The sequence below is a fragment of the Pseudoflavonifractor phocaeensis genome, assembly GCF_021531815.1.
GTDB classification, from domain to species: domain Bacteria; phylum Bacillota; class Clostridia; order Oscillospirales; family Oscillospiraceae; genus Lawsonibacter; species Lawsonibacter phocaeensis_A.
Genome location: NZ_JADYUM010000005.1, coordinates 57,064 through 114,245 on the forward strand (window position 1 = coordinate 57,064; position 57,182 = coordinate 114,245).

A 57,182-nucleotide genomic window follows, 5' to 3' on the forward strand; every position below is an offset into this window, starting at 1 on the left:
GCCTGAAAGATCGCCTGGGGTCTATCTTGACACGGCTGGGCCTGTGCCTGCCGGGAAAAGTGATGTACATAGGGGGCAGCGACACCCTGCCCCCGCCGCTGAGCCGGGAGGAAGAAGCCGGGATGATCGCACGCCTGGGGGAGGGGGACAGTCAGGCGCGGAATCTGCTGATCGAGCACAACCTCCGCCTGGTGGCCTATATTGCCCGACGGTTTGAGAATACCGGGATCAACATCGAAGATCTGATCTCCATCGGCACCATTGGCCTGATCAAAGCGGTGGGCACTTACCAGCCGGACCGCAGCATCAAACTGGCCACCTACGCCAGCCGGTGCATCGAAAATGAGATCCTGATGTACCTGCGCAAGACGGCCAGCCAGAAAACGGAGCTGTCCTTTGATGAACCGCTGAACACCGACTGGGACGGCAACGAGCTGCTACTGTCCGATGTGCTGGGTACCGACGGGGACCTGGTCATGCGGCCCATTGAAGCGGATGTGGACCGGCAGCTGCTGCGCCGGGCCATGGACCGGCTGGAGGAGCGGGAGCGCACCATCATCACCCTGCGTTTTGGCCTGGACGGGCGCCGTGAACGGACGCAGAAGGAGGTGGCCGATCAGCTGGGTATTTCCCAGTCCTACATCTCCCGTCTGGAGAAGCGGATCATCGCCCGGCTGAAAAAGGAGATCATAAGAATGATGTGAATGGCAGCCGGGTGAGGAGAAGGCGGGGACGCGCGCGTGGAAAGAGAGGAAAAAGGAGCCGGTCATTGTGACCGGCTCCTTCTCTTTCGTTCACAGAGGCTGGCGGAACAGCCCGTGTTCGGTGCAGTACCAGAACAGCATTCCGTGGCCCCGGCGGGGCAGACGGACCTGGAAATCCCACTCCGGCCACCGCTTGATCACCGTGGCCTGCTCCCCGGACACCAGGGCGGCAAAGGACAGGTAGTGACCCTTGACCATGGGGTGGGAGGCGGTGATGAACCAGTCGTCCTCCACCTGCTCAAAGGTCAGGCGGTGTTCCTCGTCGGGCTTCCGGGGCTCCAGCGCCTCCAGCTTTCTACCGCAGCAGGACAGTACAGCGGAGCCTGTGGCGGTGATGAGGTTGCCGCACTGGGGGCAGACATAAAATTTCAGTTGACGCATACTTCCTCCATCCGGATCTTGCTCCTCTAGCTCTCCGGCCAGCAGGCGCTCCACCGGAACGCCCAGGGCCTGGGCCAGACTGGGCAGGAGGGATACGTCGGGGCAGCCAAATCCCCGTTCCCATTTGCTGACTGCGCGGTCTGTGACCCCCAGGACGTCAGCCAGAGCCTGCTGGGTCATATGCTGTTCCGCCCGCAGGGCGCGGATGAGCGAGCCGGTTTTCTGTTGATCCATTCTTCATCCCTCCAACGGCATTATGACAGAGCGGGGGAGAAAAGGCAACCAACGGTCCGTTGAGCCGCGAAAGAAAAGCGCTCATTTACAGCTCCTGGACCAGGACCACGCCCTGGATCGCCTGGAGCTGTCCCAGGAGCCAGTCCGCCTTGCACTTTTTGTTCAGCCGCAGGGTGAAGATGGCGCAGGAGGTGATCTTTTCACCGTCGGAGTTCCGGGTGATCTCCACATCCAGCAGCTTCAGCTCCTGCTCACGGTAGAGCCGAAGCACATTGTCCAGGCAGTTTCTGCCGCTGTACTCCATGTAGAGGTTGATCTCCGGCGCGTTGTCCAGCATCCGGTATTCCAGCTTGGAGAACAGCAGCTCCGCCAGCAGGATCAGCAGGGTGGACAGCAGGCCGCCCTCATAGAAGCCGGCCCCCAGGGTCAAGCCGATGATGGCGGCCGCCCACAGTCCGGCGGCAGTGGTCAGGCCCTTGACCCGCTGGCGGCGGGTGACGATGATGGTGCCCGCGCCGATGAAACCGACCCCGGCCACCACCTGGGCGCCCAGACGGGCCATATCGGTGTAGTAATGGAGCACCAGATAGAGGTACTGGCTGGTCAGGGTGGTCATGGCCGCCCCCAGGCAGATGAGGATATGGGTGCGGAAACCGGCCGGACGCCGCTTATATTCCCGTTCCATGCCGATAATGCCGCCGCAGATGACGGCCAGCAGCATCCGGACCGCCACGGACAGGAAGGTGATGTCCCGCAGGGGATCGAGAATCGATAACATGACCTACCCTCCTATACTTCGTCAATGACGGTGATGTTCTCCAGTTCGGAGATGGCCGTCAGGACCTGTTCGTGGGCGCGCCGCTGGTTCAGGCGGATGGAGAATACCGCGCTGGGCCGCTGGGCGTACTGTTCCTTGCCTCTGGTGATGTCCACGTCGTAGATCTGGGCGTCCTGCGCCTTGATCTGGCTGATGATCGCTCCCACGTCGTCCAGAGAGGTGAACTCCACATAGATGTTCATATTCCGGGCGCGCTCCACAATGGCGGACTCCAGAGAGGGAAGGAAGCGGATACACAGGAAAATCAGCAGGAAGGCCAGGATCACGCACTCATAGAAGCCCGCGCCGATGGCCAGACCCATGCAGGCGGAGGCCCAGAGCCCGGCGGCGGTGGTCAGGCCCTTGACCTCCTGTTTCCCGGTGACGATGATGGTGCCGGCGCCCAAAAAGCCGATGCCGTTGATCACCTGGGCGCCGAAACGGGAGACGTCGGTACGGATGCCTACCTCCTGGGCCACGCTGTTCCAGGGACCGTACAGCATCATGCTCTCGTATTGACTGAGCAATACTGTCAGCGCCGCTCCCATGCAGACGAACATGTAGGTGCGGAAGCCCGCTGCCCGGCCTTTTTTCGCCCGCTCGATCCCCAGCATACCGCCGAAAAGCATGGCCAGGACCAGCCGTAAAGCCACAGCCGGCAGGTTGCACTGCCGGAAATAGTCAAAGAAAACGATCATTGGGAGATGCCCCCTTTCTCTTGGCCGGCGGATGTGCTGCCGCCGGAACACAGGACATCGGTTGTTACAAAATCATGGCTGAGAAGCCTTTTTCCGGGCGGAAAGCCGGTGCAGGACACGGATGATGGGAGCGGAGCGGGCATGGAAGACCAGACCGGACCGTTCCTCCAAAAAGAGGCGGAAATCCGGGACCTTTTCTCCCAGTGCTGCTTTGGGGACCATGTATCCGCCAAACTGGTCCCGGAACAGGTAAAAATACTCCATATCCTCCCCCAAACGGCAGATGTCGGCGTAGGCCAGGGAACTGTCTTTCTTCTCTCCGGCCGGGAGGGGGATGACGTCCATGGCTTTGTCACGGAACACATACCGGGAGGCGGGGAACGGCATGCCGGATTCTTTGATCTGAGCCGTCAGCTTGTGGGCTGTGTGATTGGCGGAGCTGTACGTGCTGGTGGTCAGATAGCAGCCATAGGCCACAAGGAGAATGCCCCACCAGCTGGAAAAATTCAAAACGCCTGCGATCACAAAGGCCAGACTGAGAAGGGTGCGGACCGTGCGGTTGCTTTTGCAGAAAAGGTCGTACTGCATATGGGCCAGAGATTCGAAACTCTCCTCACTGTGGTGCATCTCTACTTCATAGTATGTCATATCCATCTCCACCTGCTCTGCGTTCCGGGCGCCGGAACGGTTGGTTGGACCGCCCTGACGGGCGGTTTGATAAAAAATCTGAGAGGCCACACGACCTCTCAGATTATGTGACATGCTGGGAGACCAGAGTCACTGGTCAGGCTGCCGCGCCGTACATCAGGTCGGGAAGAATGGTGATCAGCACCGGACAGAAGGTCAGCAACATCAGTACCAGGAACAGGCATAGGATAAATGGCCAGACCTCTTTCAGGAAGTCGGTGATGGGACACCTGGTAATGCCGCAGGTGGTGAACATCATGGAGCCGAAGGGAGGCGTGATGCCGCCGATCATGATATTGACGATGGCCACCAGGCCGAAGTGATAGACATCGATGCCCAGAGTCCGCGCCACAGGCAGCAGCAGAGGGGTGATGATCATCAGAGCCGCGCCGCCCTCCAGGAACATACCCATGATCAGGAAGACCACGTTGCACAGGATCATGAAGACCCACTTGTTCTCGGTGATCCCCAGGATCGCGCTGGCGACAATCTTGGGCAGGTTGATCCAGGTCATATACTGGCCGAACACATTTGCGGACACCATGATCAGGACCACGCTGGAGGTGCCGGAGATGGTATCCAGCAGGATGGGGATCAGGTGCTTGCGGAGGCTGAGCTTTTTGTAGACCAGCCGCCCGATGATGAAGGAGTACAGGACCGCGATGGCGCCGCCCTCAGAGGGGGTGAACATGCCGAAGCGCATACCCAAAATGATGCCGAAGGGGAAGAACAGCCCCCAGAAGGAAATCAGAGCCTGCTTCAGAATGACCCGGATGGGGGGGAATTTATCACGGGTGGTGGGGTAATTGCGCTTGTGGGAAATGATGGCCACGGTGATCATCATGGAGATGGCCATCAGGATGCCGGGGATATAGCCGGCGGCGAAGGTCCGGCCCAGAGAGGCTTGAGCGATCAGGGTGAAAACGATCAGGTTGACTCCGGGGGGGATGACGGGGGTAGCCGCAGAGGAGGCGGCAGTGATGGCTGCGGAGAAGGCCTTGGAGTAACCGCGCTTCTCCATCTCGGGGACCAGCATCTTGGACTGCATGGCGCAGTCGGCGTTGGCGGAGCCGGAGCAGCCGCCCATGAGCATGGACAGAAGAACGTTGACCTGAGCCAGACCGCCCTTCATATGTCCTGTGACACATTCACAGAAGTCCATCAGTTTGTCGCTGATCCCGCCGAAGTTCATCACCGAACCGGCCATGATGAAGAAGGGGATGGCCAGCATGGAAAAGGATTGGGTGGAGTTCATGACCTTCTGAAGGATCAGCCAGGGAAGGGAGGTGGTGTCGATGAACAGGAAGTAGAAGAAAGTGGACCCGAACAAGGCGTAGACAATGGGCAGACCCAGGAAATAGAGGATGAAGACCATGAAAATGGGGATCATGTCCGTAAAAGTCAACGTCATTCTTCAATCCCCCCTTCTTCTGCCGCCTGCGCGGCCGCGGGCTTCTTTTTGATGATGTGCAGACGGTCCGTCAGCAGGAAGTAAATGGAGTAAATGGTGGACAGGCCGAAGCCGATGGGAACAGCGATACCGGTGTAGACCTTGGGCACCCGCAGCATATCGGTTAGCGCGATCTTCAGGACGCCTCGGGAGAAGACCAGGTTGTAAGCATACTGGGCGCTGATCACGGTGAGCATGATCAGGATGAGCAGCTCCACGACGCTCATGATGTCACGAACGATATTCCGGACCTTGGGAGGCATCAGGTTGACCAGGATGTCGATGCCCAAGTGGGAGTGCTTACGGTAGGCATAGGCGCTGCCGATAAACACAGTCCACACGAACAGGCTGGTAACGACTTCTTCGCTCCACTGGATGGGGCTGTTCAGGAAGTACCGGCAGATAACGTTCAGGTTGACCAGAATCGTACACAGTGACAGGGTCACCGCGGTGATAATGGCGTCCAGATTTGTCAGGACCGTTTTAAGAGTGATCTTTTTTTTATGTTCCATACGCATTTCCTTACAAAATCAGTTGGGATGGTACGAACTCGCACGGCATTGGGAAAGGAACTTTGCTTTTAAGGACCTCAGCATAGGCCGCCCATTCACTCGGACGGCCTATGCTGAGTGAAATGTTACATGTTTTTGGGAAAGAGGGGAATGGAAAAGATCACTTGTTGCTGGCGCGGTAGTCGTTGATCAGAGCGACCAGCTGGTCACGCAGTTCGGGGTTGGCGCCATACTCTTCCACCATCCAGTCATAGACGGGAGCACAGGCCTCGGTGAAGGCGTCCAGGTCCACTTCGTTCCAGGTGACGCCGTTCTCAGCCAGCATCTTCTTCTGGGTATCCTCGTCCTCGGCGCAGCTGGTCTGCTCCCAGATACCGCACTCAACAGCGCACTCGTCGATGATGTTTCTCCACTTCTCGGGGATGGACTGATACAGGTCCTCGGGCATGAACAGCCAGCGGGTGGCGATCAGGTGGTTGGTCAGAGCGACCTTCTTGACCAGCTCATAGGGGGCGCCGGCGCCGGCCAGAGTGGAGGTGGAGCCCTCGAAGCCTTCGACCACGCCGGAGGAGATGGCGGACAGGCACTCAGTGAAGCTCATGGGGGTGGGGATGGCGCCCAGGCACTCAACGGTCTTGGAGAACATGGCGGAGGAGGTGGCGCGCAGCTTGACGCCCGTCAGATCGGCGGGGGTGTAGATGTCGCGGTTGGTGACCACGCTGCGGAAGCCGAAGGAGTAGTGGGTGTCCAGAATGTGGATGTTCTCGGCGGCCAGACGGTCAATAACGTCCTTGACGATGTCGGACTCCATGACGTAGTTGTACTCGTCATTGCTGTTGTACAGCATGGGGCCGATCAGCACAGCGGCGTCGCCCACGTAGTCGGCAAACAGGGAGGGCTCTTCCAGGCCCATCCAGTTGGCGCCGTTGACGGCCTGGGTGACGGAGTCGCCGTAGCAGTCCAGCTCGTTCTGGCCGTAGTAAGTAACATTGATGTGGCCCTCGGTGCGCTCGGTGATCATCTCAGCCAGCTTCTCAGAGGCCTTGTAGTTCCACTCGGTGGGCTGGAATACGTTGGAGAACTTGATGTCCAGATAGAAGTCATCAGCGGGATCGGTCTCGGCGGTGGAGGCGGAGGCGGCGCTGCCGGCGGACGTGGTTCCGGTGGAAGGGGTGGACTTGCTGCCACCGCCGCCGCAGGCGCACAGGGACAGGGTCATGGCCAGGGCAAGAAGCATTGCGATTGTCTTTTTCATCTTAAATCTCTCCTTCTGTTTTTCTGAAAGCCTTTGTTTTGCTGCCCCCGCCGGAGGGGCTCCGGCGGACTTACATTCCCTTCACGCAGGCTTAACAGCAATTTAACGTTTGTCACATTATTATAGAACAGCTGAGAAAAAATGTCAATGAAAGCTAAAAAACAGCGGTTTTCCGGCTGAGATTTTTAGTCAATATAAACAAAAACGCTGCTGCTTTTTGGAAGAATACACAGATTGCCTAGTGGGGAAATAGGGGGATCATCCCATCCGGTCGAAAATCTCCCGGATGTTCTGATAGGTCTCCGAGGGCTGGATATGGAACTTTTCAATGTCCGCGGGCACGCCCTCGCCGGAGAGGACGAAGGCGGTGTCGATGCCGGCATGGACGCCGCAGGCGATGTCGGTGTAGATCCGATCGCCGATAAGGACGGTTTCCTCCCGGGAGTAGCCGTAGCGCTCCATGGACAGCAGGGCCATCTCCGGCTCCGGCTTGCCGATGAATTTGGGCCGCCGGCCGGTGGCGCGAAACAGCATCTCGCACACGGAGCCACAGTCAGGGACGGAGCCGTAGGAGGTGGGACAGACCCAGTCCGGGTTGGTGGCCACGAAGTCCACGCCCCGGCCCAGGAGGATGCAGGCGTCCTCCAGCTTTTGAAAGGTCAGCTCGGTGTCGAAGCCGCAGACCAGCAGGGAGACGCCGTCCTCCAGCTTGTCCGTCACCCGAAAACCCGCCTCGGAAAGCTGCTCCCGGAAGGTCCGGGTGCCGAAGGCGTAGATCAGGGCGTCATCGTATTTGCCCCGCAGGTACCAGACCAGGGCGTCCACGGAGGTGAGGAAATCGTCCGCCGCGGCGGGGATGCCCATGCCCTCCAGCCGGTCCACATAGGCTGAGACGCTGCGGGAGGAGTTGTTGGTGACAAAGAGGTATTTGCCGCCCCGCTCCCGGACGCGGTTGAGGAAATCGAGGGTCCCGTCAAAGAGGGTGTCGCCCAGGTAGATGGTGCCGTCCATATCCAGCAAAAACAGCTTTTTTTGCTTGAAATCGATCATCGATACGCCCTCCGTGGTGGTGAATAGGGGCGGCGCCCTCAGATCCGGGCCACGCCGGATCTTCTGGCGGCCTCAGCCACGGCCTTGGCCACGGCGGGACCCACACGGGGATCGAAGGCCTTGGGGATGATGTACTCCTCGTTGAGCTCCTCGTCGGAGATCAGTCCAGCCAGAGCCTCGGCGGCGGCCATCTTCATCTCCTCGTTGATGTCGCTGGCACGGACGTCAAAGGTGCCGCGGAACACGCCGGGGAAGGCCAGCACATTGTTGATCTGGTTGGGGTAGTCGCTGCGGCCGGTGGAGATGACCCGGGCGCCGCCCGCCTTGGCGTCATCGGGGAAGATCTCGGGGGTGGGGTTGGCGCAGGCGAAGACGATGGCGTCCTTGTTCATGGTCTTGACCATCTCGGTGGTGACGGTGCCGGGGGCGGACACGCCGATAAACACATCGGCGCCCACCAGCATATCGGCCAGGGAGCCGGCCTTCTTCTCCAGGTTGGTGACCTGGGCCATCTCCTCCTTGATCCAGTTCAGGCCCTCGCGGCCCTCATAGATGGCGCCCTTCCGGTCGCACATGGTCACGTTCTTGAATCCGGCGGACAGCAGCAGCTTGACGATGGAGATGGCGGCGGCTCCGGCTCCGGAGGTGACCACCTTCACATCCTCCTTCTTCTTGCCCACAACCTTAAGGGCGTTGGTCAGGCCGGCCAGGGTGATGATGGCGGTGCCGTGCTGGTCGTCATGGAAGATGGGGATGTCGCACTTCTCCTTCAGCTTCCGCTCGATCTCAAAGCAACGGGGGGCGGCGATGTCCTCCAGGTTGATGCCGCCGAAGGAGCCGGAGATCAGGTAGACGGCGTTGACGAACTCGTCCACGTCCTTGGTCTTGACGCACAGAGGGAAGGCGTCCACGCCGCCGAAGGCCTTGAACAGCACGCACTTGCCCTCCATGACGGGCATACCGGCCTCGGGACCGATGTCGCCCAGGCCCAGGACGGCGGAGCCGTCGGTGATGACGGCGCACAGGTTGTGCCGGCGGGTCAGATCATAGCTCTTGTTGATGTCCTTCTGGATCTCCAGGCAGGGCTGGGCCACGCCGGGGGTGTAGGCCAGGGACAGGTCATCCTTGGTGGCAACGGGGACGGTGGCCACCACCTCGATCTTGCCCTTCCATTCGCCGTGCAGGCGCAGGGACTCTTTTGCGTAATCCATGATTCATATCCTCCAATATCAAAAATTGACAATTAGTCTTCAAAGGGGAAGTGGTAGGGCAGCTTCAGCTCGTCGCGCAGTTCAATCAGTTCCTTCTGAATGCCCTCGCCCACAGGCACGCCCTTGTCCTTGCGGTCCTGCCAGGCCAGGTATTCCTTCTCGCCGGCGGTGTAGATCCGCTCGGCGCCGGGGGCCTTCTCCGAAGCGCGCAGGCCGCGGCAGATGTCGCCGGCGGTCTTTTTGAAGGTGTCCAGGCCCATGAAGAACTCGGGGTTGATGACGAAGAAGAAGTGGCCCAGGCGGTACATCTTGTTGCTGCCGTCGGGATTCTTGCCGCTGAGCTCCTTCATGAAGGGGCCGCCGGCCAGGGCGGAGGAGAGGATCTCCACGATGGTGGTGAAGCCGTAGCCCTTGTAGCCGCCGGTCTCCTCACCCAGACCGCCGAGGGAGAGCAGGGCGCACTTGCCGGCCCGCATGTCCTTGAGGATCTTTCCGGAATCGGTCATGGTGCCGCCGTCCTCGGTGACCACCAGTCCCGCGGGAGTGGGCTTGCCCATGCGCTCATAGAACTCGATCTTGCCGTTCTGGACAATGGAGGTGGCGCAGTCGAAGTTGAAGGGGAACTCCTCGTCGGTGGGGATGGTGAAGGTGAAGGGGTTGGTGCCCATCATGGGTTCCACGCCGAAGGTGGGGGCCACGGAGGGCCGGGCGTTGGTGCCGCTGATGCCGATCATGCCGGCCTTTTCCGCCATGGTGGTCCAGTAGCCGGCGATGCCGTAGTGGGTGGAATTGAAGATGGTGCCGCCTGCCATGCCGTACTGCTTGGCCTTCTCAATGAGCATTTCCATCATTTTGTAGCTGGCTACCATGCCCATACCGTTGTTGGCGTCCATCACCACGGTGGTGGGGGTCTCCTTCACAATGTCGATCTTGGTGACGGGCAGCAGGGTGCCGTTTTTGATGCGGTCCAGGTAGATGGGCTTGAAGCGGTTGCAGCCGTGGCTCTCAATGCCCCGGCGGTCAGACTCCAACAGGACGTCGGCGCAGATTTTGGCGTCCTCCTCGGGCACACCGTAAGCCTTGAACACGTCGATCATGAAGTTGTTCATCAGCTCCCAGGATACATAGGGTCTGGTTTCCATAAATCTCGCACTCCTTCTTTATATTTCGGGGCGCCGCGCAAAGAAAAAGAGCGCAGCAACCCCAGGTTTACTGGTAGTTGTCACACTCATCTCAAGCAACTAGTTCAGCTGCCCATATTATAACAGGGAGCTGTGGAAAATGCAAGATTTTTTCTTGCGGTTCAGAAAAAAATTGTGCTATTTGGCGGAGGACCCCGGTCACAGGTCGCGCCACAGACCGCCACAGGAGGTGGAGATGCACTGGGCCCCAGCGGAAAGCGCGCTGATCACGTCCTCCTTTTCGGCGATCAGCCCCCCGGTGATGACCGGGACGTCGGTCATCTCGCACACGCGGCGGATCATTTTGGGCATCACGCCGGGCATGATCTCCACAAGATCTGCGCCGCAGGCGTCGATCTGTTTGCGGAGGTTGGCCAGGGACAGGGAGTCCACCAGAAAGATCCGCAATACTGTCATCAGACCGATGGACTTGGCACGGCGGAGCTGGAGGGGGCGGGTGCTGATGACCCCGTCGGCCCGGGTGAACTCTTTGATGAAGTCGGCGGCGATCTCCTTCCCGGCCAGGCCATGGGTCAGGTCCAGATGTACGAAGGCCAGCTTGCCGGCCGCTTTTGCCCGGTCCACCAGACTGCCGATGCTGCAGATGCTGCCGCACAGGAAAAATAAAATGTCACAGTCGGAGGCCAGAGCCTCCTCCAGCTGTTCTTCGTCGGTCACCGCCGCGATGATGGGGTTTGACTCGAACAGCTGTAATTCCGGTTTCATCATTCGGATCCCCCTATCCGCAGAGGCCGGGCAAAAGACCGCGGGAAAGTGAGAAGACTCTCCCGGCTGCCTGTGCCCGTAGAACAAAGTGCCTGAGCATGTACTGTTTATACTATACTACAAACCAGCCGGATCAGCAAGCAAAAGATGGAAAGGCGTGGAGGATTGGGAAAAAGCTCCGGCTGTGTCCGGGGGACAGGGGGAGGAAAAGCGTTTGACATGGAGGGGGAGATAAGGTAAACTATATAAAGTATTGTTATGTTATCTTCCGTTTGGGGAGCAGTGCCTATGAAACGCAATTCCAAAGTATCTACGGCGGTGATCCGCCGTTTGCCGCGCTATTACCGCCAGTTGTCCGAGCTCCAGGAGGCCGGGACGGTCCGTATCTCCTCCAGCGCTCTGGGAAAGTCCATGGGGCTTACCGCCTCCCAGATCCGGCAGGACCTGTTTTGTTTCGGCGGTTTTGGCCAGCAGGGATACGGCTACAAGGTGGACAGCCTGAAGGAGGAGATCGGCGAGATTCTGGGCATCAACCAGGGCCATACTATCGTGGTGCTGGGTACCGGCAACCTGGGCCGGGCCTTGATCCGCAACTTCAAGTTTTCCAGCAACGGCTTCCGCCTTCTGGCGGCTTTTGATATCAGCGCCCAGGTGGTGGGCACCCAGATCGCCGGCGTGCCCGTATACCACACGGATTCTCTGGAGTCCTTTTTGGCGGAGCATCCGGTGGATGTGGGCCTGCTCACCGTGCCCATCTCGGCAGCCCAGGAGATGGGCGACCGGCTGGTAGCCGCGGGGGTCCGGGGGATCTGGAACTTTACCAACTGCGAGATCTCCGTTTCACGGCCTGAAGTGGTGGTGGAGTCCGTCCACTTTTCCGACAGCCTGCTGGCGCTGAGCTACATGATCTCCCGGGAGGAGACCGGTGGGGACAAGGAGGAGCTTTCATGAAACGACCTGTGCTTCGGCTGGCCTGCGCCCTGGCTGTCCTGACTCTGTTGGCCTGCGGGGCATACGCCTTGACCTCGGGGGACAGTCTGATCTCCCTGAGCTATTTGAAAAACATATTCCTGCCCCAGGCGGTGAGCCAGGGCGGGCAGGCGGCGGAGGAGAAGCTCCAGCAGACCTATGACGGCGCCAAGAGCACGCTGGATCAGCTGCAGAAGGGCTATCTGGCCCAGATCACCGGAGACGAGGGGAACGTCCTGTACAGCGGGACTCTCCAGCCCCGGGATTGGAACGAGGGGGATGAGGTGGAACTGACCACCGGCTCCGGCGTGCTCATGCTGGAGGGGGCCGCTTCCGTCACCCATGATGGCGCGTTTGTCGATGTGACAGCCGGGGAAGAGGTGCCCTCCGGCGGGCGGCTGACGGCCAACCACCGCTATCTGGCGGGGGAGGACACCCAGGCCCGGATCACCGTGCTGTCGGGAGCCGCGCGGCTGGGGGTCCAGGGGGCCTACGATTATACCGGCGGCGGTGTGAAGGCCACCCCCTTTTATGATGTGTGCCGTACCGACTGGTTCTATGGTCCGGTCAATTACGCCTATCAGAACCAGTTGTTTTCCGGTGTGGACGCCCATCATTTCGGGCCGGCTGAGGTCATGAACCGGGCCATGCTGATGACGGTGCTCTACCGGCTGGCCGGGTCCCCGGAGGACCAGCTGGCCGCTGCTGATGTGAGCTTTTCTGACGTATCTGACACCGCCTGGTATGCGTCCTACGTGAAATGGGGGGCGGCGCAGGGCATTACCGCCGGTATCGCTCCCAATCTGTTTGGTCCGGGGCATGAAATCACCCGGGAGCAGATCGTAGCGCTGCTGTACAGTTTCGGGACCAAATACCTGGGATTGACGCTGGAAAAGCGGGCGGACCTGTCGGGGTATCAGGATCTGGCGCAGGCCAGCGGATGGGCCCAGGACGCCCTGTCCTGGGCGGTGGCTGAGGGGATCATCAGCAGCTCCTCCACGGACACTTTGATCCTCAATCCCCAGAGGAGCGCCAGCCGGGCCGAAGTGGCCACCATGCTGCGGGCCTTTGCAGAAAAAATCCTCTGAGCGGCAGAACCCCTGGGTGATCTCCGCATATGATGGAATTGAGAGCGGCAGTTGACCCTCTCAAAACTTCATAACAGGAGGTACTCACAATGGGGTGCTGCAATAACGGTTGGGGCGGCGGAGGCTGTCTGTGGATCATTATCCTTATTATCATTCTGTTCTGCTGCTGCGGCAACGGGAACTGGGGCGGCTGCGGCAATAACAACTGCGGCTGCAACAACGGCTGCTGCTGAGCCGTCGGGATATGCTGGGCGGGCGCGGACCTTCGGGTCCGCGCCCGTTTTTGTTTGTAGGTGTGGGAGTCTCAGTTATACAGAAAAGGTAAGGGCAGAGCCCTTGCCCTGAAAAATCCCCCATTTTTCCGGAGACCGCTCCCCTAAAATGCCCCAATTTTTCGCTGAAACGGAAAATTTTGAAGGACCACTTCATTCCGCACCTGGGAAGGGCTGACTTTTCCCATTTCAATCTTGAAATTTATCCGAAAAAGGTGTATGATAATCTGCATGAACAAGGCCGACGGTCCTCCCGGATTTACAAAGAAAAGCGGGAGAAAGGGACCGGCGGGTTTTGTCGTGCGTCTACTGGACGTGAACGAAACAGGATGCGCTTTGATTCATTTCAGGGAGGGCAATTCGTTTGGGACCGGCCCTCGCTCCGGCAGGGAAGTGGGATTCTGAACACAAAAGAATGAAATGTGTATCCATTGTTCCGGCGATTGCAGTATTAGGGAGGTCGAAATCTGAATGAGCAAATTTCTCAAACGTTCCGCGCAGGGCGCGGGAGTCCCTCATGAGAAGCGGACTTCCAGCCTCGAGACGGTAGTGATGCCCCTGCCGTCGAAGATCGTCCTGTCCATGGCCCAGCACATCGGTGCTCCGGCTGCCCCCACCGTGGCCAAGGGCGACCAGGTCTATGTGGGCACCGTGGTGGGTAAGGCAGGCGGTTTTGTCTCCTCCGACATCCACTCCGGCGTGTCCGGCATCGTGGACGGTATCACCACCATCACCGCCCCCAACGGCGCGGCGCAGACCGCCGTGGTCATCATCCCCGACGGCGAGCAGAAGGTGGATCCCGCCATCAAGGCCCCTGAGGTCACCGACCTGAAGTCCTTCCAGGACGCGGTCCGTGCCAGCGGCCTGGTGGGTCTGGGCGGCGCCGGCTTCCCCACCGCGGTGAAGCTGGCTCCCAAGAACCTGGACGAGATCGACACGCTGCTCATCAACGGCGCCGAGTGTGAGCCTTTCATCACCTCGGATAACCGCTGCCTGCTGGAGGACACCCATTTTATCCTCAGCGGCATCAAGGCCGTGATGAAGTATCTGGAGATCCCCAAGTGCGTCATCGGCATCGAGGGCAACAAGCCCAAGGCCATCGCTAAGATGAAGGACGCCATTGACGTCCCCGGCATTGAGGTCAAGACCTTGGAGTGCCGTTACCCCCAGGGCGCTGAGAAAGTGCTCATTGAGAACTGCACCGGCCGTGAAGTGCCCTTCCCCGGCCTGCCCTCCGATGTGGGCGTCATCGTGATGAACGTCACCTCCGTGGCCTTCGTGGGCAAGTATCTGGAGACCGGCATGCCCCTGGTCACCAAGCGCCTCACCGTGGACGGCGACATCATCAAGGAACCCAAGAACGTGGAAGTCATCATTGGCACCCCCGTTCAGGAGCTGCTTGACTTCTGCGGCGGCCTGACGGACGAGCCCGGCAAGGTGCTGTACGGCGGCCCCATGATGGGCACCTGTATCGCCGACCTGTCCCAGCCCGTCCTGAAGAACAACAACGCCGTGCTGGCCTTCTCCAAGAAGTGGGCCCATCTCCCCAAGGAGACCAACTGCATCCACTGCGGCCGCTGCACCAACGCCTGCCCCCTGGGCCTGTCCGCTAAGGAGATCGTCCAGGCCTATCACGACGGTAACGTGGACCTGCTGAAGGAGCTGAACGCCGACCTGTGCATGAGTTGCGGCACCTGCTCCTTCGTCTGTCCCGCCAAGCGGCCTCTGGCCCCCTCCATCGCCCAGGCCAAGATTATGATGAAGAATGGAGGTAAGAAGTAATGGCCAATAAGCTGATCGTCACCGCCGCACCCCATATCACCAGCGCGGACAGCACCCAGAAGATCATGCAGCGGGTGTGCATCGCCCTGGTGCCCACGCTCATCGCTTCTGTGTTTATCTTTGGCATCAATTCCCTGATCCTCACCGCCGTCACCGTGGCGGCCTGCGTCTTCTTTGAGTGGGCCTACTGCAAGCTGGTGGGCCGTGAGATCCCCGTCGCGGACTTCTCCGCCGTGGTCACCGGCATGCTGCTGGCCTTCAACCTGCCTGCTACCTTCCCCTGGTGGATGGCCATCGTGGGCGCGTTCATCGCCATCGTTATCGTCAAGCAGCTTTTCGGCGGTCTGGGCTACAACTTTGCCAACCCCGCCATCGTGGCCCGTATCGCCCTGGCCATGGGCTTTGCCAGCCGCATGACCAACTTCCCCAAGCCCGCCAACGGCATCGACGCCCTGGCCTCCGCCACTCCTCTGGCCGTCCCCGGTCAGCTGGGCGCCGGCGAGTACGTCACCCTGCTGCTGGGCAATCACGGCGGCGTCCTGGGTGAGACCTGCGCCATCACCATCCTGCTGGGCGGCATCTACCTGATCGTCACCAAGGTGATCAGCCCCATGATCCCCGTTACTTATCTGGCCACTGTGGCTGTCCTGTCTGTCTGCTTCGGCCTGGACCCCATCGTTCAGCTGCTGTCCGGCGGCCTGATGCTGGGCGCCTTCTTCATGGCCACTGACTACGTCACCTCTCCCACTACCGACAAGGGCAAGCTGGTCTTCGGCATTGGCCTTGGCTTTATCACCATGATGATCCGCAAGTTCGGCACCATGAACGAGGGCGTGTCCTTCGCCATCCTGCTGATGAACCTGCTGGTGCCTTACATCGATGTTCTGACCCGTCAGGATAAGCTGGGCATCGCCAAGGTCAAGAAGGAAAAGGAGGGTGCCGCGAAATGAGCAACTGGAACAAAGTATTTAAGCCCATCGTGGTGCTGTGCGTCATCTGCATCATCATCACCGGCGCTCTGGCCGCCACCAACAGCGTGACCGCCCCCATCATCGAGGCCGCCACCATCGCCGCTCAGAACGCGGCCCGTACTGAGCTGCTGCCCGAAGCTGACAGCTTCTCCAAGGTTGAGGGCATCGCGGTGGAAAATGTTTCCGACGTCTATGTGGCCGATAACGGTACCGGCGCCGTCATCACCAGCGCCGGCAAGGGCTACGGCGGCACCATGACCGTCATGGTGGCCTTCACCCCCGAGGGGACCATCAAGCAGCTCAAGGTCACCGAGGCCGCCGAGACCAAGGGCATCGGCAGCAACGTGTCTGAAGGTGTCTCCTATTGGGAGAATTACACCGGCAAGTCCGCCGACAAGGCTCTGGTCCTGGGCACCGACGTGGACGCCTATACCGGCGCCACTATCTCCAGCAAGGCTCTGAATGCGGCTGTCAACTCCGCCATCGAAGCCTACAACATGATTCCTTGAAAGGCGGGTGAGTCAAGATGAGTAATAGCAAAATGAAAATTTTAACCAACGGCATTCTGAACGAGAACCCTGTTCTGCGGCTTGTCCTGGGCACCTGTCCCACTCTGGCTGTCACCACCATGGCCTCCAACGGCATCGGCATGGGTCTGGCCGCCACCTTCGTGTTGATCTGCTCCAACATCGTTATCTCCGCCCTGCGGAAGATCATCCCCGACCAGGTCCGCATCCCCTGCTACATCACTGTTATCGCCGGCTTCGTGACGCTGGTCCAGATGATCGTCAAGGCCTATGTGCCCTCCCTGGATAAGGCCCTGGGCGTGTACCTGCCTCTGATCGTCGTGAACTGCATCATCCTGGGCCGCGCCGAGATGTTCGCCTCCAAGAACGGTATCCTGGATTCCGCTCTGGACGGCTTGGGCATGGGCATCGGCTTCACCATCACCCTGACCATCATGGGCTCCATCCGTGAGATCCTGGGCTCCGGCACCTGGATGTCCGGCCTGGGCGGCCTGATCCCCTCTCTGGGCGCCGACTTCGCCATCCGTGTCATCCCCGAGTCCATTGATTCCTTCTCCCTGATGACCAGCGCGCCCGGCGGCTTCTTCGTGTTCGGCATCCTGATGGCCGGCGCCACCTGGCTGACCAGCCGCCCCAAGAAGGAGAAGGCTGCCGCGCCTGCTGAGACTGCGGAAGGAGGTAATGCGTAATGGCAGTGAAACTTGCCAGCATCTTCTTTACCATGATCTTGGTGGACAACTACGTCCTTGCCAAGTTCCTGGGTATCTGTCCCTTCCTGGGCGTGTCCAAGAAGCTGGACAGCGCCGTGGGCATGTCCCTGGCCGTTACATTCGTCATGGTCATGGCCACCGCCGCCACCTGGCCCATCTACATGGGCATTCTGGAGCCCAACGGCCTGGGCTACCTCCAGACCATCGTGTTTATCCTGATCATCGCCATCCTGGTCCAGCTGCTGGAGAACTTCCTGAAGAAGTTCATTCCCGCCCTGTACAAGGCCCTGGGCGTGTATCTGCCCCTGATCACCACCAACTGCACCATCCTGGGCGTGACCATCCTGAACATCGACAACGGCTATAACTTTGTGGAGTCCATCGTCTGCGCCGCCGGCGCCGGCATCGGCTTCCTGGTGGCCATGGTCCTGTTCTCCGGCGTCCGCCGCCGCGTGGAGCAGGCCATCGTCCCCGCGTGCTTCAAGGGCCTGCCCATCACCCTGGTGGCCGCCGCTATGACGTCCCTGTCCTTCATGGGCTTCGGCGGCATCGTGTCCGCCATCTTCGGCGTCTGATAGGAGGGGAATAGTAGTATGAATCCGATTTTATTGGCAATCATCATTGTCACCGTCATCGGCCTCATCGGCGCGGTGATCCTGGTGGCCGCCTCCATCTTTATGTATGTTCCTGTGGATGAGCGCGTGGAGAAGATCACCGCCGTCTTGGCCGGCGCCAACTGCGGCGCCTGCGGCTGCGCCGGCTGTGCCGACTACGCCAAGAGCATTGTGGAAGAGGGCAACGCTGTCAACAAGTGTACCCCCGGCGGCGCCAAGACCGCTGCCGCCATCGCGGAGATCATGGGCGTGGAGGCCGGTTCCTCCGAGTCCATGAAGGCTGTGGTGGCCTGCTCCGGCACCTGTGAGAAGACCTCCAAGCGCTTTGAGTTCGAGGGTATCCAGACCTGCCAGTCCGTCAAGGGCCTCTACGGCGGCGACGGCATGTGTAAGTACGGCTGCCTGGGCTACGGCGACTGTACCCGAGCCTGCCCCTTCGACGCCATCCACCTGGTGGACGGCATCGCCAAGGTGGACCGGGAGAAGTGCGTGGGCTGCGGCGCCTGTGCCTCCGCCTGCCCCAACTCCATCATCTCCATCGTGCCCGAGCACAAGCGGAAGCCTGTGGTCCTCTGCCAGAACAAGGATAAGGGCGGCGATACCCGGAAGGCCTGCACTGCCGGCTGTATCGGCTGCATGAAGTGCACCAAGGTGTGCCACTTCGATGCCATCACCGTGGAGAACAACCTGGCCCGTATCGACCAGGAGAAGTGCAAGGGCTGCCAGCTCTGCGTCAAGGAGTGCCCTGTGGGCGTCATCCACGTGCCTGCCAACGAGTAAGCACACAAATGTACATGAAAAACCCGCCGCACCTCTGTGCGGCGGGTTTTTTGTTCGGTTTTATTCTGTTTGCAATTGTTTCAAGGAACATCTCATGGTTTGAAAAGAATGGGACCGGTGGGCCTCCGTACCCGTCTGCGCTGCTGTTCCGGAGGTTTCAAGAGAGAAAAGCTCAAACCTGGCTCCGGTCCCGCAGCCAGCTGGGCAAGGTCCGGGCCTTGATGCTGGAGACGATGCCCATGGCGGCGAACAAGGTGATGATGGAGGAGCCGCCGTAGCTGATGAAGGGGAGGGTCAGGCCCATGACAGGGAGCACATACAGGCACATACCCACGTTGAACGCCACCTGGGACAGCAGCATGCCGGCCATGCCCATGCACACATAGGCGGAGAAGGGGGAGCTGGCGTGCCGTCCCACCCATACGCAGCGAAGTACGATGAGGGACAGAAGAACAAGCAGCAGCAGGCACCCTACCATACCGAACTCCTCGCCGCAGACGGCGAAAATGAAGTCGGTGCTCCGGGCGGGAAGGGCGTCGTCGTTGAGGGCTTGGGTCTGGGTCCCGTGGAGGTAGCCCTGGCCGAACAGCCGGCCTGAGCCGATGGCCAGAAGAGAGCGGCTCTGTTGAAAGCCCTTTCCCAAGGGATCCAGGTCATGGTCAAAAACCACCCGGAAGCGCATGATGCGGTAGTCGGTCCAAAGGCTCGTCTCCGGAAGCACAAACAGCCAGAGGATCACCGTGGCCAGCGCAATGCCCCCTCCTACCAGAAGAAACCAGCGGAGATCAACGCCGGATACCCAGGCCATGGTGATGAAGATGGCGGAGTAAATGACGCACATGCCCATGTCGCCGCAGACAGCGGCGATCAGCCCCAACATGAACACAGTGAACCCTCCGATTTGAATGACAGAGGGGATGGAACTAACGCTGCGGCCCTGCTCCTGGATCTTGGTGAGCTGGAGGGCCAGCAGGAGGATAAAGGGGAGCTTGACGATCTCATTGGGCTGGAGATTCATGGGAAAGCCGGGGATGATCCGGTCCAGTGCCAGCCAGTTCCGGTTCCCGCCCACTGACTTGCCCAGGGGCGTCAGGAGCAAAAGAATGAAAACCACGCTGAAGCCCAGCAGCAGCTTCCAGTTCTTCTCGGTGAACAGCTGGAAGTCCACAAAGGTCAGCAGCATGTAGGCGATGATGCCCAGGCAGATGCCGATCACCTGAACGATGACCGCCTTGTGACCACCCTCGTACCGGGTAGCGGAGTAAATGAGCACAAGGCCGAAGCTGCTGGTAGCCAGACAGAGGGAGAGCAGAAGCAGATCGCCCTTCCGGAAGAATTCCCGGATGGGAGAGAACAGGGTGACCAAGACGTCACCTCCTTGAACTTGGGATTTAGCACTATATTTTATCACATTTTGGTGGAAAGGTAAACGGAGGCTGTGGTATAATCGGTATCGCTTTGAAAATTTTTTGTGAACGGAGGTCCTGGACCTTGACCAAAGAATATATCACCAATGGAACAGGGGAGACGGAAGAACTGGGCTGCCGGCTGGGGCGTGTGCTGGAGCCGGGAGCGGTGGTTGCCTATACCGGAGACCTGGGGGCGGGGAAAACTGCCTTTACCAGGGGGATCGCCCAGGGACTGGAGATCCCGGAACAGGTGACCAGCCCTACCTTTACCATTGTCAACGAGTATGAGGGCGGTCGGCTGCCCCTGTTTCACTTTGATATGTACCGGTTGGGTTCTTCGGAGGAACTGTTTGACATCGGTTGGGATGATTATTTGGCCCGGGGCGGAGTCTGTGCCGTGGAGTGGAGCGAGAATGTGGAGGACGCTCTGGACGATGACGCCATCCGGGTGGAGATTCGCCGGGGAGACCAGGATGACCAGCGGAGGATCACCATCATAAACGCACCGGACTTATAATAATGTCTACTGAATAAACCGCTTTGCGGTTTATGCGCGCGGCAGCGGCCGCGCAATTCCATAAAAACGGCTCCTTTGAGCCGCTTTTATGGAATTAAGCCATTGTTACAATGCGTATTTCCGCTGGAGCGCCGCAGCGCTCCAGCGGAAGGTGCAGGTTTTTGGACAATTTAGTCCAAAAACCTTGCACTTGAACAAAGCCAATGAACCTTGAAAGCCTTGGCTTTCAAGGTTTCCGTCTTTGTTCAGTACGCATTATAATAGAACGGTAAATTTTAGTTTATAGGGACAAAGGGATTTCGCCCAGCGGGGCGAGTTCCTTTTGCAGCGATGCAAAAGGAACCAAAAGATCGCTGGGGGAAGGGCTGCGCGTGAAAACACTGCGGCTGCACCTTGTGTTTTCCTTGCCCATCCCCCAGACCCCCTGATGCGGGAGAGCAGGCGGCCTCGCGTTGGCCCCAGGCCGCAAAATCTGAATTGACTCACACCGCCTTTTTGCTTCGCAAAGTTCGGAGGTTTTACGGGGGATAAGCAGTATAGCCCGCCTCGATATGGGCAAAAGCTGCTTTCGATGCGTCTTACTTCCGTGGCCCGCCGGGGCCGACCGGTGGGGCGTGCCACTGGATCAAGTTTTACACAACGGGGCGGAGCAGCGCAGTCAGGAACCACGCCGAACAGTTTGGAAACTCAGGCGCTGATATTCAGCGGTTTTTTGTATTCAAGTTTGATCCACCCAGGGCCGAAGGCCCGGAAGGCGGAGCAGCAAAACCAGGGGATGGGCGCCGGAAGTAAGGAAGGCTTTTTTGCAGGACGCCCCTTGGGGGCCGGGGCCGAAGCCCCGGAGATTTTTTGGGTACTTTTGTATCTCTACAAAAGTACCTCGCCCGGGGGCGAAACATCCCTAATCCCCCGTCCCGCCCGCAGGCGATAACTTAATACAAATAAAAATTTAGAGAATGTACGGATTGCGCATGGAGGACTGAACAATATGTTTCACATCAGGGAAGCCATCGTGGTGGAGGGCCGATATGACAAAAATACCCTGTCCCAGGTGGTGGACACTCTGATCCTGGAGACCTCCGGGTTCGGCATTTTTAAGGATCCGGAGCAGATGGCCCTGCTGCGCAGGGCGGCGGAAAAGCGGGGCCTCATCGTCCTCACCGACTCCGACGGGGCGGGCTTTGTGATCCGCAGCCGCATCAAGGGAGCGATCCCACAGGAACATGTGAAGCACGCCTATATCCCAGATGTCTACGGCAAGGAGAAACGGAAGAAGCGCGGGGGCAAGGAAGGCAAACTGGGGGTGGAGGGGATGCCGCCCCAGGTGTTGGAACAGGTCCTGCGCCGGGCCGGGGCTACTTTTCTGGAGGAGGAGCCCCCGGAGAAAGAAAGCGCCCCGCCCCTTACCAAGGCCGACCTGTTCGCCGCCGGACTCACCGGAGGCCCGGACAGCGCCGCCCGCCGCTTGGCCCTGTTAAAAGAACTGTCCCTCCCGGAACACATGAGCGCCAACGCCCTGTTAGCTGTCCTCAACGGGTGTTATTCCCGGCAGGAGGCCAGAAAGATCTTGAAGTTGACATAAAAATGCTGTGGCGGTCAGCCACAGCATTTTTTAAAGCCCTATTGCACCATTTGGATGAGCATGTCCAGATGCTGGGCCAGGTCCTCCTGACCGGCGTACCGGAACACCGCGACCCGGCCGCCCTTGCTGACGGCGGCCATCTGCCAAATTCCCTCCTCCGACCGGGCGAGGATGACAAAGTCCGTTCCGGGATACTCCATCTCCTCATAGGCCCAGCGGAGGTTGACCAGCCGGTAGAGATCCATCTGAGCCTTTGCCACTGGCCGGGCCAGGGCGGGGACAGACAGGTGGAAAGCGGTCATGTCCAGAGAGGGGGAGTAGCGGTATTTCCCGCCCTCCGGATCGGGGGAGAAGGCGTTTGGCTGAGCGCCCCCCTCCAGGCTATACCGCCTCTGCTTAACCTCGTACCACACGGGGGCCAACAGGGAGAACTGCCGTTTCGCCTGATTCCGTTCGTTGTCAAAGGAGGAAGATTCTCCGAACAGTTCCTCATAGGTGACCACCGGCTCCTGTTCCACCCCGGCCAGAGACACATAGGGCTGGGAGAAATCCTCCGTCGGGACAGTCCGGTCCAGTGCCCAGCCACCCACCAGCGCCAGCAAAAGAACGGGGGCGAGGAGCAGGGCGGCAATGTTCTCCCGGACAATTTCACGGCTGGGGCCGGGGGAGGGGGGCGGCGGCAGCCCCGCCTTCAGGGCGTCATGGATGCGCAGCAGGGTGCGGTAGTCCCGCAAGTTGATGGGAGCGCGGTAGCACAGCAGGGCTACAAAAAGAAGCAGCATGGGCTGAAACAGGTGCAGCAGGATCAGGGGCAGCCTGGCCCAGCGGTCAGGCTGTACGTCATACCTGCCGGTGGGCCAAAAGAGAGCGGCCAGCAGGAGGGCGAGCAGCACCACGGGGAACAGAAGCTGGGACCATTTGGCCCGCCGAATCTGACGGGCCAGCCGGTCCAGGGACAGGCCCTGGCTGCCGTAGTCGGTGTACAGCTCAGGGGCCTGGGGATCGGTGGTGTAAAACAGAAAGTAGGCCCGGCCAATGGAACCGATATATTCCCAGCCCGCGGCCCGGTACAGCTCCAGCTTTTCCGGGGTGGGCTCGGTGCCCTCGCCCATCCTGTTGCCGAAGGCGTCCAGGCGGAAACGGGTGCCGGGGACGCCCCCGGGCCGAAAGACGGCCCAGGAGCCCAGGCGGATGGGAAACAGCCCCAGGTTGGCCTGCTCCTCCAGCCACCGCTCCACGCCGGGGATGTCGTAGAGGGAGACGGGAATGATTTTTCGTATCGTTTTCAAGTGCCGCTCCTTTCTTCACGGTGTCCCACCATGGCAGTAATTTCCTCCAAATGTTCCGCCAGGTCTCCGTGGCCGGTGTACCGGACCAGGGCGACTTTATCTCCCCGGGCCACCGCCGCTGCCTGGAAGAGGGTGTCCGACCGGCGGGCCACCGCCAGAAAATCCACGCCCGCCTCCGGGAAGTAATCTGTGGTCCACTGTCCGGCTTCCCCGGAGGCCCACCAGATGTCGTCGTCCAAAGCCATGGCGTGGTCCAGCTGTTCCTTAGCCAAGGGGACGGCCAGCAGAGTGCCGGGCAGATCATACCACTGGATGTCCATCCGCACCCAAAGGTTGTCGGAGAGGGGTCCTTTCCCCGTCTGGACCACCTGCCACTGGTCCCGGCACAGGAGGTACTGCTCCCGGCGGCAGAAGTTGGCGTAGTCGATACCCTGGGTAACGTAGTGGTCGGGCTGGAAATCCTCTCCCTCCAGCGAGGCGATGGACAGGGGCGTGAAGGCGTCCAGCCGGTCCAGAGACTCCATCTGACCGCCTGTGAGCGGGAGGAGGTACTGGGTCATGAGAAGAACGCCCCATACCGCCAGGGTCACCAGAAAGATGGCCAGGGCCCCAAGCTGCCGTTTGGGGTAGAAGGACCGGTGCTCCATGGGTACCCCCGCCCGCAGCCGGCGGGTGAGTGATGTGATGTGCCGCAGCTGGGTGAAGGACTGGGGCAGCAGGAGCAGGAGGCAGACCAGGGTGACCGCGATCAGGGGGGCGGCGCTGGTGGTGAGCAGGGCCAGCACCGGCTGGCCCTCTCCAAACAGCATCAGCAGGCACAGAACCAGAAGCAGAGGGGCCAGAAGTACGTTGAGCAGACAGCCCCGGACCAGGGACCGCCGCAATTTCTCCCACCGCTCCCCCTGAAGCTCCGGGTCGGAGTGAGGCTCCGGGGCATCTGGGTCCCGGGTGGAGAAAAGGAGCATGGTGTTGGATACCCGTCCCTCGTAGTCCCAGCCGAAGTCCCGGTACAGGTCCAGCATGTCCTGGGGCGGTTCCTCCTCCAGACGGAGATAACGGGGCTCCACCCGGTAGCGGATCTGGGCGGAGGGTTCTCTGGCAAAGGTACAGAACAGGGGACGAAAGCGCTCCAGCCGCAGCCCCCGCAGGGCCATGTCCTCCAGCCAGCTCTCCACTCCGTCCACGTCGTATTGACTCATGGGCGTCAATTTGTAAACACGATTCATGGTGATTCCTCCGCTGTCAGTCCATTTGTTCCACCAAGCGGTCCAGGCAGGTTTCGGGAGCGGGTAGACCGCGGACTACCAGGCGGAACACCCGGCTGTCCTTGCGGCCCAGGTAGTACCGGGTCGCGGGTTCATCGTCGGTGCGGTATTCCGTAACATAAAGTTCATCCAGACCGTTGTAAGAGAGGGCTTGAAAACCGTCGGTAAGCACTACATGGGCGCCCAGGGACAGCTCCGCCTGGTTTTTCCGGTAATCGATCAGCGATTTCCAGATGTCATCGGCCAGAATATGAGTCAGGTGCGCCGCGGTCCCGGAGAAATTGGCCCGGTAATAGCCCACGGAGGTGAACAGTTCCCGGCAGCCGTCTGAAAATTGAGCACTGCCACCCTGGCTCCAGAAATATTGTTCCGGGCAGAGCAGAGAGCGGCGAAAGGTGTCCGGACGGGGCATTTTGTCGTAAACTGTCTCAGGGGTAAAGGAATTGGCTTCCGTTCCATCCAGAGCTTCCTCCAGCGTAACGTGGGGGAAATTGTAGTCCTCCGGGTCAGACAGCCGCCAGGTCAGGTGGGGCGTCATCCAACAGTAGAGGGCAAGAACGACAGCCATCAGAGCAAAGATACCATAGTCACGCACCAAAGGGTGGACCCGCCGCTTCCAGCGGCGGCATTCCTCCAGGGGGATGCCGTCCAGCAGCTGTCTCCGCAGCTGTTTCAGCTTTCTCACTCTGCGGAGGGTGGGAAGGAGGCACAGCAGCAGCCAGCTGACCATTAGAATCAGCCACAGCAGGGCACGTTCCGTGTTTAAAATGACAAATTGAGGGATGGACCAGGGTGCGGTAAACAGGGTGCGAAGTTCATCCCGCATGATGAAAGCCATACAGGCCAGACTCAATGGAAGAGCCCGACGCTGCCTCCGGATCAGCTTGGTCAGAGTCCCGCCCTGGGTCACCGGGTCGGTGTGGAGGCGGGGGGCCGACGGGTTCTCGGAACGGTAGACATAATACATGCCGTGGAGGGTGGTCACATAGTCCCAGCCCATTTGGGCGTAGTTCTCGTTGCGCTCGGGTTCAATGTCGTAGCAGGTGGACACATCCAGGGCGTACCGTACCCCCGCCTTGGGGGGGCCGGGGCGGAATTGGGCGCGGTTTTCCGATAGCTTCACCAGGTGGAGCCCCTGGGCGGCCATGACGGAGAACCACTCCGCCAGCCCCGCCATGTCAAAGACCTCCACGGGGAGATACCGTTTGACCAGCTTTTCCTTTCGTTCCATTTGTGCTGCCTCCTTACAGGGCGAAGGGCGTTACAGTCCTTCCATCATCTGGGCGAAGTGGTCCAGGTAATCGGTCAAATCCTTGTCTCCACGGTACTCCGCCTGGAGAACGGTGTTTCCACGCCGGAGGATCAGGGACATGCCCGTCTCGCCGCGGCTGGCCAGCATCTGGTCCAGGCTGAGGCCGGAGGTCAGCTTTCCGTAGCCCTCTAAGCTGTAGTCATAGTCGTGGGTCCGGCTCAATTCATCCATGCTCTGTACCGCGATAAAGGGGAGCAGGTACCGGGTGATCCGAATCTCCAGATGGGGGACTTTGTTCAGGGAGACGCTGTTGTCATCGTGGCGGAAGGAGCCGTACTGCTGAAAATACCAGCGTTCCGGGCCCAGGGGAGTGTCCCCGTGGGAAATATAGTCCATATTGTAAAATTGATCCCCGCTGAGCGGAAAATCCACCCCCTCGATCTCGGACAGGGTGACGAAGCCGGAGCCCTCCAGGGGATAAGGGTCGTAGTCCATTCCGAAGAAATAGACAAAGAGCTGTGCCCCCACCGGCAGCAGGATCAGGATACTTACTGCCAGCAGCCAGCCGCCGCTCCGCCGGGGGCGGGGCGGTGTTTCACCGGACAGCACCTCAATGCGGTGCTTCCGAAGCCGGACCAGTCCCAGGAGCCAGGACAGGTCCGCCAGGGCCAACCCAGTTAGAGACAGAGCGAAGGGGATTACATTGCGGGCGTAAAGGGTCTCCACCGGGAACCAGCGCAGCCAGTACAGGAGATTGCTGAGGCTGTTGGGGCGGAAAAAAGCCAGTAGGAAAAAGTTACCCAGCAGCAATCCAATTCCGCCCAATAGCTTCTGTTTGAAAAACCGGTTCAGGACGTAGGCTAGGGTGTCTGGGTCAGTATGGGCTTGGGCCGATCTGTCCTCCGTGGCAAAGACATAGTAATTTTTTCGGAAAATGCCCAGATACCGCCACCCGGCCTCCTCATACAGGGCATTGAGCTCCGGATCATCGTCATAGGTCTTGTCCCGGGCGGGCTCAAGGTGGAACTGTAGGGCGTTAGGCGTGCCTTTCTGAAAAAGGGTCAGAGGCCCGGCGGTCATGGAGAACAGCAGCCCCTTGGACGCCATGCCCTCCAGCCACTGTTCCAGAGCGGGAATATCATATCCGTTTACCGGGGTCACCCGGCAGCATGTCTTATTCATTCTTCTTCCTCCTCTCCGTCGGCCACGCAGGCCCGCAGCCGCTCCAGCTCCTCCCGGTAGGCGGCCCGGCCCTTGTCCGTCAGCCGGTAGGTCCGCTTGCGGCCCTCCACCTGAGTCTCCTCGATCAGCTTTTCTTCCTGAAACTTGGCCAGCAGGGTATAGAGGGTGCCGGGGCCAAGCCGCACCCGGCCCCGGGTCTTTCGTTCCACAAATTCGGTGATCTCCGTGCCGCACATATCCCGCTTTAAGAAGGACATGAGGACATAAAACATGGGTTCGGTCAGCGGTCCGCGCTCTTTGCTTCCCATGTGCATCCCACCTCTCGCAATATCGAGACACAATATCGACTAACGATATTATAAGGTAAGGACACCACGCTGTCAATAGGAGGGGGAGAGGCGTTGGACAATATGGGGAGCGGGACCATCTTCCGTTGACTTTCCACTGGTCATAAGCTACAATAAACATGGGACAATGGGGTCCTGAAAAAAGTCCAAGGAGGGACTTATTATGGAGGAACTGCTGGAGGAGCTGCTGGAGGAATGCCGCCCCTATACCCAACAGGGGAATGTGGCCACCTATATCCCGGAACTGGCCAAGGGGGACCGGAACGATCTGGGCATCTATGTGCTCCGCAGCGACGGGCGGCACTACCAGGCGGGTACTTACCAGAAGTGCTTTACCATCCAGAGCGTGGTCAAGCCCATTCTGCTGCTGCTGGCGTTGATGGACAACGGGGAGGAGTATGTCCGGTCCCGGATCGGCGTGGAGGCCACCGGGAAGCCCTTTGACGCCATCAACGTCACCGACCAGACCCTGCTCAGCGAGCATTTGAATCCCATGGTGAACATGGGAGCCATCGCCATGTGCAGCCTGCTCAGGGGCGCGGATTACCAGGAACGGTTCCAGCGGCTGCTGGACCTGACCCGGAAGCTGGCCAACAACCCGGACATCCAGGTGGACCAGGCGGTCTACCAGTCAGAAAAGCGGACGGGCAGCAAAAACCGGGCTTTGGCCTTCCTGCTGAAAAGCTACGGCCTGCTCCAGGATGACGTGGAGGAGGTACTGGACTGCTACTTCAAGGCCTGCTCCATTTCGGTGAACAGCAAGGACCTGGCCAATATCGGCTTTGTCCTGGCCAACCGGGGCAAGCATCCCCAGTCCGACGAGCGGATCTTCCCCAGCCGGTACGCCCACTATGTCAACGCCATCCTCATGACCTGCGGCATGTACGACGGCTCCGGCGATTTCGCCATCAACGTGGGCGTCCCCGCCAAGAGCGGCGTGGGAGGCGGCATCATGGCCGTGGTCCCTACCCGCATGGGCATCGGGATTTTCTCCCCTGCTCTGGATGCGAAAGGCAACAGTCTGGCGGGCATTCAGGTGCTGGAGCGACTGTCCCAGCGGATGTATTTGAGTATTTTCTAACTACTGGAAATAAAAATTTCCCGGCACAAGTGTGCCGGGAAATTTTTTCGTTTATCGGAAATAGACCAGGGGGTCCTCGGGCCGCTGGGCCTTCTCCACGGACTGGGCGTAGAGGACCACGCCCTCCCCGTCGTAGACCGAGGCGTCCTCCCATTTGATCTCAGCGGTGACGGTGATCCACTCGCCCTTTTTCAGGGAGCGGGCCCTGTCGTACTTACATAGGAAGCCGAAGAACCGGATGTCCTCGGCACAGCAGGTCATGGCATTGCGGCCGGGGACGAAGGAACCCTTGGGCAGCCGCATCCCGGTCATGGCCTGGGCCTTGTAGGTGATGGTCTTGCCCACATAGCGCTCCGGGTGCTCCTGGATGTCCAGGTACCAGATGCCGTAGTCCGGATCCTCCAGGGTGATGTGGGGGTCCTCCAGGGAGTAGGGGAGGATGTCCTCCACCTCCAGCTCCTCGCCCTTGTCGTCCTCAAAGACGATCTCGCACATCCGGTTGGCTGCCCGGATGGACCGCTTCCAGCCGGACATGGGCATGTCGGAGGTACAGCGGTTGAACAGCACCATGTCCGCCTCGGTGACCATGTCGATGATCATGGACTGCATGTTGTTGCGGTACATCTCGAAGGTGGTGCCGTCGATGACGTCGATGGCCTGGTACAGGCCCCAGGTCTTGGGCAGCTTCAGGTCCCGGAGGATCTGGATGGGCCACATGCCGTTGTACTCCACCAGCACCCGCTCGGGCTGGTAGCGCCGGTCGATCTCCTGGAGAAAGGCGGTGTTCAGCTGCTCCTGGCTCTCCACGGGGATCAGACGGCAGTTGCGGTGGGACAGCTGCTGCTGGTCGTATTCCGTCTCGCCGTCCTCACACATGAGCAGGACGGTGCGCTGGCCGTCGTTAAAGTAGTCCATGTTCAGGGTGTCGGTGAGCAGGGTGGTCTTGCCGCTGTCCAGAAAGCCGGTGATCAGATACAGGGGGATACGGGAATCTTTCATCCTAGCTCACCTCACGCCAGCAGGAACAGCTTTTCCAGCTCCGCTTCCTTCAGATCAGAGCCGATGACGCACAGGCGGCCGGTGTAGTCGGCTCCGCCCTCGCGGATCTGGAACTCGCCGGGGACCAGGTCGAAGTGGAGCCAGCTCTCGCCTTCTTCGCAGGGAACCATGCCCTTGGCCCGGAGAATGATGCCCATGTCCTCGCTCATGGCCAGGACAGACAGGATGTCCTGCAGCTCCTCGCGGCTGTATTTCCGGGGCGTCTCGCGGCCCCAGGAGGTGAACACCTCGTCGGCGTGGTGGTGATGGTGCATGGTGGAGTGGAGGCAGCTGTCGCACAGGTCGCACGCGTTGCAGGCGCCTTCACAGCCCAGCTCGGCGTGGATAGCGTCCAGCTCCTCCTGGGTGTGGTGGTGGCCGCAGCCGCAGGCGTCGTGGTCGTGATGGTGCTCGTGGTCGTGGTCGTGATGGTGCTCATGCTCGTGGTCGTGATGGTGCTCATGCTCATGGTCGTGATCATGGTCGTGGTCGTGATGGTGATGCTCATGGTCGTGGCAGCCGCAGTCACAGTCCTCGTCGTGGTCATGATGGTGCTCGTGCTCGATCTCCTCCATCAATTCCTCGGCCAGGGAGTGTCCGCCCTCCATGGCGGCGATGATCTGGGCACCGGTCAGCTGGTCCCAGGGGGTGGTGAGGATGGCGGCCTTGGGGTTCTTCTCCCGCAGCAGGTGAACCGCGGCGTTCAGCTTACCCTCGTCCATCTTCTGAGTCCGGGACAGGAGGATGGCGGAGGCGTGCTCCACCTGGTTGTTGAAGAACTCACCGAAGTTTTTCATATACACCTTGGCCTTGGTGGCGTCCACCACGGTGACGAAGCTGTTCAGGTGCAGCTCGGGGGTGTCCTTCTGGACCCGTTCCACGGCGGCCACCACGTCGGACAGCTTGCCCACGCCGGAGGGCTCGATGACGATGCGGTCGGGGGCGTAATCGGTGAGCACCTGCTTCAAAGCGGTGCCGAAGTCGCCCACCAGAGAGCAGCAGATGCAGCCGGAGTTCATCTCGGTGATCTGCACCCCGGCATCCTTCAAAAAGCCGCCGTCGATGCCGATCTCGCCGAATTCGTTCTCAATGAGGACGATTTTTTCTCCCTTGAAGGACTCGTCCAGCAGCTTCTTGATCAGGGTGGTCTTGCCGGCACCCAGGAAGCCGGAAATAATGTCAACTTTGGTCATAAAATGGTCAGTTCCTTTCCATATAATTTATTATTCTTGTGCTGCGCCATCCCAGAGCAGGTGAGTGGCCTCCATCAGCTGGCACAAAAGGCCGGCGGCCTGGGCGCGGGTGGCGGGAGCGGTGGGCTGGGACAGGTCCAGGGTGATTCCCAATTCAGCCAGGTTCCGGGCGGGCGCCTGGGCCCAGTCGGCAAACTCATAGTACGTTGCCCACTCCTGGGGTTTCAGGGTCTCCTGGCTGATGGCGTAGCCGTCCATGGAGAGCCAAGCAGCAGCGGTGGACAGGATGGTGACGGCCTCCTGGTAGGTGATGGCCGCGTCGGGCTGGAAGGTGCCGTCGCCGCAGCCGACGATAAAGCCCTTGGCCGCCATGGCGGACACATAGGGGGCGTACCAGGCGTTGGCGCTGACGTCGGAGAAGGAGGGAGATTTTGTACTGGCGGGCAGGTTCAGCGCGTTGGCCAGCAGGGTGCAGAACTGCGCCCGGGTAATGGCGTCCTGGGGATGGAAGCAGCCGTCCTCATAGCCGGCCACCAGACCGTAGCAGGCCAGAGTCTCGATTTGTTCTTTCTCGTCCAGATCGCCGGGCAGATCGGGGAAGGAACAGCGGCTGCTGAAACCCTCCAGATTTAACTCAGCGGCCAGACTCTCGGGGCGGATTGCTGTCCAGATCTTGGCTCCGGTCCCTTTGTACAGCTTGGCGGCGGGGGGCAGAGCCTCCAGCAGCTCTGTAAAGGCGGCGATATTCTCCGCCGCTTTGGCCTCATCCAGGTCAATGTAGAAAGTATATCCCGCCAGCTCCAGCTTCAGGAACCCGTCGACCCACAGGGGCTCGGGGGAAGACAGGAGCATGGCGGCGGCGAAGGTGTTTTCCGGGGAGACCAGCAGGGTGGGCAGCACGCCCACAATGTGGTTGGTGGTGCCGTCGGGGGAGAAGAAGCGGTAGGCGGTAATTTTCAGTGTATCCCCGTCGAAAAGACCCTGGGTATTGTCCTCGTCAAAGGCAATTTGGGCGATCCCTTTGCCGAAGGTGCGCTGGCCGATGGCGATGCCGAAGCCGTGGTCCCGGGCGGCGGCGGAAAAAAGCTCGGAGCCGCTGGCGGAGTATGGGCTGGTCAGAACGATCAGGGGCTTGTCGGTGAGGTCAGGGCAGGAGGAAGAGGTGTAGACGTAGCTGTATTGCCCGTCAGCGTCCCGGAAGTAGACCATGACGTTGCTACCGGAGAACAGGCCGGCGGAGCCGGCGGCGGCATTGCTGGTGCCGCCGGGGTTGCTGCGCAGGTCGATGATCCAGATGGAGACGTCCTTGTCCAAAGTCTCCAGAGCCTCCTGGATGGTGGAGACGGTGCTCTCCCCGAAGCTGGTGCAGTCGATGATCCCCGCGTCTCCATACTGTTCATAGGTGACGATGGGGATGGCCACGGCGCGGCGGGTCAAGGTATAGTCCTTCTGCAGGCCGTCGGCCTGGCGAATGACGGTGATGGTGACGGCGGTGCCGGACTCGCCGCCGATCATGCCGCGGACGTCCATGTCGGAGGTCAGGGTGGTCCCATCCACCGCGACGATCCGGTCCCCAGCCTCCAGGCCGGCCTCCTGGGCGGGGGAGTTGTCCAGAATGGACATGATCCGGTAGCCGTTGTCAAAAGCGGTCTGTATGGATACACCGATGCCTACCACCGACGTTCCGTTGACGGACTCCAGGAAGGACTGGTATTCCTCGGCGGACATATAGGAGGTGTAGGGGTCGCCCAGGGCCTCCAGGATCTCGTCCAGAGAATCCATTGCGAGGTTCTCCTCGGGGATCTCGTCCACGTAGTATTGCCGGAGCAGATCTTTGGCGTCCTCCAGCTCCAGGGCGGAGGCGGGCAGGGCGGAGAGGGACAGGGTGAGGGCCAGCGCCAGGAGAAGAGCGAATTTTTTCTTCATCGTATACTCCTTAATTAACAGATGGGAAGGGAAAATGGTGGGTCGTGCAACGCCGGATGCCACACTGTGGCATCCGGCGTGGTGGATGAGACTATTACAGCTTGGAGGCGCGGTGGGTGATCTCGTCACGCTTGGGGCCGGTGGAAACCAGCGTGATGGGGTAGCCGATCTGGGCTTCCAGGAAGTCCACGTAGGCGCGGGCGTTCTCGGGCAGGGCGTTGTAATCCTTGCAGCCGCGGATGTCGCACTTCCAGCCGGGCAGGGTGGTGAATACAGGCTTGGCCCGCATCAGACTGGGGGTGGTGGGGAACTTGTCGGTGACCTGGCCGTCGATCTCATAGCCGGTGCAGACGGGGATCTCGTCCAGATAACCCAGCACGTCCAGGCAGGTCAGGGCCACCTGGGTAGCGCCCTGGACCATGCAGCCGTACTTGGTGGCCACAGCGTCGAACCAGCCCACGCGGCGGGGGCGGCCGGTGGTGGCGCCGAACTCACCCTTGTCGCCGCCCCGGACCCGCAGCTCGTCTCCGGCCTGGCCGGTGACCTCGCTGACGAAGGGCTCCTTGCTGGAACCCACGGAGGAGGAGTAGGCCTTGGTGACGCAGATCACGTCCTCCACGGCGGTGGGAGGAACGGCGGCGCCCACACAGCCGAAGCCGGCCAGGGTGTGGGAGGAGGTGGTCATGGGGAAGATGCCCAGGTCGGGGTCCTTCATGGAGCCCAGCTGGCCCTCCAGCAAAATGGTCTTGCCTGCCTTCAGGGCGTCGTGGACAAAGCCCACCGCGTCGCCCACATAGGGACGGATGACCTCACGCAGCTCCAGCAGCTGGTCCATCAGCTCGTCCACATCCAGGGCGGGCTTGTGGTACAGGTGCTCAAAGAGCACGTTCTTGATGGCCACAGCGGCGGTGAGCCGCTCCCGCAGGCGGGGCTCGTCAAACAGGTCGCAGACCTGAATGCCGATTTTGGCGTACTTGTCGGAGTAGAAGGGAGCGATGCCGCTCTTGGTGGAGCCGAAGGCTTTGCCGCCCAGGCGCTCCTCCTCATAGGCGTCCTGGAGCACGTGGTAGGGCATCAGCAGCTGAGCCCGCTCCGAGACGATCAGGTTGGGGGCGGGTACCCCCTGGTCAGTGATGGATTTCAGCTCGGCCACCAGCTTTTTGGCGTCCAGCGCCACGCCGTTGCCGATGATGTTGGTGATGTGGGGATAGAAGGTGCCGGAGGGGAGAATGTGCAGGGCGAACCGGCCATAGTCATTGATGATGGTGTGGCCCGCGTTGGCTCCGCCCTGAAAACGGATGACCACATCGGACTGTTCCGCCAGCATATCGGTGATCTTGCCTTTGCCCTCGTCGCCCCAGTTGGCGCCTACGATCGCTTTTACCATATCGTTACCTCCGTGGGCCGGGATTCGCAACCGCTTTACGGATTTGCCTTATCCGGCTCATAACGCAACAAAATAATTATACTGCTTTTTGCCGTTGCTGGCAAGGGGAAAGTGGTGAGAAAATAGCCAAAAACCAGCCGTAAGTCCGAAAATGTACCGTGTAAGAAGTATGGTTGCCCAGTGTGGATGCCGCGGCAGGGGAGAGGCCGGCGTGTGCAGAATTGTGTGTAAAATTCTCTACGGTATAGAGAGTATTGAAAGGGCAAAAAAGAAGAAACCCGAAGCTGTTCCGCTTCAGGTCACTTTTGTCAAGAGGCTTTATACCGAATATTTCCGTTTCTGATCCAAACCGAAGCCCAGCGCGGCGGGTTCGGTTTGGGAAGGAGCCGCAGAGAATGAGTGCGCGGTGAAATAAAAAAATTCGCCGCAAGCGATATCTCGCTTGCGGCGATGTGGCGGAGTAGGAGGGATTCGAACCCTCGGACGGCTTTTGACCGTCACACGATTTCCAGTCGTGCCCGTTATGACCACTTCGATACTACTCCATCTCAGAGGCCGTCGGGGTCATCGCGACAGCAACATGTATTATACCAGCTTTTTGCCCGGAGTCAACCCCTTTTCCAAAATTTTTTGACGAAAATTTTCAGCGGGGGAATATGGGCGCAAAGGGACTCAGCCCCTGGAGCCGAACACTTTGGACAACTGGGGAATGGGGACGGTGTGCTGGACGCAGCGGACAGGCCGCTGCCGGTAGACCTTGTAGCAGCCGTTGCAGGCCAGACAGGCGCTCTCCTCCTGGACGCCTGCCTCCATGCGGGCGATAAAGTCGGGCTGGCAGATCAGGGCGCGGCTGAAGGAGACGAAGGGGATGCCGGCCGCCAGCACGTTTTGGGCGGTCTGAAGGGAGAAAATGCCCCCTACCAGGATCAGAGGCATGGAGATACCGTCTCGGGCCTGTTCCAGGTCCCGGAGGTAGAAGGGCTCTTTGACCCCGGCGCGGGCGGAAAAGTCCACGCCGCTGACTTCGGCGCCGTCCACATCCGCTTCCTGGAACAGGTTCAGAAGGCCGTGGAGGTCTCCGCAGCCATTGGCGTCCAGCTTGACTAACAGGGCGAAGTCCTTGCCGCAGGCCCGGCGCACCGCGGTTAAAATGCGGCTTGTCAGGCGAAACCGGTTTTCCAGACTGTCGCCGTATTCGTCGGTCCGCAGGTTGGTCCGGGGATTGAGGAAGGAGGATAGCAGGTAGCCGTGGGCGTTGTGGATCTGCACCCCGTCCCAGCCCGCCTGCTGGCAGAGCCGGGCGGCAAAGACGAACTGATCCACCAGCCGGTCCAATTCCTCCAGGGAAAAGTCGGCGGGATTTTTGGCGGGGAGGCCGTTAACGGCGGGCGGGGCCTTGGGCCCGCTGTGGCTGAGTTGGGCCACCAGCTTTCCGCCGTGGGCGTGGACTCCGGAGGCGGCCAGGCGGAGGAGTTCCGGGTCGGCACGGCTGTCCATCACGGGCTGTCCCTCGTCGGCGCGCTGGCTGCCGTCTACGGAGAAATGCCCGGTGATGACAAGACCGACCTGGTTTTTCGCCAGCTCGATGAGGGTGTCCGCCCACACCCGGGTCAGACGGCCATCAGGCTCCGACAGGTGTTCGTTGGTGGCTGAGCGCACCGTCCGGTTTTTCAGTGTGAGGGGACCCAACTGGGCCTGTTCCCAGAGCTCATACATGGCACGTGCCTCCTTTTTTAAAATTGTACTCCACCGTGAAATGGGTGTCAAGGCGTTGAAGTACAAGCAAATGCCCCGGGCCGTTCCGGTCCGGGGCACAGGTCATTTCTTATGTTGTTCCAGCATCTCCAGCAGCAGCCGCTCATTTTCCCGGGCATCCTGGGTCAACTGGGCGGACTTCTGACGCAGGCGGGCCAGCACATCGCCGTATTCGGCCATCATGGCATCGGCGCGGCGGATGGCCTCGTCCCCGTCAAAGGAATCCACGTATCCGGCGGCGGGCAGGTCCAGTTCCCGTAGGTAGCTGTCCACCTTGGGGTCGTAGACCAGGCCCATGGAGGGCACTGCCATCCGGGCGGCGAAAATGAGGGTGTGCAGCCGCATGGCCAGACACAGGCGGGCCTGACCCAAGACCGCCATCAGTTCCCGGGGGGTGCAGGGCTCGTCCAGCAGGAAGGAGGGCTCCTTCATAAACTGCCGGACCTGCTGGGCGGCGGTCCGGTCCCGGCTGGGCTGCATCAGGAGGAACAGCACCTCCATGCCGTGGGTCCGGCGCAGGTGGTCGCACAGCCGGGCCAGTTCCCTGCAGAAGTGCTCTGTGTCCGGCCAGTCCCGGACGGAGACGGCCACAAAGGGCATACCGGGGGCAAGACCGGCGGCCTGAAGCAGTTCCCGGCCCCGGGCCTCGGGGGCGGGGGAGAGGTGGAACACCGGGTCGGCGGTGACGTAAAGGTCCGGGCGGTCCACCCCCATGTCGGCCAGCTCCCGGGCGGAGCTGTGGTCCCGGAGGGTGACCAGAGTGGCACGCTCCACCACTTTTTTGACCCTGCGGCGGTTGGCGGGACGGCGGACGGGGCCGATGCCGTTGGCATAGAGCATCACCGGTTTGCCCAGCCACTGGGCGCAGCGGATGACAGCCAGATAGTAGAGCAGGGAGCGGGTGGAGGTGGTGTCCTGGAGCAGACTGCCGCCGCCGGACAGCAGCGCGTCGCTGCGGCGCAGGGCGGAGAACACCTTCCACACCCGGAACCGGGGGATGGCGTCCATGCCGTACTGGGCATGGGTCAGTTCGGGGTCGTTGGACAGAACGGTGACGGCCACGTCGTCGCTGGCCTCGTGGATGGCCTGCTGGATGGACTCCAGAATGGCGTCGTCTCCGGCATTGGAGAAGCCGTAGTAGCCGCTCATCACCACCCGGTGGCGGCGGCGGCGCACCTGGTCGTAGACGGACAGGCAGTCGTCGGTCATGCGGTGGACGGAATAGTGCTGCTGGACCACGCTTCGGCCATAGTTACCCAATTCCTTCCGGGTGTCTTGGGGGAGGGAGAGGGCGGCGGTGAGGTCGGAGAGCAGCTGCTCCTGGGTGGCGGTGGGGTCGGTGCGGCAGCAGAAGTTGGTGTCCACCGCCTTGTCCAGCAGCCCCGGGGTGAACAGGCCGGTGTGGCCCTGGGCCCCGGAGAGGACCACGGGCTTGCAGGCGGACATGGCCTCCAAGGCCGCCCGGGACACGCCCACAAACAGGTCGCAGGCGGCCACCAGCAGATTCACGTCGGTGCGGGGGCCGGTGAGGACCAGACAGTCCCGGCCCATGGCCTGATTGACCTCCCGGGCCCGGGTAGACAGTTCCTCGTAGACGGCGCCGCCGCCCACAATGAGGATGCGAATGCCGGGAAAGGCCCGGTCCAGGGCGGGGGCGTTCTCAATGAGCTGGCGGGCGGCCAGGGCGGTCTCCGCGTCCAGCCGGCTGACGTGGCCGATGACGGGGGCGTCCCCCAGCCCGAGCTCCCGGCGTACCGTCTCGCCGGAGACCTCCGGGGAGAACTTATCGGTGTCGATGCCGTTGATGGTGAGGGTGATGTGCTGGGGTGGGATCTGATACTGGTGGATCAGATAGTCCCGGATGTCCTCGGACACCGCCAGGGTACGGTCGCCCCAGTTGGACAGCAGGCGCAGGACGCCGCTGACCTGGTACACCCCGTGGCAGGAGGTGACGAAGGGGAAGCCCATGGACCGCTGGAGCCGGCCGCAGAGAAACGCGGGAATGCGGGCGTGGGCGTGGACCACATCGGGCCTTTCTGTCCCGATCACCTCCCGCAGGACGGCTATGGACCGGCGCATGTCGGACAGGGAGCGCCGGTGCAGGGGAGCGCTGTAGTGGCGGATTCCGGCGGCGGTGATCTCGGGGACATAGACGCCCCCGTTGGACACCACCACCACCTGGTGGCCCCGCTTCTGGAGCTCTTTGGACAGCTCCACAATGTGGGTCTCCGCTCCGCCGATGTCCAGGCCCATGGTGGCCATTAAGATCTTCATGAAAGCCGCTCCTTACTGTGGTTTAGGGGAGTTGGATATTGGAGATGCTGCCGACAAATTGGACGTATTTGGTGCAGAAGGTCCGGGCGGAGTTGACCCCCAGGTCGTAGATCCGATTCAGAAGGACCCGCCCGTCGCTGACGATGCCCTCCCCCTGGACGGTCAGGAGCAGGTTGGAGCTGTCCTCGGCGGGGACCATGTCTACAGTGCCGTCGATGAACTCCGCGATGCGGGAGCTGGGCAGCACCTCGACGGACACGATGGTGCCCAGGGCGCCGCCGCTGTTGCGGTCCTTTTCATACAGCAGGTCGCCCTCCTGAATGGCGTCGCCCACGTAGTTCCGGGTGCCGCTGACCAGGATCTGGTAGGTGATGGGGACGTTGGTCACGCTGGTGCTGGTGTGGGACAGGTGGTTGTTTTTCATGTTGAGGGCGGCGGCCAGTACCAGGACCACGGCCACCACCAGTACGTCGATAACGCTGACCTTGCCGAAAAGACGGCCGTTCCGGTCGATGATCTTCATTTCAGACCCTCCCGTTCGATGGAGATGATGGGGCCGCTGGCCATATAGCCCTCGCCCCGGATATAGGCCACGGCGCCTACCCGCAGGTCGTAGCCGCCGCCCACGGTGATGGCCTCGTCGCTGGTGGTGCAGGGGGATTCCACGGTGACCAGAATATCCTCGTAGCCGGGGATCTCGGCCAGCACATACTGGCGGCTCTGGTGGTCCAGCTGGAGGGACTGGGCTGGGATGACCTGGGCGGAGACTACGGTGCCCAGCTCATAGTTTTTGATGTTGTCCACCAGCTTGTCTCCCGGCTCGATCAGGGCGCTGGTCCCCTCGAACCACTTCTGGAAGCGGACGGTGTACCGGACGGTGGCGGTGTTGACGGTCTCGCCCTCCGCGGGGGCGGCGGGCTTCATGGCGCTCCACAGCAGGAAGGCGCCCACCGCCAGGGCCAGTACCAGGACGATGCCGTCAAACAGGTTCAGGCGCAGGCGGAATTTCGGTGTGTTCTGTTCCATTTATTTTGCTCCTTTCAGGATGTTCCGGTAGATCTGCTCCGTGTTTCGGGCGAAGACCTGGCCGGTGAACTGTGTCTCAAACCGCTCCAGGGCCTTCTGTCCCATGGCGGCGCGCTTTTCGGGCCGGTCGATCAGGCCGGCCATGGCTTCGGCCAGAGCCTCGCTGTTCCGGCTGGGGAAGACCAGGCCGTTTTCCCCGTGGCTGACCACCCAGGGATTGCCGCCGTAGTCGCTGACCACGGAGGGAAGGCCCAGGCTCATCCCCTCCAGCAGGGCCATGCTGGTGGCCTCGGTACCGTAGGAGGCGTTGAGCTGGACGTCCAGGATGTTGAGCAGGGCGGCCACGTCAGACCGGAAGCCCAGCATCTGGACCACATCCTCCACCCCCATCTCCACCACGGCCCGCCGGACCTCCTCCTCGAAGGTGCCGGTGCCGGCAATCAGAATGCGGAAGTTGGAGTACCCCCGGTCCTTCAGTAGCTTGGCGGCGTGGACCAGGTAGAGGTGGCCTTTGTAGTCCTCCAGCCGGGCCAGGATGCCGAAAACGCAGGCGCCGGCGGGGATGTCCAGCTCTCCGCGGAGGGCGGCCTGCCCCTCCGGGGAGGTCCGGGGCACCGGGGCCACCCCGTTCATCACCACGGTGATCTTTTTGGGGGAGATGCCCGCTTCGGTGAGGTTGTCCCGGGTGGCGGGGCTGACGGCGATGATGTGGTCGGCGTAGTGCTCGTTGAGCAGCTTGTTGACCCACCGGCCCGGGGGATATTTCAGCTTGGCGGGGACGGGAAAGGCGGAGTGGCGGCTGTACACCACCGGCACATGGCACCGCTTGGCGGCCACCCGGCCGGAGAGGGCACCGTGGGTGTGGACCAGGTCGGGCTTCACCCGGCGGATCAGGTCCTCCAGGGCCTTCACATCCTCCTTGGCGTAGGAGCGGTCGGCCATGCCGTCCACCTCACAGACCTGGGCCCCCGCCTCCTCCAGAGAGGGCTTGAGCAGGGAGCCCCGGGGCACGGCCACCAGGGTCTCGAAGGCGTCCCGGTCGGCGTAGCGCAGGTAGTTCAAAATGACCCGGCCCGCGCCGCCGATGTTGGTGTCGCTGATGACGTTGAGCACGCGGATCATACCAGCAGCCTCCCTTCGGGCAGGGAGCTGCGCCGGGCGGAAGCGGCCCCCAGGGCCAGATAGGCCCAGAACAGGAACATGACCCGGTAATTATAGAAGGAGTAGTCCGTCATGGCCTGGACCAGGAAGCCGCACACCCCGGCGGTGAAGGCGATCTGGAGCAGGCGGCTGGTCCAGGACTTCTCCTTGGACAGGGCGGAGCACAGCATGCGGAAATAGACGAACAGGAGCAGCAGGAACACGGCCAGGGCGGCGATGCCTGCGTCGCAGACGATCTGCAGAAACAGGTTGTGGGAGTGGGGGGCCTCGATGGCGTTGTAGCTGTAGGCGGGGTAGACCATGTTGAAGGCCGCGTCCCCAGGGCCGATGCCGCACAGCCAGTAGTCCTTCAGCATGGCCAGCACGCCCATCCAGATATAGACCCGGTAGGAGGTAGAGTTGTCCCCCAGGTTGCCGATGCTGGTGAACCGGGAGATGACAGTGTCGGGGAGAACAAAGTACAAAGCGATCAGTGCGAAGGGGGCCAGCAGGATGAGCCTGGGGTTGAGCAGCACCATGAATACCGCTCCGGCGAAGAGCAGGCCCAGCCACGCCCCCCGGGAGAAGGTGAGGATCATGCACACGCACATGACACCGCAGCAGCCAAAGTAGAAGATCCGCTGCCCCCAGGTCTTGGAGGACAGCAGCTTGGCCCCGCCCAGGGGGATGGCCAGAATCAGGTACTGTCCCAGCATGTTGGGGTTGTCCAGGGTGGAGGGCACCCGGAAGCTGATGGAGGAGAACATGTCGCTGTCCACCCAGGCCGCCGACTGGTAGCCCCAGCCAAAGAGGTACTGGAGGATGCCGTAGAAGGACACCAGGGCGGCCGCCAGCACCATGAGGGCCACCAGGGTGTCCAGCTGCTTTTGCCCGGTGACGGCGTTGTAGAGCACCACGGCGAAGAGGATGAAGCCCACGGAGAGCAGTCCGGGCTGGAGGCTCCCCCGCAGGTTGACGGAGAACAGGGTGCCCGCCAGATAGACGGCGGCGTAGAGGATGATATAGCGGTTGATGGGGGCCCAGGCCAGTTCCCGGTTCCGATCCCGGACTAGGTTGAGCAGGAGGGAGGCGTACCCGATGAGGGCCAGCCCCAGTACCACCAGGGAGGGACGGAATTTGCACAGGGCCGGCGCCAGAACCACCGGAATGGCGCACCACACCCAGGTCTGGGTGAAGACGCTGCCGGCGAAAAGCTTATCCAGCCGGAGCAGCTCATACAGCCGGCACAGGGCCCGGCGTACCAGGGACCACAGCTTGAAAAAGACGCTGCTCTCCGAGGCGGCTCTGCCCCACCCGGCGGGGTGGAGGAACCACTGGATCACGCCGCTGCTGTTCCACTGGCGGCCAAACCAGAGGCACAGGGCGTTCAGCCAGCGCCACAGAAGGCTGCCGTCCAATATATTTTTTACTTGTTCCATAGCTCAGCCTCGCTTCCGCAGTTGTTTGAGTAAGTTGACAGACAATTTGGCCTCCTGAAGCCCGAAGACCAGGGCCAGCAGGAAGTAGACCGCCACCCCAGCCAGGGCGCACAGCCCCAGGCTGACCAGCTCCCCCAGCTTGCCGCCGGGGAGAAGGGGGGACAGGCCCTTCAGGGCCAGCCAGGCGCAGACGCCGGTGGCAGCGGCCGCTGCCGTCATTTTCACCAGGTCCAGCACCATGTCCCGGTCCAGGACTCCCAGGCCCTTCCGCTCCATGGGGAGCAGGAGGAGGAGAGCGTACACCGTGGAGGACACCGCCGAGGAGAAGGCCAGTCCGGCAACCCCGAAGGGGCCGGTGAGCGCCGCGCACAGGACGATGTTGACCACGATGGACACGGCCCCGGCCACCAGGGGCACCCGCCCATTCTGCTGGGCGAAGTAGGCCCGACTGAGGATGTTTTGCAGGGCGTAGCCCGTCATCCCTAGGGACAGCCACACCAGGGCGGTGGAGGTGATGCCGGTGGCGAAATCACCGAACTCCTGCCCGCCGTATATAAAGGAGATCAGGGGCCGGGCCACCGCCATCAGACCCGCCGACATGGGCAGGACAAAGAACAGGCTGCTGTGGATGGTCTGTCGGATGGTGTCCCGGAAAGCGTTCTGCTGTCCGCCGGCGGTGAGCCGGGACAGCCGGGGAAAGATCACGTTGGTGATGGAGAGAATAAAGGTGCCCGCGATCACGGTGTAGAGGTTGTTGGAGTACTCCAGAGCGGACACCCCGGCCCCCTCGTACAGCCGGGAGCCGAACCGGGAGTTGATGGCCAGATTGATGGGCTGCACCCAGGTGGACACCATCACCGGGCCCATGAGGGCAAAGACCTTTTTCATGCCCTCGGACCGGAAGTTGGGGTCGGGCCGGAAGCGGTAGCACAGCCGCCCCAGGGGCGGGACCTGAATGACTCCCTGAAGCAGCCAGCCCAGCAGGTAGGCCAGGGCCAGGCCGTAGATGCCCAGCTTGGCGTCCAGCAGGAGAAAATAGAGGATGATGACCAGATTGGACACCGTGGACATGAGGGCGGGGGCGGTGAAATGGTCCTGGGCCTGGAGCACGCCCACCAGGGAGAAGGCGATGCCAGAGAACAGGACCGTAGGGAACATAACACGGGTCAGGGATGAAGCCAGGGCGGTGGTCTGGGGGTCGGCGTAGTCGGCGAAAACGGCCACCAGCGCCTGGGGGAAGGCCATGCCCAGCAGGGTGAGGGCTGCCGTCAGCAGGGCCATGACGGTGATGAAATTACCCGCGAAGCGGAACGCCTCTTTTTTTCCCTCCTTCTCCAGATACTCGCTGAAGACGGGGATGAAGCAGGCGGCAATGGCCGAGGCGAAGACCGCGTCAAAAAAGACGCGGGGGATCCGGCTGGCGGTAAAAAAGGCGTTGGCCTCCATGCCCACGCTGTAATGGACGGCCAGCAGCCGGTCCCGGTAAAGGCCCAATACTTTACCGATCAGAGTGACGACCATCACCATGCTGATGGTTTTGGTCGCGTTGTTCTGCCGTTCTTCCACGGCGGTTCCTCCTTGCAATAACGTGTGGCGTGATGGGATAAAAAGCCATCATAAGCATCTCATTGTACACCAAGATCAACCTTTTTTCAACCTCTCCCCGCACCGTTCACAGCTTATTCACAGTTGACCGGGCGGTCCGGTTATTTCCAGGGGCTTTTCCCGGCATTCTCCCTTTTTGCCATTGCAACCCCAGGGAGGACCTGATATAATGTAGGGCGTTCCTCAGGTTTACATATTGCAAAAGGAGTACCCATGAAACATACCGCTGTACCTCAGATCCTGCGCAGGGCCACGGCTCTGGCCCTGGCCGTCCTGCTGGCTGTCCCTGCGGTCTATGCCGCCGCGGGAGAGCCGAAGCTCCAGACCACCACCGAGCTGGTGGAGGGGCTGACCTACCAGAACACCGTCACCGTCAACAACTCCAGCCGGGTGGAGAGCTTCTCCATGGAACTGGAGGAGGGGAGCGGGGCCTACCCCATCCTGCTCCAGGCCTCCGGCACCGTCTACGGCGCTGCCACCATCAACAGGGCGGTGAGTTACGCCCAGGAGCTGGGCTACCATGTGCTGGGCGCCGTCAACACCGACTTTTTTTCCACCACCTCCGGCGTGCCCATCGGCATCGTCATCGAGGACGGTGTGTACAAATCCAGCCCGGAGAACGAGGCTGCCATGACCATCACCGGCGGGCGTGTCTCCTTTACGGAGACGCCCCAGGTGGAGCTGACCCTGACCAACCAGCGGGACGGGAGACAGGTGGCCCCTCATCATCTGAATAAATGGCGCAGCGCCAGCGGCGGGATGTACCTGCTGAACCAGGACTTCTCCACCGTGTCCACCCGCACCGCCACCCCCGGCTGGTATGTGCGAATGAAGGCGGTGACCGGGGAGGGGGAGGAAGCGGCCCCACTGACGGTGAACAGCACCATGACGCTGGAGGTCACCGAGCTGCTGGACAGCGACGAGGCCGTGTCCATCGGACAGGACGAATATATTCTCACCGCGGATGACAACTCCGGTTACCGGGAAGTGTATCAATCTTTTCAGGTCGGGGACCTGGTCACCTTGACCACAATCTGTCAGGATGAGACTCTTTCTGAGGCCCAGTGGGCCGGCGGGATCGGGGACATCATGGTCCGGGACGGCCAGATCACCGACAGCTCCACCTGGACCTACGCCAAGGATGGACGGGCTCCCCGCACCGCACTGGGGGTCAAAAAGGACGGAACCCTGGTGGTCTACGCTGTGGACGGCCGCCAGTCGGGCTACTCCATGGGCCTGAGCCAGATGGACCTGGCCGAGGAGATGCGGGACCGGGGCTGCGTCTGGGCCGTCAATCTGGACGGCGGCGGCTCCACCGCCATTTCCGTGTGGCTCCCCGGCCAGTCCGGCCCCAGCGTCCGCAGCATCCCCTCCGACGGCAAGCCCCGCAGCTGTGCCACTTACCTGCTCCTGGTCACCGATGAGGCGGGAGACGGGAGGGCGGACCGCCTGGCCATGGAAGAGGACGGCCTCGTCGTGCTGGCCGGCTCCGACCTCACCCTGCCCGGGACCGTGGTGCTGGACAGTGGGCTGAACATTTTGGACCGGGAAGTGACCGATCTGACCATTACCTCCCGGGAGGGCCTGGGGGACGTGGAAGATGGCGTCTACCGGGCCGGGAGCCGGGCGGGCACCGATACCCTCCGCCTGCGGTCCCGGAAGCTGGGGGTGGAGGGCACGGCCCAGGTCCATGTGGTGGACCAGCTGACGTCCCTCACCGTCTCCAAGGCGGGTAGCTCCGCCGTTCTGACTGCCCTCACCGTCAAACCCGGCGAGAGCGTCCAGCTGGCCGTCACCGGCAGCTATTGGAACCGGACCGCCCTCCGGGATGGGAAGAATGTCACCTGGACCGTTACCAACGGCGTGGGCTCGGTGGATGAAAACGGCCTGTTCACCGCCTCGACAACAGGGGGGAGCGGGACTATCACCGCCGCCGCCGGAGGCGTGACCCAGACCATCCAGGTGTCCACCACCAATGTCCACAACGACGTGACGGAGGACCACTGGTCCTACGAGGCGGTGGAGTACTGCTACCAGCACGGCATCGTGGGGGGCATTTCCGCCACCGAATTCGGCCGGGACTACCAGATCACCCGGGGCGACTTCATGCTCATGCTGTATAACGCCGTAGGAAAACCTGCCGTCACCAAGAACTGTGACTTTAACGATGTGTCCCCCACGGATTATTATTACCAGGCCCTGTCCTGGGCTCAGAACGCCGGCCTGGCTTCGGGGGTCGGGAACGGCGCCTACGCCCCCATGAGCAATATCAGCCGGGAGCAGGCCTTCACCATTCTGCGCCAGGCCATGCCCTACCTGGGCAAGGTGTGCCCGGACGGCAGTTTGAGCGTGCTGGACCGCTTTGCCGACCGGTACCAGATCGCCGATTACGCCAAGGGACATACCGCCACCCTGGTGGCCCAGGGGATCGTGGGCGGCACAGGAAACGGCATCTCTCCCAAGGGCAATCTGACCCGGGCGGAAATGGCGGCCCTGCTGTACCGGATCATCACCTATACCCCCATCACCGATCTGCCCACAGACCCGGCGGAACCTGAGATCCCCGCGGAACCCGAGACGCCGGCGGAACCCACACAGCCGGAGCAGCCCGCCCTGCCCGACCCCAGCGGTTTTACCCTGACTCTGGACCGGACGGAGGCCACGTTGAAGTCCGGGGAGAGTCTGGCACTTGCCGCTGCTTTGGAGCCCGCCTGGGAGGGCGCGGAGATCACCTGGACCAGCGGAGACACGGAGGCGGCTGTGGTGACGGAGAAAGGGGTGGTCACTAACCTCTCCACCGGGGCTGAGGACAGAACAGTCACGGTCACGGCACTGTGGAACGGTCTGACCGCCGCCTGTACCGTGACCTGCCAGTCCGCTGACCTCACCGGAACCGTGGTGAACGCGGAGAAGGGCCTGAACGTCCGATCCGGCCCCGGGACCGGGCACGCGGTCATCGGCGGTCTGGCCAACGGGACCCAGGTGGTGGTCCTAAGCGCGGAGGACGGCTGGTGCCATGTGCTGTACCGGAACAAGGCCGGACAGGCCGCCCTGGGCTACGTGTCCGGGGACTACATCCAGCTGTCCAAGTAAGGACAGAACATCAAAAGAAGGGGAGAGGACCATGAAGCTCAGTCTCTATACCGGAGACATCACCAAAATGAAGGTGGACGCCATCGTAAATGCCGCAAACAACTCCTTGCTGGGAGGCGGCGGAGTGGACGGGGCCATCCACCGGGCGGCGGGGCCGGAGCTGCTGGCTGAGTGCCGCGCCCTCCACGGCTGTCCTACTGGGCAGGCCAAGGCCACCAAAGGCTACCGCCTGCCCGCCAAGTACGTGATCCACACCGTGGGACCCATCTGGCACGGCGGCAGTCACGGGGAGGCTGGGCTGCTGGCGGATTGCTACCGGAACTCCCTGGCGCTGGCTCTGGAGCTGGGCTGTGAAACCGTGGCCTTCCCCGCCATCAGCACTGGGGTGTACCACTATCCCCCGGAGGAGGCCGCCGCCATCGCTGTCTCCACGGTGCGCGGCTTTTTGGCAGAACATCCCGGCGGTCCAGAGGTCATCTTCGTCTGCTTCAACGCCGCCGCAGAAGCGGCCTACCGTAAGGTTTTGAACTGAAAAAAGAGGTGCGGTCCCCGGGACCGCACCTCTTGGCGTTTCTTTCAAGTTTTTCTCCTGCTTCCACACCCGGACGGCCAAAAGAGAGCAAATACAATCGAAAAGTAGGGCGTCCTTTTTTGATGGTCCGGGAGTAAAAAACTCCCTTCCGGCACAATCTATCCGGGAAAGACGAGGAGGGGATTGGTTTGGAAGAAAAAGAGGAGAAGCGGGAGGTCCAGGACCAGGAACAGGTCATCCAGCCCATTGTGGACTTCGGGTCCTCCCTGATCCAGACGGAGAAGGGGACCATCTATGTGCTGACCATCGTGGGACAGATCGAGGGGCACCAGCTGCTGCCGCCCACCAGCAAGAGCACCAAGTATGAGCATGTCCTGCCCCTGCTGGCCATGGTGGAGGAGAGCGACCGGATCGACGGCCTGCTCATCCTCCTGAACAACGGAGGTGGAGACGTGGAGGCGGGGCTGGCTATCTCAGAGCTGATCGCCTCCATGTCCAAGCCCACGGTGTCCCTGGTGCTGGGGGGCAGTCACTCCATCGGGGTCCCCCTGGCGGTGTCGGCCAAACGGTCCTTCATTGCCCCCTCGGCGGCCATGACCATCCACCCGGTGCGGCTTAACGGTCTGGTCATCGGAGTGCCCCAGACCTTCTATTACTTCGAGCGCATCCAGGAGCGGATCATCCAGTTCGTTACTGCCAACAGTGCCATCAAGCGGGAGGACTTTACACGCCTGATGCTCCAGACGGGGGAGCTGGCCGCCGATGTAGGCAGCGTGATCTACGGGGAGGAGGCGGTGGAGCTGGGCCTCATTGATAAGATCGGCGGCCTGTCCGACGCCCTGGACTGCCTTCACGGGATGATCGGGGAGAAAAAGCGGGACCACGGCGCACCGGAAGAAAAGAAGTAGAGCGGTCCCATGGGGCCGCCCTCCCGATGGCACACGCCGGTCACAGGGGCGTCCGGAAGGCCGCCCCTACGATCGGGATTCTGTGTGTCCTGTAGGGCCCGATGACCCCATCGGGCCGCGCCGTATGCCTGAGCGCCTTAGATTGAGGACGTGGTCAGAATCGTTTGGGTAGTGGCGGACCCCATGTGGCTGCCCGTCCAAAGGTTTTCATCCGGATTAAAGAGAAACGAGGGAAAAGGCTGGAATTCTCCGCTACCTTGTGTTAATATAGTATAAGTGATTTTATTGGCATTTCGCCATTGGAGGTACATATCGTGACGTATCTGATGTCTGCCGTTTTGGGCTTCGTCCAGGGCGTGGCCGAGTTCCTGCCCATTTCCAGCTCAGGCCATCTGACCCTGCTGCAGCACTTTTTCGGAATGGAGGAGCCGGACAACCTGTTCAACATCCTGCTCCACTTTGCCACCCTGCTGGCGGTGTGCGTCTACTATTTCCAGGACGTGGTGGAGATGGTGCTGGAGTTCTTTCGGGCCATTGGAGACATGTTCTCCCGCCACCCCTCCCGGGGCAATCCCCCGGAGGCCCGGAGGTTGGTGCTCCTGATTATCGTGGGCACCCTGCCTCTGTTCGTGGTCATGCTGGTGAAGGACTATGTGGAGGCTCTGGGGAGCAGCCCCGTGTTTGTCAGCTGCGCCTTGCTGGCCACCGGCTGTATCCTGTTCCTGTCCGACCGGATGGGAGGCGGGCGGAAAACCGCCCGGAACGCCACCTTGAAGGACGTACTGCTGGTGGGCCTGGCCCAGGGCTGTGCCACCATTCCTGGCCTGTCCCGGTCCGGCTGCACCATCTCCGCGGGCATGGCCGTGGGCTTTGACCGGAGGTTTGCCGTCCGCTATTCCTTCCTGCTGTCCCTGCCCGCCGTCCTGGGCGCCACCCTGCTGGAAGTCAAGGATGTGATCGGCGCGGAGGGCGGTCTGGCCGAGGGTGTGCTGCCCATGTACCTGGTGGGCATGGTCATTGCTGGCGTGGTGGGCTACTTCTCCATCCGCCTGGTGAACCTGCTGGCGTCCAAGGGCAAATTTGGCGCCTTCGCCTACTACTGCTGGGCGGCAGGCATTATCTCCCTGATCGCGATCTTCATGGGCTTTTAAGGAAAAAAGCCAAATTTGCCCAGGCCGCCTGCAAGGCGGCCCGCCGCTGTGCGGCGGCGGCGTACGGAATGACGATTCCGTACGCCAAGACATGAAATCAAGGTTTGTTCCAAACTTGTTGGGAGACAAGTTTGGAACAAATTTGGCGCCTTCGCCTACTACTGCTGGGCGGCTGGTCTGGTCTCCCTGGCGGCAATTTTCATGGGCTTCTGAGACAACGTATCACCCCGCGACACCATACTCCGGAAAGGAAAGAAACGCCTATGGCAACGACACAAAAGAAAACAGGAGGCAGCCGTTCCGCCTCCTCCGCGGGAGGAAAACGGGCCGCCTCCGCGTCCGGTACCTCCCGGGCCAAGAGCGGGGGAAAGGGGAGGGCGGCGCAGCCCACCCCCCGGCCCTTCCGCCGGGAGGTGGGGGCGCTGGTCTGCCTGCTGCTGGCCATTTTCGCCTCCTTCGGCTACTTTCATGTGGAGGCCATCTTCATCGACTTCTTCTGCGGCCTGCTCAAGGGCCTGTTGGGCTACGGCTTCTGGCTGGTGCCTCCCGCCCTGGTGCTGGGGGCCTACATCCTGGCCTTCCACCGGGGCCGTCCGGTGCGCCTGCGTCTGATATGTGCCCTGCTGCTGCCGCTGCTCTTCTCCTGTCTGGTCCACGGCCTGCTGGCGGAGCCCCTGCCCTGGGACGGCGCCCTGCTGAAAAGCCTGTGGGAGAGCGGAGAAGTGATGAGGTCCGGCGGCGCCGTGGGCGGCCTGCTGGCCCAGGGCTGCGTCACCCTGTTCTCCGCGCTGGGGTGCACCATCCTGTTCGCCATGGCGGGCATCCTGTCGGGGCTGGCCGCCTTTAACCGCTCCATTCTGGATGTGGCCGACTGGATCTTCAACCGTCCCCACTATGACTATGAGCCGGAGCCTGAGCCCCAGCGGCCCCGCCGGGTCCGCCGGGAGGAGGAGCGTCCCGCCGCCTCCGAGGTCCTGTCCCAGACCGCCGCCCGCCGGGCGCCCATTGACATCCCGGTGGATGACGGTCCGCTGGTCCGGGAACAGGAACAACCCCAGCCAGCCCCGGAAAAGAAAAAACGGAGCTTTTTCGACCGGAAGCCCAGGGTGCCGTCGCCCGACCAGGTGCTGACCGGAGCCGTCCAGGAACCAAAGCCCGCACAGCCGCCCCAGCCGGAGGAAAAGGAACCGGAGTTCGTCACGGAACCCATCGTTCCGCCCCAGCCTATCCCGGTGGTGCCCCCGGTGACAGCGGCTCCGCCCGGCCCCGCCCCGGTCCAGCCCAAGCCCGCGCCAGTTCCCGCCGCTCCCGCTCCGGAGCCTGTCTCCGCCGCCCCGGTTCCGGAACCCGCCCAGGCCAAGGCCAAGCGCCAGGAGCTGGAGCAGGAGGCGGCCCAGGTGGCCCAGGACATTCAGGGCAGCCTGAGCCAGGGGACCCCGGCCTATCAGTACCCGCCCCTGTCCCTGCTGAAAGAAGGACCGGGGGACATCGGCGGGGAGGCGCTGGCCGAGCTGAACGCCAACCGCCAGCGGCTCACCGACACCATCCACTCCTTCGGCATCGACGCCAATATCATCAACGTCACCCGGGGCCCCTCGGTGACCCGGTACGAGCTGGAACTGGACCAGGGCGTGCGGCTGAACAAGCTGACCAATCTGGCCGATGACATTGCCCTGGCCCTAGGGGCTACCGGCGTGCGTATCGCGCCCATCCCCGACCAGATCTCCATGGTGGGCATCGAGGTGCCCAACAAGATGGTCTCTCCGGTGAACATCCACTCGGTCATCGGCTCCAAGGCCTTTACCGACAGCGCCTCCAAGGTGTCCTTCGCCGTGGGCAAGGACATCGGCGGCAACCCCATTGTGGGCAATATCGCCAAGATGCCCCATCTGCTCATCGCCGGTACCACCGGCTCCGGCAAATCGGTGTGTACCAACTCCATCATCACCTCCCTGCTCTACAAGGCCACTCCCGAGGAGGTCCGCCTCATCATGGTGGACCCCAAGATGGTGGAGCTGGGGATCTACAACGGCATCCCCCACCTGCTCATCCCCGTGGTCACCGATCCCAAGAAGGCCGCCGGGGCCCTCCAGTGGGCGGTCACCGAAATGATGAAGCGCTACCGCACCTTCTCCGAGGTGGGGGTGCGCAAGCTGGAGGAGTACAACGCCCTGGCCGCTAAGACCGAGGGTATGGAGAAGATGCCCTACATCGTGGTCCTCATCGACGAGTTGGCCGACCTGATGCTGGTGGCCGCCAAGGAGGTGGAGGAGTCCATCTGCCGGGTGGCCCAGATGGGCCGTGCCGCCGGGATGCACCTGATCATCGCCACCCAGCGGCCCTCCGCCGACGTGATCACCGGCCTGATGAAGGCCAATATCCCCAGCCGCATCGCCTTCGCCGTGGCCTCCTCTCTGGAGTCCCGGATCATTCTGGACATCACCGGCGCGGAGAAGCTGGTGGGCCGGGGCGACATGCTCTACTTCCCCCTGGGCAGCGGCAAGCCCACCCGGGTCCAGGGCTGCCTCATCTCCGACCAGGAGGTGGCGGCGGTGGTGGACTTCGTGAAAAAGAGCGGCTCGGCCCAGTATGACGACGCCGTCATGCAGGAGATCGAGCAGCACGCAGCTGAGAAGGAGAAGGGGGCCAAGGGAGTGGGCGGTTCCGCTCCCGAGGACGTGGACAGCGAGTACGACGAGCTTATCGACGCCGCCGCCGAGGTGGTGGTGGAGACGGGACAGGCCTCCGTGTCCATGCTCCAGCGCAGGCTGAAGCTAGGCTACGCCCGGGCCGCCCGGCTGGTGGACCAGCTGGAGGAGAAGGGCATCGTGGGTCCCTTCGAGGGCAGCAAGCCCCGCCAGCTCCTCATCACCAAGGAGCAGTGGCAGGAGATGAAGTACCGCCAGGGCATCACCACGGAGCCGCCTGCATCGCCGGGCGCTCCTGTGCCTGAAACGGACCGGGAGCTGGATCCTCCGCCTTTTGATGTGGAGGAGGCCCTGGACAGGACGGAAGAAGATACGTTATAAAAATTCGAGGACAGGGAAGGCCACCGGAGGAGGAGCCTGCGGCGGCTTTTCAATACTGTGTGCGGAAAGAGAGAGAAGAACGGATGGAGCCATCCAAAAAGAGAGCCGTCCGGCTGTTTGTGCTGGTATTGATCTGTGTGGCTGTGGCCGACGGCCTGGGCGCGAAAACCTTTTCCAATTATTTTAACGAGGTGTACCATATCGATTCCGTCCAGCGGGGATTTCTGGAGATCCCCCGGGAGAGCCCGGGCATCCTGTGCATGGTGCTGGTGGCCGCGCTGGGTTTTCTGGGAAACCTGTGGATGGCGGTCATCGCCCAGGCGCTGATGCTGGTGGGACTGGTGGTCATGGGCTGCTTTTCCCCGGGGTACGGCGTGATGCTGGCCTTTCTGTTCATCCACTCCATGGGCCAGCACCTGTTCATGCCCCTGAACGACTCCATCTCCATGGAACTGGCGGAGCAGGGAAAGGTGGGAGCCGGCCTGGGCCGGTTCAAGGGGGTGACCACCCTCACCTCCATGGTGTCGGCCTGTATTGTGTTCGTGGGCTTCCGGTTTGGGATCTTCACCTTTGAAAGCAAAGTCATCCTGCCCTTTGTGATCGCGGCGGGTGCAACGGCCCTGGCTGTTTTTCTCCTGGCGGCCATGGTCCGCGAGATGGGGAAGACCGGAGCGGTGAGCAACCACAAGCTGCTCTTCCGCCGCCGGTATATGCCATACTACATGGTCACTCTGGCCTATGGCTGCCAGAAGCGCATCCGGATCGTCTTCGCGCCCTGGGTCGTCATCCAGCTCCTGGGCCAGGGCGCGGACACGGTGGCCCTGCTGACCATCGCCACCCACCTGGTGGGGACCTGGATGGCGCCCCGGATCGGACGGCTGCTGGACCGGCTGGGGGTCAAGAAAATGCTGTGGATGGAGGCGGCTTATATTGCCGTCACCTTCTCCGTCATGGGCCTGATGGCAGGGCTGCTGGCCAGCGGCGCCTTCGCCGCCGGCGGGTGGCAGACCTGGCTGGTCTTCGGGGCCTATGTGCTGTGCGTCCTCTTTGAGCAGTTCAGTATGGTCCACTCCTTTATGATGCGGTCTATCGCCCTGGACCCCAGCGAGGTGACCCGCACCCTGTCCGTGGGCCTGAGCGTGGACCACGTGATGGCCATTATCGCCTCGCCTATCATGGGCCTGGTCTGGGAGGGCTGGGGCGTCCAGTATGTCTTCTACCTGGCCGCCCTGTCCGCCCTGCTTCAGGTGGCCGCCGCGGCCATGACGGGAAAGGAACAGAAGGCCGGCGTATAAATATACCGGTATATTTGAGATAGAAAGGAATCAAGGGTATGGGAATGAAAATGCTGCTTGCTTTGGCTCTGTCCGCCACGCTGGGATTGGGTCCTATCCTCGGAGAGGGAACAGAACTGCCCCGGACCTTTGAGATGGAAAGGCCGGAAAGCCAGTCAGTGGAGGAGCAGGGGAGCATGGAAGCGGTTCTGCAGGAGCGGGAGCGCCTGTTAAAGAACTCGGGACTGTCTTATTTTTACGAGCCCTACCCCGGAGAGCTGGGGACCCTTTGCGTGTCCGGCCAGACGGGGACCACCCACGGCACTGCCACCAGCATGCTCTATGTGTCCAGAGACGGGACCAGCGTCGAGATCGTGGACCTCCTTCCCCATTACGGCTTCGGGGCCTGCTATTATGTGTGTCCCCGGGACATCTCCTTCCGGGATGGGGGAAAGACCTTGACCTTTATCACCCCCGTGAAGGAGGTGCTGGACTGGGAACAGGACCTGTACCGGGACTGGGGGGACACGCTGTGTGAGTTTGATACCCAGTCCGGCGCCATGCGGTCCATGACCCCGTTGGAATAAATATTTCAGTTTTATTAAATTTGCCCCAAGCCTCTTTACAGGAGTGAAGATTTGGAGTAGACTAGAAACAGCTTTATGGCTAGGAGGTGTTCCCATGGGAGAGATGGATTTTACCCGTAAGTTCAGTCTGGGCGATCAGCGTGACCTGGAGATCAAGACGATCCTGTCCACAGTCTATCAGGCGCTGCAGGAGAAGGGCTATAACCCCATCAACCAGATCGTGGGCTATATCCTCTCGGAGGACCCCACCTATATCACCAACCACAACAACGCCCGCGCCCTGATCCGGAAGGTGGACCGGGACGAGCTGCTCCAGACCCTGGTAAAATATTACCTGACCCACTGAACCATATCCGCTCAAACGCCCGGCAATGCGCCGGGCGTTTTTCGCAGAAACGGGAGGAAACCATATGAAGATCCTGGTCAGCGCCTGCCTCATGGGGGAGCCCTGCCGCTACGACGGCAAAAGCAAGCCGGTCCCGGAGCTGGAGAAGCTGCGGGCGGCGGGGCATACGTTGGTCCCTGTCTGTCCCGAGGTGCTGGGAGGACTGCCCACGCCCCGCTCCCCGGCGGAGCTCCAGCCCGGCGGCCGGGTGGTGAACCGGGCGGGGGAGGACGTGACCGCCGCCTACCTGGAGGGGGCCCGCCGGACTCTGGAGCTGGCCCGGACTGAGGGCTGTACCTGGGCCGTCCTCAAGGCCAACTCTCCCTCCTGCGGCAGCCGGCAAATCTATGACGGCTCCTTTTCCGGGAAACTGGTCCCGGGACAGGGTGTGGCCGCCCGGCTGCTGGGGGAGTCCGGCATCCGGGTGGCGGACGAGGAGACGCTGGACCTGCTGCTCTGAACACGCTCCCCACAAAAATCCATCGAAACCGGTCAGACGATAAAAAATTTCGCCCCTTCCCGCAAAGTATGAAACCCCCTCGCCCGGAGATACTTGGAATACAGTATCTCTGGGCGGGGGGTTTTGATCGTGCAGCACAAGGTAGAGATCTGCGGGGTGAATACCGCCAAGCTGAAGGTCCTGAAAAGCGAGGAGACACAGGCGCTGCTGGTCCGCGCCAAGGCGGGGGACAAGCAGGCCCGGGAGGAACTGATCGCGGGAAACCTGCGGCTGGTGCTGTCGGTGATCCAGCGCTTTTCCAACCGGGGAGAGAACGCCGACGATCTGTTCCAGGTGGGGTGTATCGGCCTGATCAAAGCCATCGATAACTTTGACACCAATCTGCAGGTGAAGTTCTCCACCTACGGGGTGCCCATGATCGTGGGAGAGATCCGCCGCTACCTCCGGGACAACAGCACCATGCGGGTGTCCCGGGCCATGCGGGACACGGCCTACAAGGTCCTCCAGGCCAAGGAGGCCTACATGGCCAAGCACCAGAAGGAACCCACCGTGGAGGAGATCGCAAAACTGCTGGACCTGAAGCGGGAGGACGTTGTCTTCGCCCTGGACGCTATTTTGGAGCCGGTGTCCCTCTATGAGCCGGTTTACTCAGACAGCGGGGATACGGTGTGCGTCATGGACCAGGTGAAGGACAGCCGGAACACCGATGAGATGTGGCTGGAGCGCATCGCTTTGAAGGAGGCCGTGTCCCACCTCAGCGAGCGGGAGCGGAAGATCCTGTCCATGCGGTTCTTCCAGGGCAAGACCCAAATGGAGGTGTCCAGTGAGATCGGGATCTCCCAGGCCCAGGTGTCCCGGCTGGAAAAAAACGCCCTGCGGCAGATCCGGAAGGAGATGTAACGTGGAAGCCGCGGCACGTCACCCCAGGGCCACGTCCAGGATCATCATGATCAGAAAACCGGCCATGACCCCCAGGGTGCCGGAGTGTCCGCCCTCACAGAGATTGGCCTCGGGGATCAGTTCCTCCACCACCACATAGAGCATGGCGCCGGCGGCAAAGGACAGCAGCCAGGGCATCAGGGGCTGAATGGAACCGACGGCCAGAACGGTGAGCAGCCCGAAGACAGGCTCCACTGTTCCGGATAAAGACCCCATGACAAAGGCGCGGCGGCGGCTCATTCCCTCCTGGCGCAGGGGCAGGGCGATGGCCGCGCCCTCCGGAAAGTTCTGGATGCCGATACCCAGGGCCAGGGCCGCGGCGGCGGTGAGCAGGGAGGGTTCTTCGTTGTAGGCGGCCAGGGCGAAGGAGATGCCCACGGCCATCCCCTCGGGAATGTTGTGGAGGGTCACCGCCAGCACCAGCAGGGCGGTGCGCCGCCGTGAGGTCCGGCCTTCCTTCCAGTGGAAGGATTCGGGGGTAAAATGGGGGAGCAGGTAGTCCATGGCCAACAGGAAAGCGATGCCCAGCACCGACCCGCCCGCGGCGGGGAGCCAGCCCACCATTCCCATGGCCTCCGCCTCCTCAATGGCGGGGATCAGGAGGGACCACATGCTGGCGGCGATCATCACCCCGGCGGCAAAGCCCAGCAGAAGCCGGTGAAGGGTGGGGGAGGCGTGGCTGCGGAAAAGAAAGACCATAGAAGCCCCCAGCGCGGTCATCAGGAAGGTGAACCCGGTGCCGCCGGCGGCCCAAAGAAGTGCCTGCGTCATATTGTACATCCTTTCTGGACGGTAACGGTGCCGCGGGCGGCCGATCCGCCTATGCGGCTGTGTCCAGATTAGGCTATGACGGGGCGGGAGAAGGTGTGCGCGTTCCGGAGGAATGGTTCTGTCAGGAGGTGGGCCAACCCCGCCGTTTGGTCAGAGGGACCTAGGGGGCTCCACCAGCACAACGGTCAGGGGAGAAGCAGGGCCAGATACAGCCGGCTCATCCAGTAGCCGATGGCCATACACCCCGGGAAGGTGAGCACCCAGGCCAGGGCCACCTGTCCCGCCACACGCCAGTCCACAGCTGTTCCCGCCCCCCGGCCGACCCCCAGCAGGGCGGCGGTGCGGGTGTGGGTGGTGGAGACGGGGAGGCCCAGGGCGGTGGCGGCCAGCAGGCACAGGACGCTGCCAAGGTCGGCGGCCAGACCTTCCCGGGGACCCAGAGTCACCATTTCCCGTCCCACCTTGTCGATGATGCGCCGTCCGCCCATCAGGGTGCCCAGTGCCATGAACAGGGCGCACAGCACCATGAGCCAGAGAGGGATGGGGAAGGTCTGTTCATCCCCCCGCCCCTGGGCCAGGGCAGTCCCCAGGAGGAAGACCCCTAAAAACTTTTGCCCGTCCTGGGCACCGTGGAGAAAGGCGGCCCCCGCTGCTCCTGGGATTTGAG

53 protein-coding genes and 1 tRNA gene (2 of these 54 only partly in view) are annotated in these 57,182 nt (G+C 61.6%); 23 read left to right on the top strand and 31 right to left on the bottom strand.

Going from position 1 to position 57,182, the window contains the following annotated elements; all coding sequences use genetic code 11:
* Nucleotides 1-704 carry the 3' portion of an RNA polymerase sporulation sigma factor SigE gene (gene sigE, locus I6E42_RS04400; RefSeq protein ID WP_235370712.1) on the top strand. It extends 19 nt beyond the left edge of the window, so 704 of the gene's 723 nt are visible here — the last part of the coding sequence; the start codon falls outside the window, past its left edge; the stop codon is at nt 702-704.
* Between the two features lie 90 nt (nt 705-794).
* Here the strand turns inward: sigE and I6E42_RS04405 are convergent, their stop codons facing one another.
* The 11 genes from I6E42_RS04405 to I6E42_RS04455 form a co-directional block, all read right to left on the bottom strand.
* Nucleotides 795-1,379, bottom strand: a complete 585-nt coding sequence (locus I6E42_RS04405) for a helix-turn-helix domain-containing protein (protein ID WP_235370713.1) — start codon at nt 1,377-1,379, stop codon at nt 795-797.
* A gap of 85 nt (nt 1,380-1,464) precedes the next feature.
* Nucleotides 1,465-2,157, bottom strand: coding sequence for an MgtC/SapB family protein (locus tag I6E42_RS04410; protein ID WP_235370714.1), 693 nt, complete (start codon nt 2,155-2,157; stop codon nt 1,465-1,467).
* An 11-nt stretch (nt 2,158-2,168) separates the two neighbouring features.
* Nucleotides 2,169-2,894 carry an MgtC/SapB family protein gene (locus tag I6E42_RS04415; RefSeq protein ID WP_235370715.1) on the bottom strand — a complete coding sequence of 242 codons (726 nt, stop codon included), beginning with the start codon at nt 2,892-2,894 and terminating at the stop codon, nt 2,169-2,171.
* 72 nt (nt 2,895-2,966) lie between these two features.
* Entirely contained in the window at nt 2,967-3,542 is a 576-nt protein-coding gene (locus I6E42_RS04420; protein ID WP_235370716.1) for a YcxB family protein, read from the bottom strand.
* A gap of 136 nt (nt 3,543-3,678) precedes the next feature.
* On the bottom strand, nt 3,679-4,992 hold the full coding sequence (locus tag I6E42_RS04425; protein WP_235370717.1) for a TRAP transporter large permease: 1,314 nt from the start codon (nt 4,990-4,992) through the stop codon (nt 3,679-3,681).
* Nucleotides 4,989-5,543 carry a TRAP transporter small permease gene (locus I6E42_RS04430; RefSeq protein WP_235370718.1) on the bottom strand — a complete coding sequence of 185 codons (555 nt, stop codon included), beginning with the start codon at nt 5,541-5,543 and terminating at the stop codon, nt 4,989-4,991. Before I6E42_RS04430 ends, I6E42_RS04425 begins: the two co-directional genes overlap by 4 nt.
* A 160-nt stretch (nt 5,544-5,703) precedes the next feature.
* Nucleotides 5,704-6,798: a TRAP transporter substrate-binding protein DctP gene (gene dctP / locus I6E42_RS04435; RefSeq protein WP_235370719.1), complete on the bottom strand. Its 1,095-nt coding sequence runs from the start codon at nt 6,796-6,798 to the stop codon at nt 5,704-5,706.
* Between the two features lie 258 nt (nt 6,799-7,056).
* Nucleotides 7,057-7,848, bottom strand: coding sequence for an HAD-IIA family hydrolase (locus I6E42_RS04440; protein ID WP_235370720.1), 792 nt, complete (start codon nt 7,846-7,848; stop codon nt 7,057-7,059).
* Between the two features lie 38 nt (nt 7,849-7,886).
* A complete protein-coding gene (locus I6E42_RS04445; RefSeq protein WP_235370721.1) occupies nt 7,887-9,059 on the bottom strand; it encodes an NAD(P)-dependent malic enzyme in 1,173 nt (390 codons plus the stop codon).
* Between the two features lie 32 nt (nt 9,060-9,091).
* On the bottom strand, nt 9,092-10,201 hold the full coding sequence (locus I6E42_RS04450) for an Ldh family oxidoreductase (protein WP_235370722.1): 1,110 nt from the start codon (nt 10,199-10,201) through the stop codon (nt 9,092-9,094).
* Between the two features lie 198 nt (nt 10,202-10,399).
* Nucleotides 10,400-10,969, bottom strand: a complete 570-nt coding sequence (locus I6E42_RS04455; RefSeq protein ID WP_328284079.1) for a glycerol-3-phosphate responsive antiterminator — start codon at nt 10,967-10,969, stop codon at nt 10,400-10,402.
* Nucleotides 10,970-11,254: 285 nt separating this feature from the next.
* On the opposite strand from I6E42_RS04455, the gene I6E42_RS04460 reads away from it, so the two are divergent.
* The 9 genes from I6E42_RS04460 to I6E42_RS04500 all read left to right on the top strand — a co-directional run bounded on the left by I6E42_RS04460 (nt 11,255) and on the right by I6E42_RS04500 (nt 18,679).
* Nucleotides 11,255-11,917: a redox-sensing transcriptional repressor Rex gene (locus I6E42_RS04460; RefSeq protein WP_235370723.1), complete on the top strand. Its 663-nt coding sequence runs from the start codon at nt 11,255-11,257 to the stop codon at nt 11,915-11,917.
* A complete protein-coding gene (locus I6E42_RS04465) occupies nt 11,914-13,023 on the top strand; it encodes an S-layer homology domain-containing protein (RefSeq protein WP_235370724.1) in 1,110 nt (369 codons plus the stop codon). Before I6E42_RS04460 ends, I6E42_RS04465 begins: the two co-directional genes overlap by 4 nt.
* Before the next feature lie 89 nt (nt 13,024-13,112).
* Nucleotides 13,113-13,256, top strand: a complete 144-nt coding sequence (locus tag I6E42_RS04470; protein ID WP_235370725.1) for a hypothetical protein — start codon at nt 13,113-13,115, stop codon at nt 13,254-13,256.
* 510 nt (nt 13,257-13,766) lie between these two features.
* On the top strand, nt 13,767-15,077 hold the full coding sequence (rsxC, locus tag I6E42_RS04475) for an electron transport complex subunit RsxC (protein ID WP_235370726.1): 1,311 nt from the start codon (nt 13,767-13,769) through the stop codon (nt 15,075-15,077).
* Entirely contained in the window at nt 15,077-16,027 is a 951-nt protein-coding gene (locus I6E42_RS04480) for an RnfABCDGE type electron transport complex subunit D (protein ID WP_235370727.1), read from the top strand. The genes rsxC and I6E42_RS04480 overlap by 1 nt, the downstream gene beginning before the upstream one ends.
* A complete protein-coding gene (locus tag I6E42_RS04485; protein ID WP_235370728.1) occupies nt 16,024-16,557 on the top strand; it encodes an FMN-binding protein in 534 nt (177 codons plus the stop codon). Before I6E42_RS04480 ends, I6E42_RS04485 begins: the two co-directional genes overlap by 4 nt.
* A gap of 32 nt (nt 16,558-16,589) precedes the next feature.
* Nucleotides 16,590-17,264: an electron transport complex subunit RsxE gene (rsxE, locus tag I6E42_RS04490; RefSeq protein ID WP_235370729.1), complete on the top strand. Its 675-nt coding sequence runs from the start codon at nt 16,590-16,592 to the stop codon at nt 17,262-17,264.
* The gene (locus I6E42_RS04495) at nt 17,264-17,860 is read left to right on the top strand and encodes an electron transport complex protein RnfA (RefSeq protein ID WP_235370730.1); all 597 of its coding nucleotides are present in this window, start codon (nt 17,264-17,266) and stop codon (nt 17,858-17,860) included. Before rsxE ends, I6E42_RS04495 begins: the two co-directional genes overlap by 1 nt.
* Nucleotides 17,861-17,878: 18 nt before the next feature.
* Complete coding sequence (locus I6E42_RS04500; protein ID WP_235370731.1) at nt 17,879-18,679, top strand: RnfABCDGE type electron transport complex subunit B; 801 nt, start codon at nt 17,879-17,881, stop codon at nt 18,677-18,679.
* Between the two features lie 172 nt (nt 18,680-18,851).
* Here I6E42_RS04500 and I6E42_RS04505 read toward each other — a convergent pair whose 3' ends face one another.
* On the bottom strand, nt 18,852-20,045 hold the full coding sequence (locus tag I6E42_RS04505) for an FtsW/RodA/SpoVE family cell cycle protein (RefSeq protein WP_235370732.1): 1,194 nt from the start codon (nt 20,043-20,045) through the stop codon (nt 18,852-18,854).
* A gap of 125 nt (nt 20,046-20,170) precedes the next feature.
* On the opposite strand from I6E42_RS04505, the gene tsaE reads away from it, so the two are divergent.
* Both tsaE and I6E42_RS04515 read left to right on the top strand, forming a co-directional pair.
* On the top strand, nt 20,171-20,605 hold the full coding sequence (tsaE, locus tag I6E42_RS04510) for a tRNA (adenosine(37)-N6)-threonylcarbamoyltransferase complex ATPase subunit type 1 TsaE (protein WP_235370733.1): 435 nt from the start codon (nt 20,171-20,173) through the stop codon (nt 20,603-20,605).
* Nucleotides 20,606-21,593: 988 nt separating this feature from the next.
* Entirely contained in the window at nt 21,594-22,187 is a 594-nt protein-coding gene (locus tag I6E42_RS04515; RefSeq protein WP_235370734.1) for a toprim domain-containing protein, read from the top strand.
* Between the two features lie 38 nt (nt 22,188-22,225).
* Here I6E42_RS04515 and I6E42_RS04520 read toward each other — a convergent pair whose 3' ends face one another.
* The 5 genes from I6E42_RS04520 to I6E42_RS04540 are packed head-to-tail and all read right to left on the bottom strand — an operon-like array spanning nt 22,226 to nt 27,483.
* Complete coding sequence (locus tag I6E42_RS04520; protein ID WP_235370735.1) at nt 22,226-23,476, bottom strand: DUF2812 domain-containing protein; 1,251 nt, start codon at nt 23,474-23,476, stop codon at nt 22,226-22,228.
* On the bottom strand, nt 23,473-24,702 hold the full coding sequence (locus tag I6E42_RS04525; protein WP_235370736.1) for a DUF2812 domain-containing protein: 1,230 nt from the start codon (nt 24,700-24,702) through the stop codon (nt 23,473-23,475). Before I6E42_RS04525 ends, I6E42_RS04520 begins: the two co-directional genes overlap by 4 nt.
* Before the next feature lie 16 nt (nt 24,703-24,718).
* Nucleotides 24,719-25,972 carry a DUF2812 domain-containing protein gene (locus tag I6E42_RS04530; protein WP_235370737.1) on the bottom strand — a complete coding sequence of 418 codons (1,254 nt, stop codon included), beginning with the start codon at nt 25,970-25,972 and terminating at the stop codon, nt 24,719-24,721.
* Nucleotides 25,973-26,002: 30 nt separating this feature from the next.
* Nucleotides 26,003-27,175 (bottom strand): DUF2812 domain-containing protein, encoded by a 1,173-nt coding sequence (locus I6E42_RS04535; protein ID WP_235370738.1) that lies wholly within the window; start codon nt 27,173-27,175, stop codon nt 26,003-26,005.
* Nucleotides 27,172-27,483 (bottom strand): PadR family transcriptional regulator, encoded by a 312-nt coding sequence (locus I6E42_RS04540; RefSeq protein WP_235370739.1) that lies wholly within the window; start codon nt 27,481-27,483, stop codon nt 27,172-27,174. Before I6E42_RS04540 ends, I6E42_RS04535 begins: the two co-directional genes overlap by 4 nt.
* Before the next feature lie 202 nt (nt 27,484-27,685).
* Between I6E42_RS04540 and glsA the strand changes: the two genes are divergently transcribed.
* Nucleotides 27,686-28,603, top strand: a complete 918-nt coding sequence (gene glsA, locus I6E42_RS04545) for a glutaminase A (RefSeq protein WP_235370740.1) — start codon at nt 27,686-27,688, stop codon at nt 28,601-28,603.
* Nucleotides 28,604-28,654: 51 nt separating this feature from the next.
* Here glsA and I6E42_RS04550 read toward each other — a convergent pair whose 3' ends face one another.
* The 12 genes from I6E42_RS04550 to murJ all read right to left on the bottom strand — a co-directional run bounded on the left by I6E42_RS04550 (nt 28,655) and on the right by murJ (nt 43,347).
* Nucleotides 28,655-29,602 carry a TIGR03943 family putative permease subunit gene (locus tag I6E42_RS04550; RefSeq protein WP_235370741.1) on the bottom strand — a complete coding sequence of 316 codons (948 nt, stop codon included), beginning with the start codon at nt 29,600-29,602 and terminating at the stop codon, nt 28,655-28,657.
* An 11-nt stretch (nt 29,603-29,613) separates the two neighbouring features.
* On the bottom strand, nt 29,614-30,834 hold the full coding sequence (locus I6E42_RS04555; RefSeq protein ID WP_235370742.1) for a CobW family GTP-binding protein: 1,221 nt from the start codon (nt 30,832-30,834) through the stop codon (nt 29,614-29,616).
* A 30-nt stretch (nt 30,835-30,864) separates the two neighbouring features.
* Entirely contained in the window at nt 30,865-32,760 is a 1,896-nt protein-coding gene (locus I6E42_RS04560) for a S41 family peptidase (protein WP_235370743.1), read from the bottom strand.
* Between the two features lie 94 nt (nt 32,761-32,854).
* On the bottom strand, nt 32,855-34,147 hold the full coding sequence (locus tag I6E42_RS04565; RefSeq protein WP_235370744.1) for an adenylosuccinate synthase: 1,293 nt from the start codon (nt 34,145-34,147) through the stop codon (nt 32,855-32,857).
* Between the two features lie 453 nt (nt 34,148-34,600).
* Nucleotides 34,601-34,692 (bottom strand) — tRNA-Ser (locus I6E42_RS04570).
* Between the two features lie 127 nt (nt 34,693-34,819).
* Nucleotides 34,820-35,863 carry an NADH:flavin oxidoreductase gene (locus tag I6E42_RS04575; RefSeq protein WP_235370745.1) on the bottom strand — a complete coding sequence of 348 codons (1,044 nt, stop codon included), beginning with the start codon at nt 35,861-35,863 and terminating at the stop codon, nt 34,820-34,822.
* Nucleotides 35,864-35,965: 102 nt separating this feature from the next.
* On the bottom strand, nt 35,966-38,176 hold the full coding sequence (gene csaB, locus I6E42_RS04580) for a polysaccharide pyruvyl transferase CsaB (RefSeq protein WP_235370746.1): 2,211 nt from the start codon (nt 38,174-38,176) through the stop codon (nt 35,966-35,968).
* A gap of 22 nt (nt 38,177-38,198) precedes the next feature.
* Complete coding sequence (locus I6E42_RS04585; RefSeq protein WP_235370747.1) at nt 38,199-38,699, bottom strand: DUF4330 domain-containing protein; 501 nt, start codon at nt 38,697-38,699, stop codon at nt 38,199-38,201.
* Nucleotides 38,696-39,202, bottom strand: a complete 507-nt coding sequence (locus I6E42_RS04590) for a DUF4330 domain-containing protein (protein ID WP_235370748.1) — start codon at nt 39,200-39,202, stop codon at nt 38,696-38,698. The genes I6E42_RS04585 and I6E42_RS04590 overlap by 4 nt, the downstream gene beginning before the upstream one ends.
* Complete coding sequence (locus I6E42_RS04595; protein ID WP_235370749.1) at nt 39,203-40,324, bottom strand: glycosyltransferase family 4 protein; 1,122 nt, start codon at nt 40,322-40,324, stop codon at nt 39,203-39,205. It lies immediately after the preceding gene.
* Nucleotides 40,321-41,781 (bottom strand): O-antigen ligase family protein, encoded by a 1,461-nt coding sequence (locus tag I6E42_RS04600; RefSeq protein ID WP_235370750.1) that lies wholly within the window; start codon nt 41,779-41,781, stop codon nt 40,321-40,323. The genes I6E42_RS04595 and I6E42_RS04600 overlap by 4 nt, the downstream gene beginning before the upstream one ends.
* Nucleotides 41,782-41,784: 3 nt before the next feature.
* Nucleotides 41,785-43,347, bottom strand: coding sequence for a murein biosynthesis integral membrane protein MurJ (gene murJ, locus I6E42_RS04605; RefSeq protein ID WP_235370751.1), 1,563 nt, complete (start codon nt 43,345-43,347; stop codon nt 41,785-41,787).
* Between the two features lie 252 nt (nt 43,348-43,599).
* On the opposite strand from murJ, the gene I6E42_RS04610 reads away from it, so the two are divergent.
* From I6E42_RS04610 to sigG, 10 genes are all read left to right on the top strand, one after another.
* A complete protein-coding gene (locus I6E42_RS04610; RefSeq protein WP_235370752.1) occupies nt 43,600-46,479 on the top strand; it encodes a phosphodiester glycosidase family protein in 2,880 nt (959 codons plus the stop codon).
* 31 nt (nt 46,480-46,510) lie between these two features.
* Entirely contained in the window at nt 46,511-47,011 is a 501-nt protein-coding gene (locus I6E42_RS04615) for an O-acetyl-ADP-ribose deacetylase (RefSeq protein WP_235370753.1), read from the top strand.
* A 188-nt stretch (nt 47,012-47,199) separates the two neighbouring features.
* Nucleotides 47,200-47,919, top strand: a complete 720-nt coding sequence (locus I6E42_RS04620) for a ClpP family protease (protein ID WP_235370754.1) — start codon at nt 47,200-47,202, stop codon at nt 47,917-47,919.
* A 314-nt stretch (nt 47,920-48,233) separates the two neighbouring features.
* Nucleotides 48,234-49,070 carry an undecaprenyl-diphosphate phosphatase gene (locus I6E42_RS04625; RefSeq protein ID WP_235370755.1) on the top strand — a complete coding sequence of 279 codons (837 nt, stop codon included), beginning with the start codon at nt 48,234-48,236 and terminating at the stop codon, nt 49,068-49,070.
* A 263-nt stretch (nt 49,071-49,333) separates the two neighbouring features.
* On the top strand, nt 49,334-52,099 hold the full coding sequence (locus tag I6E42_RS04630) for an FtsK/SpoIIIE family DNA translocase (protein WP_235370756.1): 2,766 nt from the start codon (nt 49,334-49,336) through the stop codon (nt 52,097-52,099).
* A gap of 83 nt (nt 52,100-52,182) precedes the next feature.
* Nucleotides 52,183-53,394, top strand: a complete 1,212-nt coding sequence (locus I6E42_RS04635; RefSeq protein ID WP_235370757.1) for an MFS transporter — start codon at nt 52,183-52,185, stop codon at nt 53,392-53,394.
* 38 nt (nt 53,395-53,432) lie between these two features.
* Nucleotides 53,433-53,960 (top strand): hypothetical protein, encoded by a 528-nt coding sequence (locus I6E42_RS04640; RefSeq protein WP_235370758.1) that lies wholly within the window; start codon nt 53,433-53,435, stop codon nt 53,958-53,960.
* 94 nt (nt 53,961-54,054) lie between these two features.
* The gene (locus I6E42_RS04645; protein ID WP_087393812.1) at nt 54,055-54,306 is read left to right on the top strand and encodes an IreB family regulatory phosphoprotein; all 252 of its coding nucleotides are present in this window, start codon (nt 54,055-54,057) and stop codon (nt 54,304-54,306) included.
* 64 nt (nt 54,307-54,370) lie between these two features.
* The gene (locus I6E42_RS04650; protein ID WP_235370759.1) at nt 54,371-54,805 is read left to right on the top strand and encodes a 2-thiouracil desulfurase family protein; all 435 of its coding nucleotides are present in this window, start codon (nt 54,371-54,373) and stop codon (nt 54,803-54,805) included.
* 129 nt (nt 54,806-54,934) lie between these two features.
* Nucleotides 54,935-55,705 (top strand): RNA polymerase sporulation sigma factor SigG, encoded by a 771-nt coding sequence (gene sigG, locus I6E42_RS04655; RefSeq protein WP_235370760.1) that lies wholly within the window; start codon nt 54,935-54,937, stop codon nt 55,703-55,705.
* 18 nt (nt 55,706-55,723) lie between these two features.
* On the opposite strand, the gene I6E42_RS04660 is transcribed toward sigG, so the two are convergent.
* Both I6E42_RS04660 and I6E42_RS04665 read right to left on the bottom strand, forming a co-directional pair.
* Nucleotides 55,724-56,515, bottom strand: a complete 792-nt coding sequence (locus I6E42_RS04660; protein ID WP_235370761.1) for a ZIP family metal transporter — start codon at nt 56,513-56,515, stop codon at nt 55,724-55,726.
* Nucleotides 56,516-56,700: 185 nt separating this feature from the next.
* Nucleotides 56,701-57,182 carry the 3' portion of an inorganic phosphate transporter gene (locus I6E42_RS04665; protein ID WP_235370762.1) on the bottom strand. It continues 556 nt past the right edge of the window, so 482 of the gene's 1,038 nt are visible here — the last part of the coding sequence; the start codon falls outside the window, past its right edge — the gene reads right to left on this strand; it ends in the stop codon at nt 56,701-56,703.

Bases quoted from the DNA above. Each gene is read 5' to 3' on its own strand.
- I6E42_RS04405 (WP_235370713.1), bottom strand. From the start codon at position 1,379: ATGGATCAACAGAAAACCGGCTCGCTCATCCGCGCCCTGCGGGCGGAA.
- I6E42_RS04410 (WP_235370714.1), bottom strand. From the start codon at position 2,157: ATGTTATCGATTCTCGATCCCCTGCGGGACATCACCTTCCTGTCCGTG.
- I6E42_RS04415 (WP_235370715.1), bottom strand. From the start codon at position 2,894: ATGATCGTTTTCTTTGACTATTTCCGGCAGTGCAACCTGCCGGCTGTG.
- I6E42_RS04420 (WP_235370716.1), bottom strand. From the start codon at position 3,542: ATGACATACTATGAAGTAGAGATGCACCACAGTGAGGAGAGTTTCGAA.
- I6E42_RS04425 (WP_235370717.1), bottom strand. From the start codon at position 4,992: ATGACGTTGACTTTTACGGACATGATCCCCATTTTCATGGTCTTCATC.
- I6E42_RS04430 (WP_235370718.1), bottom strand. From the start codon at position 5,543: ATGGAACATAAAAAAAAGATCACTCTTAAAACGGTCCTGACAAATCTG.
- dctP (WP_235370719.1), bottom strand. From the start codon at position 6,798: ATGAAAAAGACAATCGCAATGCTTCTTGCCCTGGCCATGACCCTGTCC.
- I6E42_RS04440 (WP_235370720.1), bottom strand. From the start codon at position 7,848: ATGATCGATTTCAAGCAAAAAAAGCTGTTTTTGCTGGATATGGACGGC.
- I6E42_RS04445 (WP_235370721.1), bottom strand. From the start codon at position 9,059: ATGGATTACGCAAAAGAGTCCCTGCGCCTGCACGGCGAATGGAAGGGC.
- I6E42_RS04450 (WP_235370722.1), bottom strand. From the start codon at position 10,201: ATGGAAACCAGACCCTATGTATCCTGGGAGCTGATGAACAACTTCATG.
- I6E42_RS04455 (WP_328284079.1), bottom strand. From the start codon at position 10,969: ATGATGAAACCGGAATTACAGCTGTTCGAGTCAAACCCCATCATCGCG.
- I6E42_RS04460 (WP_235370723.1), top strand. From the start codon at position 11,255: ATGAAACGCAATTCCAAAGTATCTACGGCGGTGATCCGCCGTTTGCCG.
- I6E42_RS04465 (WP_235370724.1), top strand. From the start codon at position 11,914: ATGAAACGACCTGTGCTTCGGCTGGCCTGCGCCCTGGCTGTCCTGACT.
- I6E42_RS04470 (WP_235370725.1), top strand. From the start codon at position 13,113: ATGGGGTGCTGCAATAACGGTTGGGGCGGCGGAGGCTGTCTGTGGATC.
- rsxC (WP_235370726.1), top strand. From the start codon at position 13,767: ATGAGCAAATTTCTCAAACGTTCCGCGCAGGGCGCGGGAGTCCCTCAT.
- I6E42_RS04480 (WP_235370727.1), top strand. From the start codon at position 15,077: ATGGCCAATAAGCTGATCGTCACCGCCGCACCCCATATCACCAGCGCG.
- I6E42_RS04485 (WP_235370728.1), top strand. From the start codon at position 16,024: ATGAGCAACTGGAACAAAGTATTTAAGCCCATCGTGGTGCTGTGCGTC.
- rsxE (WP_235370729.1), top strand. From the start codon at position 16,590: ATGAAAATTTTAACCAACGGCATTCTGAACGAGAACCCTGTTCTGCGG.
- I6E42_RS04495 (WP_235370730.1), top strand. From the start codon at position 17,264: ATGGCAGTGAAACTTGCCAGCATCTTCTTTACCATGATCTTGGTGGAC.
- I6E42_RS04500 (WP_235370731.1), top strand. From the start codon at position 17,879: ATGAATCCGATTTTATTGGCAATCATCATTGTCACCGTCATCGGCCTC.
- I6E42_RS04515 (WP_235370734.1), top strand. From the start codon at position 21,594: ATGTTTCACATCAGGGAAGCCATCGTGGTGGAGGGCCGATATGACAAA.
- I6E42_RS04525 (WP_235370736.1), bottom strand. From the start codon at position 24,702: ATGAATCGTGTTTACAAATTGACGCCCATGAGTCAATACGACGTGGAC.
- I6E42_RS04530 (WP_235370737.1), bottom strand. From the start codon at position 25,972: ATGGAACGAAAGGAAAAGCTGGTCAAACGGTATCTCCCCGTGGAGGTC.
- I6E42_RS04535 (WP_235370738.1), bottom strand. From the start codon at position 27,175: ATGAATAAGACATGCTGCCGGGTGACCCCGGTAAACGGATATGATATT.
- I6E42_RS04540 (WP_235370739.1), bottom strand. From the start codon at position 27,483: ATGGGAAGCAAAGAGCGCGGACCGCTGACCGAACCCATGTTTTATGTC.
- glsA (WP_235370740.1), top strand. From the start codon at position 27,686: ATGGAGGAACTGCTGGAGGAGCTGCTGGAGGAATGCCGCCCCTATACC.
- I6E42_RS04550 (WP_235370741.1), bottom strand. From the start codon at position 29,602: ATGAAAGATTCCCGTATCCCCCTGTATCTGATCACCGGCTTTCTGGAC.
- I6E42_RS04555 (WP_235370742.1), bottom strand. From the start codon at position 30,834: ATGACCAAAGTTGACATTATTTCCGGCTTCCTGGGTGCCGGCAAGACC.
- I6E42_RS04560 (WP_235370743.1), bottom strand. From the start codon at position 32,760: ATGAAGAAAAAATTCGCTCTTCTCCTGGCGCTGGCCCTCACCCTGTCC.
- I6E42_RS04565 (WP_235370744.1), bottom strand. From the start codon at position 34,147: ATGGTAAAAGCGATCGTAGGCGCCAACTGGGGCGACGAGGGCAAAGGC.
- I6E42_RS04575 (WP_235370745.1), bottom strand. From the start codon at position 35,863: ATGTATGAGCTCTGGGAACAGGCCCAGTTGGGTCCCCTCACACTGAAA.
- csaB (WP_235370746.1), bottom strand. From the start codon at position 38,176: ATGAAGATCTTAATGGCCACCATGGGCCTGGACATCGGCGGAGCGGAG.
- I6E42_RS04585 (WP_235370747.1), bottom strand. From the start codon at position 38,699: ATGAAGATCATCGACCGGAACGGCCGTCTTTTCGGCAAGGTCAGCGTT.
- I6E42_RS04590 (WP_235370748.1), bottom strand. From the start codon at position 39,202: ATGGAACAGAACACACCGAAATTCCGCCTGCGCCTGAACCTGTTTGAC.
- I6E42_RS04595 (WP_235370749.1), bottom strand. From the start codon at position 40,324: ATGATCCGCGTGCTCAACGTCATCAGCGACACCAACATCGGCGGCGCG.
- I6E42_RS04600 (WP_235370750.1), bottom strand. From the start codon at position 41,781: ATGGAACAAGTAAAAAATATATTGGACGGCAGCCTTCTGTGGCGCTGG.
- I6E42_RS04610 (WP_235370752.1), top strand. From the start codon at position 43,600: ATGAAACATACCGCTGTACCTCAGATCCTGCGCAGGGCCACGGCTCTG.
- I6E42_RS04615 (WP_235370753.1), top strand. From the start codon at position 46,511: ATGAAGCTCAGTCTCTATACCGGAGACATCACCAAAATGAAGGTGGAC.
- I6E42_RS04630 (WP_235370756.1), top strand. From the start codon at position 49,334: ATGGCAACGACACAAAAGAAAACAGGAGGCAGCCGTTCCGCCTCCTCC.
- I6E42_RS04635 (WP_235370757.1), top strand. From the start codon at position 52,183: ATGGAGCCATCCAAAAAGAGAGCCGTCCGGCTGTTTGTGCTGGTATTG.
- I6E42_RS04640 (WP_235370758.1), top strand. From the start codon at position 53,433: ATGGGAATGAAAATGCTGCTTGCTTTGGCTCTGTCCGCCACGCTGGGA.
- I6E42_RS04645 (WP_087393812.1), top strand. From the start codon at position 54,055: ATGGGAGAGATGGATTTTACCCGTAAGTTCAGTCTGGGCGATCAGCGT.
- I6E42_RS04650 (WP_235370759.1), top strand. From the start codon at position 54,371: ATGAAGATCCTGGTCAGCGCCTGCCTCATGGGGGAGCCCTGCCGCTAC.
- I6E42_RS04660 (WP_235370761.1), bottom strand. From the start codon at position 56,515: ATGACGCAGGCACTTCTTTGGGCCGCCGGCGGCACCGGGTTCACCTTC.